We start from the raw sequence: 55,120 nt of genomic DNA, 5'->3' as shown, positions 1-55,120 counted from the left end.
GCAACCATTCGAGAACGATCAGCGCAACGGCCAGTACCGTCAGTACGGGCTCCTGCAAAAGCCAGCCGAGCCACCGGCGCGGCGCCGGCGCGCCCGTGCTTTCGATCAATTGAACCTCGTCACTCTTCAGTTGCGACGTTACCGCGCAGCCGCGCGAGAATGCCCTCGAGCGCATCGAGGTTGCCGAAATCGATCAACACCTGCCCTCGGCCGCGGCGGCCGAGCTTGATCTTCACCGTGGACGCGAGCAGGTCGGACAACTCCTCCTCCAGCCGGCGCGTGTCGCGGCCGCCGTCGTCCTTCGCGCGCGCCTTCACGGCCGGCGCTTCCTTCGTCGTGTGCGCGACCAGCTTCTCGGTCTCGCGCACCGACATGCGCTTGTTGACGACCTGATGCGCGAGCGCGATCTGCGTTGCCGCATCGACGGCGAGCAGCGCACGCGCGTGACCCATGTCGAGATCGCCGGCCAGCAGCATCGTCTGCACCGGCGACGCGAGGTTCAGCAGCCGCAACAGGTTCGACACCGCGCTGCGCGAGCGGCCGACGGATTCGGCGGCCTGCTCGTGCGTGAAACCGAACTCGTCGAGCAGGCGCTGGATGCCGTGTGCCTCTTCCAGCGGGTTCAGATCCTCGCGCTGGATGTTCTCGATCAGCGCCATCGCCGCGGCGGCCTGATCGGATACGTCCTTCACCAGCACCGGCACTTCTTCGAGGCCGGCGAGGCGCGCAGCCCGAAAACGCCGCTCGCCCGCAATGATCTCGTATTTATCAGACGAAACGGGCCGCACCAGGATCGGCTGCATCACGCCTTGCGCGCGAATGCTGGCGGCCAGCTCCTGGAGGTTGCCTTCGTCCATCCGCGTGCGCGGCTGATACTTGCCGGCCTGCAGCTTGCCGAGCGCAAGCGTGTTCGGAGCGCCTTCGATCTTCACCGCTTCGGTGATGTCCGCACTGCCGCCGAGCAACGCTTCGAGGCCACGTCCCAAGCCCTTCTTCTTTGGTACCGCGTTCATGTCTTTCTTCCTCGCTTCGCTCATGTCCGGCTCACGACACCTCGAACGCGCGCACGCGGTCGATCATCTCGGCACCGAATTGAAGATACGCCTGCGCACCGCGCGAGTTACGGTCGAATACGACGCCCGGCAACCCGTAGCTCGGCGCTTCCGCCAGACGCACGTTGCGCGGAATCACCGCGTCGAACACCTTGTCGCCGAAATGCGCTTTCAGTTGATCGGAAACCTGCTGCTGCAGCGTGATGCGCGGATCGAACATGACGCGCAGCAAGCCGATGATCTTCAGGTCGCGGTTCATGTTCGCGTGAACCTGCTTGATCGTGTTGACGAGATCGGACAAGCCCTCCAGCGCGAAGTACTCGCACTGCATCGGGATCACCACGCCGTGCGCCGCGCACAGTCCGTTCAGCGTCAGCAGCGACAGCGTCGGCGGGCAGTCGATCAGCACGAAATCGTAGTCGTCCGCGACGCGCTCGAGCGCGGCCTTCAGCCGGCGCTCGCGGTTGTCGATGCCGATCAGCTCGATCTCCGCGCCGGACAACTCACGGTTGGCCGGCAGCACGTCGTACGTGACGCCTTCCGGACGCACACGTGCGTCCGACACCGGTACGCCGTCGATCAGCACTTCGTACACGGTCGACTCGCATGCGGCCTTGTCGATCCCGCTGCCCATCGTCGCGTTGCCCTGCGGGTCGAGATCGATCAGCAGCACGCGCTGCTCCTGCGCTGCAAGGCTTGCGGCGAGATTGACCGATGTCGTCGTCTTGCCGACGCCCCCCTTCTGGTTTGCAACGCAGAAGATCTTTGCCATCGTTGGGTGTTCCTCTTACCTTCAAACAAACGGCGCGCATCCGCGCGCCTTCAATTCGCTTCGTCGACGGCGACTTCGATCAGATGCCGTTCGGCATCGAGCATCGGGACGGCCAATCGTATCGTCTGCTTCACGCGGCTGCCTTCCGGCAGTCGCGCAATTTCGTCGTCCGGGTGGACGCCCTTCATTGCCCAGATCGATCCGCCCGGTGCGACGAGATGACGAGCAAGTTTAACGAAGTCGGATAGATCCGCGAAGGCGCGGGATACGATCATGTCGAATTTTTCCGGCACTTCGACGCCCGGCTGCAGCGATTCGACGCGCCCGGTGACGACGGACAGGTTCGTCAGCTTCAGTTCTGCGCGCATTTGCGTCTGGAATGCCGATTTCTTCTGCACGATATCGTTCAGCGTAACCTGCCAGCCCGGCTGGACGATCGCCAGCACGATGCCCGGCAGCCCGCCGCCGGAGCCCACATCGAGCACGCGCGCATCCGTGCGGCCGCGCAGATGCGGAACGATGGAAAGCGAATCGAGGATGTGCTGAGTCAGCATCTGCCTCGGGTCACGGATCGCCGTCAGGTTGTAGACGGCGTTCCATTTACCGAGCAGCGCCACATAGTCGAGCAACTGGTTGCGCTGAGCATCCGTCAATACGATGTCCAGCGCGGCCGTGCCGTCGATCAACATCTGCTCAAGTACGTCCCGATTAACCGCCGGCGCGCGACGCGCCGTCATTGCTGCGTCGGGACGGTATCGCCCCCCTGCTCGGTCGTTTCTGCTGCGGCGCCGTTACGGCGGCCGAGGCCGCGGCGCTTCAGGTGCACCATCAGCAGCGAGATCGCGGCCGGCGTCACACCCGAGATACGCGAGGCCTGGCCGATCGTTTCGGGGCGGAACTCGTTGAGCTTCTGACTCACCTCGAACGACAGACCGCGAACCTCACGGTAGTCGATACCATCCGGCAGACGGGTATTCTCATTCGCATCATTGCGCTCGATCTCGTTGGCCTGGCGCTCGATATAACCCTGATACTTGATACCGATCTCGACCTGCTCCTTGATCTGACCCAGCAGCACCGGCTCATCGGCCAGCGGCTCCACGGGGCCACATTCACCGCCCTTCAGCCCACATACGCCGTCGTAGCTGATACCAGGCCGCCGCAGCAGTTCGGCCAGGCTGTATTCGTGGTCGATCGGCTTGCCGAGCAGCGCGGTCGCCTCTTCCGGCGGCAGCGTCTTCGGCGTCACCCAAGTCGACTTCAAGCGTTCGGTTTCACGTGAAACAGCGTCGCGCTTCCGGCTGAACGCGTCCCAGCGCACGTCGTCGACGAGGCCCAGCTCGCGACCAATCTCGGTCAACCGCATATCCGCATTATCTTCACGCAGGCTCAGCCGGTATTCGGCGCGGCTCGTGAACATCCGGTAAGGCTCAGCCACGCCGCGCGTGACGAGGTCGTCGACCAGCACGCCAAGGTACGCCTGATCCCGACGCGGGCACCATGCGTCCTTTTCCTGCACGTAACGGCCGGCATTCAGGCCAGCGAGCAGGCCCTGCGCCGCCGCCTCTTCATAGCCGGTCGTACCGTTGATCTGGCCCGCAAAGAACAGCCCGTTGATCGCCTTCGTTTCCAGCGACGCCTTCAGCGCACGTGGGTCGAAATAGTCGTACTCGATCGCGTAGCCGGGGCGCAGGATGTGCGCGTTCTCGAGGCCGCGCATCGAGTGCACGAGTTCGAGTTGCACGTCGAACGGCAGGCTCGTCGAAATGCCGTTGGGATAGAACTCGTTGGTCGTCAGCCCTTCCGGTTCCAGGAAGATCTGGTGCGACTCCTTCGACGCAAACCTGTGAATCTTGTCCTCGATCGACGGGCAGTAACGCGGGCCGACGCCTTCGATCACGCCCGTATACATCGGCGATCGGTCGAGCCCACCGCGAATGATGTCGTGCGTGCGCTCGTTCGTATGCGTGACCCAGCATGGCAGCTGCTGCGGATGCTGCTCTGCGCGGCCGAGGAACGAGAACACCGGGATCGGATCGAGGTCGCCCGGCTGCTCGTCGAGCTTCGAAAAGTCGATCGAGCGGCCATCGATACGCGGGGGGGTGCCGGTCTTCAGGCGGCCCTGGGGCAGCTTCAATTCCTTCAGGCGGGCCGACAGCGAGACGGCTGCCGGATCGCCCGCACGGCCGCCGGTGTAGTTGTTCAAGCCGACATGGATCTTGCCGTCGAGGAACGTGCCCGCCGTCAGCACGACAGCGCGCGCCCGGAAACGGATGCCGATTTGCGTGACCGCACCGACCACCCGGTCGCCCTCGACCATCAAATCGTCGACGGCCTGCTGGAACAGCCACAAGTTCGGCTGATTCTCGAGCCGATGGCGGATCGCAGCCTTGTAAAGGATGCGGTCGGCCTGTGCACGCGTGGCGCGTACGGCCGGACCCTTCGACGAATTGAGGATCCGGAACTGAATGCCGCTCTCGTCGGTCGCGGCGGCCATCGCACCGCCGAGCGCATCGACTTCCTTGACGAGATGGCCCTTGCCGATGCCGCCGATCGACGGATTGCAGCTCATCTGGCCGAGCGTTTCGATGTTATGGGTCAGCAGCAGCGTCTTCGCACCCATGCGGGCCGATGCCAACGCGGCCTCCGTGCCGGCGTGCCCGCCGCCGACGACGATGACGTCAAATTCTGTGGGAAAAAGCATGGTGGATTCCGTACGCAGGACAGCGCACGAACCTATCAGAGAAATGTATGGGCCGAATTATAGCGGGTTCGCTTTTACGCCGAAGACCGTCCGAATGGTAGGGTGCGTTCATTTGACGGTTTTTTCGACCGCTGTGGCGTGCTGTGACGCTCAAAGGAGCCATCGCGGCCGTTGGTCGGGCGGAAATACATGAATTTCTGTGAAGCCTCGTTAGCTTGCGGTGGCGCTCACAGCACTTGAACTCGGTCCGCAACAAGTTATCCCCTGTGCCGCCTGGCGCGTCGCCATAGCTCCGTCCTCCGTGGCGACGCAGAGCGACGCTTGCCGCTCACGCCACAGTATTTCTATAAGACGGGCAGACACTTATCCCCATCCGCTTCCGTTCCCCGGTCCGCCCAACAAAAACGGCGTGTTTCACGTGAAACACGTCGTCCGTTTCCCGGTTCCGCCTCCACTGCCCAAGCAGGCGTCACGCCGATTTCTTGGCTAACCCGAGGTAAGTCTCGATCACCTGCGGATTCTGTGCCAACTCGGCCGCCGGGCCTTCCAGCGCAAACTCGCCAGTCTCGAGCACATAGCCGTAGTCCGAAATCTGCAGCGCAGCGCGCGCATTTTGCTCGATGAGCAACGTCGCGACGCCCGTACCGCGCAGCGCGCTGATGATGTGGAAAATCTCCTTCACGATCAGCGGCGCCAGCCCGAGGCTGGGCTCATCTAGCATGAGCAAGTCGGGCTTGCCCATCAGCGCGCGTCCGACCGCCAGCATCTGCCGCTCACCGCCCGACAACGTACCGGCAGCCTGCCTGCGTCGCTCCCTGAGCCGCGGAAACAGCGCGAAGACATGATCGAGCTGATCGAGAAAGTTCGCCTCGCCTGCCTGCTTGCGGCGGTAGGCGCCCAGCACGAGGTTATCCTCGACCGTCATCGTGCTGAACAGCTCGCGCTTTTCCGGCACGAGGCACATGCCATGCGCGACGCGTTGCTCGATCGGCAACGCGCCGACGTCGCGGCCGCGATACAAGACCTGGCCAGACGCATGCCCCGTCACCGGCAACGCGCCCATGATCGCGTTCAGCAGCGTCGACTTGCCTGCGCCGTTCGGCCCGATCACGCTGACGATCTGGCCCGCGCCGACCTTGATCGCCGCGCCGTGCAACGCCTCGACCTTGCCGTACCGCACGGCCAGCCCGCCCACCTCGAGAATCGGCATCGTCGTGTCCGCCATCACTCCACCCCGCCCAGATACGCCTCGAGCACCGTCGGATCCTGCTGCACGTCTTGCGGCAGCCCTTCCGCGATCCTCGTGCCGAATTCCATCACGACCAGCCGGTCCGTCAGGTTCATCACGAAATCCATGTCATGTTCGACGAGCAACACGCTCATCCCCTCGCCCTTCAGGCGCCGCAACAGCTCGGCGAGCTGCTGCTTCTCCTGATAGCGCAACCCGGCGGCCGGCTCATCGAGCAGCAGCAGCGTCGGATCGCAGCACAGCGCGCGGGCGATTTCGAGTATCCGTTGCTGGCCCAGCGCGAGGCTGCCGGCTTCGTCGTACATGTGCTTTTCGAGCCCGACACGGCGAATCTGCTGCGCCGCCTCGGCCAGCAGCTGCGCTTCCTCGTGCGCATTGAGCCGCGCGATGCTGCGCCACACGCCGGTGTGACCGCGCAGGTGTGCGCCGATCGCGACGTTCTCGAGCACCGTCATCGTCGGAAGCAACTTCACGTGCTGGAAGGTCCGGCCGATCCCACGGCGCACGATCTGCCGCGACGTGAGCCCGTCGATCCGCTCGCCACGGAACGTGATCGCGCCGCCGGTCGGCTTGAGCACGCCCGTCACCAGATTGAACGTGGTCGACTTGCCGGCGCCGTTCGGCCCGATCAGCCCGATGATCTGCCCCGCTTTCACGTCGAAGCTCACGTCGTTCACGGCCACCAGCCCGCCGAATTGCTTGCGCGCGCGATCGACCACGAGCAGCGGCTCGCCCGCGACCGGCTTCGCCCGCTGCGGCAACGGATCGGCGTGCTCGGGCGCACGGGCGCGCGGCCCGCGCGGAAACAGCTTCGCGACGAACGGCCATACGCCCTGGCGCGCGTACTGCAGCAGAACGACCATCAGCACGCCGAACACGATGATCTCGAAGTTGCCCTCCGAGCCGAGCAGCTTGGGCAGCAGCGTCTGCAGGTAGTCCTGCAGCACGGTGAGGATCGCGGCGCCGAGCACCGCGCCCCACACGTGCGACACCCCGCCGACCACGGCCATGAACAGGAATTCGATCCCGTGGTTCAGGCCGAACGGCGTCGGGTTCACCGCACGCTGAAGATGCGCGTAAAGAAAGCCCGATACCGCAGCGAGCGCCGCCGCATAGACGAAGATCACCACGCGCATCCAGGCGGTGTTCACGCCCATCGCCTCGGCCATCACGCCGCCGCCGCGCAGCGCGCGAATCGCGCGGCCCGGCCGACTATTGAGCAGGTTCTGCACCGACACGATCGCGGCGAGCACGACGGCCCAGATCACGAAGTACAGGCTGCGGCCGCTTTCGAGTGCGACGCCGAACAGGTTCAGCGCCGGAATCCCGCTGATCCCGTCGTACTTGCCGAGCAGTTCGAGGTTGCCGAACAGGTAGAACAGCGCGAGGCCCCATGCGATCGTACCGAGCGGCAGGAAGTGCCCGGACAGCCGCATCGTGACCGCGCCGAGCAGCAGCGCGACCAGCGCCGTCAGCACGACGCCGACGACCAGCGCGAGCCACGGCGACACGCCGTAGCGCGTGGTCAGAAGCGCGGTTGCATACGCGCCGATGCCGACGAACGCGGCCTGGCCGAAGCTCGTCATCCCGCCGACGCCGGTCAGCAGCACGAGGCCGATCGCGACGATCGCGTAGAGGCCGATGTAGTTGAGCAGCGTGATCCAGTATTCGGGCACCTGCAGCGCGCCGGGCAGCACCGGCAGCGCGAACAGCACCACGAGAAACACCCAGAAGGCCTTGTTGCGTACCATCGTCGTCATCGCGTCACTCCTCTTCCTCTTCCGCATGCGGCGTCGCGAAACTGCGCCACAGCAGCACCGGGATGATCAGCGTGAACACGATCACTTCCTTGTACGCGCTCGCCCAGAACGACGAATACGACTCGAGCACGCCGACGAGCAGCGAGCCGGCCGCCGCGAGCGGATAACTGACGAGACCGCCGATGATCGCGCCGACGAAACCCTTCAGCCCGATCAGGAAGCCGGAGTCGTAGTAGACGGTCGTCAGCGGGCCGACCAGAATGCCGGACAGCACGCCGAGCCCGGCTGCCAGCGTGAACGCCAGCCGCCCGGCCTCGGTCGTGCCGATCCCGACGAGCCGCGCGCCGAGCCGGTTCACCGACGTCGCGCGCAGCGCCTTGCCGGCGATCGTGCGGCCGAAGTACACGTAGAGCGCGCCGATCAGCACCAGTGCGGTCGCGACCACGACGATGCTCTGCACCGACACCGTCATGCCGCCCAGGGCGAGTGACGCATCGGTGAATCCGTTGGTGCGCGAGCCTTCCGCGCCGAACATGACGAGCCCCAGCCCGACCATCGCGAAATGGACGGCGACCGACACGATCAGCAGCAGCAGCGTCGTGCCTTCGGCGATCGGCTGATACACGAGCCGATAGACGAACGGCCCCATCGGCACGACGATCGCCAGCGTCAGCGCGATCTGCGCGAGCATCGGCAGCGGCTGCGCGGCGAAGTTGCGCGTGAGCGCGAACATGGCGAGCGGCAGCAGCACGTAGCGGCTGCCGAGCGTCGCGAGCGTCCGGCCGAGCTGATGACGGCGTTCGCGATGGCGGATCAGGCCGCCCGCTTCGAGCAGAAAGCACGCGATGCCCATCACCAACAGGAGCCAGCAGGTGGCCGGAAATTTCTGCGCCTGCAGCGCCGCGAGCGTCAGCGCACCGTAGGCGACGAATTCGCCCTGGGGAATGAAGATCACTCGCGTGACGGAAAACACCAGCACGAGCGCCAGCGACAGCAATGCATAAATGGCGCCGGTCGTGATGCCGTCTTGCGCGAGGATCGCCGCAATCGAGAGATCCATACGTTTCGTGTATCGAGAATGCTGCGAAGAATCGGTGACGGGACAACGCCCCGCAAGCGGAAACGGCATGGCGGGAACGCGGCGCGCCGTTCCGCGGTGTTCCGGAAAACATGCGGCGGGCCCGGTGCCGTTCCCACCGGGCCCGCCGGTTTCACGTGATGCTTACTCGGCCTGCAGCTTCCACTTGCCGTCGACGATCTGCACCATCACGCGCGCACGCGTGTCGAAGCCGTTGTGATCGGTCGGCGTCATGTTGATCACGCCGTGCGACACCGGCAGATCCTTCACGCTTTCGAGCGACGCGCGCAACGCCTCGCGGAACGCTTCGGTGCCCGGCTGCCCCTTCTTCAGCGCCTCCGGAATCGCGCGCTGCAGCAGCAGCCCTGCGTCCCATGCGTGGCCGCCGAAGGTCGACAGCGAACCCGCGCCGTAGGCCTTCTCGTACGCCACCTTGTAGCCGAGCGCCGGCTTCTTCACCGGGTTCGAATCGGGCAGCTGGTCGGTCACGAGCACGGGGCCGGCCGGCAGGATCTCGCCTTCGCAATCCTTGCCACACACGCGCAGGAAGTCGTTGTTCGCGACGCCATGCGTCTGGTACACCTTGCCCTTGTAGCCGCGCTCCTTCAGCGTCTTGGCCGGCAGCGCCGCCGGCGTGCCGGAGCCGGCGATCAGCACCGCATCCGGCGTCGAGCCCATCAGCTTCAGCACCTGCCCCATCACCGACGCATCGGTGCGGTTGTAGCGCTCGTTCGACACGACCTTCAGCCCGTTCTTCGCCGCAGCGGCGTTGAAGGTGTTGTACCAGCTGTCGCCGTATGCATCGGCGAAGCCGATGAAGCCGACGGTCTTCACGCCGTGCTTCGCCATGTAGTCGGCGATTGCGTCGGCCATCAGCTGATCGTTCTGCGGCACCTTGAACATCCATGCGCGCTTCGCATCCATCGGCGCGATGATCTGTGCGCTCGCGGCCAGCGAGATCGTCGGCGTCTTGCCCTGCGACACCGGATCGAGCATCGCGAGCGAGTTCGGCGTGACGGACGAACCGATGATCGCGTCGACGTGATCCTCGTCGATCAGCTTGCGTACGTTCTGCACGGCGCGGCTCGTGTCGGACGCGTCGTCGAGCACGATGTACTGGACGCTCTTGCCCCCGATCTCCTTCGGCAGCAGCGCGATCGTGTTCTTCTCCGGGATTCCGAGCGATGCGGCCGGCCCGGTGGCCGACAGCGTCACGCCGATCTTGACCTGGGCGGACGCCGTCGCCGCCGCGCACACGAGGCCAGCCGCAAACAGAGCCTCCATCCATCGATTCATTTTCATTTACGTTGTCTCCAAACGCTGCTCGAAAAATCCGCGGGTCGCTCTGGCGGCTCCCGGTCCTCAAACAATTTAATAATTTAACTATCCCGCTGTGCCGCGCCTACGCTCGTTTTCCCGCGAGGCATCGTCGCGCACAGCAGAACGGCCATTCGACCGCAACGATGCGCGACGGCGATGTCGTCGAAATGAAGCAAGCGAAAAACAGAAGCGGCGAAGCGGCCGCGATGCACGCGCAACGACGGCGGCAACGCGCCCGGTGCGGCGCCGTCGCCAGGGGCGAACAAAGGCCGCAATCGGCCGCTCATGCGACGGTGAACGAGGCATCGGATCTGGCGAGCACCGCGCCAACCTGCGCGTTGCCGGCGCTTCCCGCGGCAACGGACGTCGCACCCGCCCGGCTGCGCCCGCAAGCCGCAAGAAGCCCGCGCCGCCCTGCTCCCGAACGGCTGCCCTCGACCGTACGCGATACCGCGATCCAACGTCCTGCGCGTCTCATCCAACCGTACTCCCTGTTCTGCGTTGCGCTCGTAGGAGAACTGCCGACCGATTTTCCCGACCGCTCGGTCGGCGAAAGCCGAGTGTAACGGACGCCTTTCATGCACGCTAACCGGGTAAGCCCGAACCGCGCGCAGGCGCGCGCGTGCCGTCGACGGCTCGACAGGACGATCGAAGAAAAATACGGGGCGGGATGAACGGTGCGATGCGAACGCGCGAAATGGCGCGCATTGAGGGCAATGCGCGCCATGCACCATCGATGCAAATTCGCGCACGCAAATGAAAAAGCGCTGTTGGATTCCGTCCAACAGCGCTTTGGGGTCCGGGCACTTTGTGCCTCGATTGTCTCCTCGTTCTCCACCTGCAAATTCGTTTCGCGGTGCATCAGAACTGAAACGAAGATTAAAGGACCTTTCACCCTGCGACAACTTAGCATTTACCCCTATGGTGCATCGCCGCACGAAAATGGGGCAGCAATCTGGCCGTGCGGCGCGGCCCGGGCGAGCGCAAAACGCCTCTGCGCAAGGCGCCGGATGGTGCTTCGCATCAACGCCGCCGCGCACCGAATGCAACGCGATCAGGACGGCCGCAGCGTCTTCACGCGCGCGACCATCTCGCCGACGATGCCGCGCCGGAACGCAAGCACGCATGCGATGAAGATCAGCCCGGTGACGATCGTCGCCGATTCGCCCAGCGAGTGGAACCAGCCGACGCCCGTGAGCGATGCGAGCCACTCGCCGATGTCGCCGAGCCGGTCTTCGAGCGCGACGATCAGCGCCGCGCCGAGCAGCGGCCCGAACAGCGTGCCCATCCCGCCGACGAGCGTCATCAGCACGACGAGGCCCGACATCGTCCAGTAAGCGTCGGACAGCGTCTCGAAGCCGAGCACCAGCACCTTCAACGCGCCGGCCAGCCCCGCGAGCCCGGCCGACAGGATGAACGCGAGCAGCTTGAAGCGGTCGGTGTCGTAGCCGAGCGAGATCGCGCGCGGCTCGTTCTCCTTGATCGCGACGAGCACCTGGCCGAACGGCGAATGCACGACCCGCACGATGAACGCACACGCGGCGACGATCACCGCGAGCACGACGTAGTACAGCGTGACGTCGTTCGACAGGTCGAGCACGCCGAACAGGTGGCCGCGCGGCACGCCCTGCAGCCCGTCCTCGCCGTGCGTGAACGGCGCCTGCAGGTAGATGAAGTAGACCATCTGCGCGAACGCGAGCGTGATCATCGCGAAATAGATGCCCTGCCGCCGGATTGCGAACAGGCCGACGACGAGCCCCAGCAGCGTGGCCGCCACCGTGCCGGCGAGCACGCCGAGCTCCGGCGTGAAGCCGAGCGTCTGGATCGTGTAGCCGGTCGCGTAGCCGGCGCTCGCGAGGAACATCGCATGGCCGAACGACAGCAGCCCCGTATAGCCGATCAGCAGGTTGAACGCGGCCGCGAACAGCGCGAACGTGAGCACCTTCATCACGAACACCGGATACGCGCCGATAAACGGCGCCGCCAGCAGCGCGGCGAGCAACGCGCCGTAGAGCACTTTTCTCTGCATCATTTTTCCTTGCCGAACAGGCCCGCCGGACGGAACAGCAGCACGATCGCCATGATCACGAACACGACGGTGGCCGACGCTTCCGGATAGAACACGCGCGTGAAGCCCTCGATCACGCCGAGCAGCAGCCCGGTGACGATCGAACCGAGTATCGAGCCCATCCCGCCGATCACGACCACCGCGAACACGGTGATGATCATCGGCTGGCCCATCAGCGGCGACACCTGGATCACCGGCGCCGCGAGCACGCCCGCGAACGCCGCGAGCGCGACGCCGAAGCCGTAGGTGAGCGTGATCATCATCGGCACGTTCACGCCGAACGCCTCGACGAGCTTCGGGTTCTCGGTGCCGGCGCGCAGATATGCGCCCAGACGCGTCTTCTCGATCACGAACCAGGTCGCGAGACACACCGCGAGCGATGCGACGACTACCCACGCGCGGTAGTTCGGCAGGAACATGAAGCCGAGATTGGTCGCGCCCGACAGTTGCGCGGGCACGTCGTACGGCTGGCCCGACGAACCGTAGATCGAGCGGAACACGCCTTCGACCACCAGCGTGAGGCCGAACGTGAGCAGCAGCCCGTACAGGTGATCGAGCTTGTACAGCCAGCGCAGCATCGAGCGCTCGATCGCAATCCCGAACGCGCCGACGATCAACGGCGCGAGCACGAGCATCGCCCAGTACGGCAGGCCGAAGTACGACAGCCCCATCCACGCGAGCATGGCGCCCAGCATGAACAGCGCGCCGTGCGCGAAGTTGATCACGTTGAGCAGCCCGAAGATCACCGCGAGCCCGAGGCTCAGGATCGCGTAGAACGAGCCGTTGACGAGGCCGAGCAGCAACTGGCTCAGCATCGCCGGCAACGGAATGCCAAAGATTTCCATCGACTTAGCCGTCAGTATGAGTTTGGTTGCGCGTGCAACCTTCAGGCCGGCGCGCATGCGCGGCCCGGCGGCCACGTCGCCCGGGCCGCCGGAACCGCCGCAGCGCCGCTACGCCGCGCCTACTTCCACAGCGCGCAGCGCGATTCCTGCTTGGTGCCGAACGCCTGGTCGCCCGGGATCGTCGCGAGCACCTTGTAGTAATCCCACGGCTCCTTCGAATCGGACGGCTTCTTCACTTCCATCAGGTACATGTCGTGGATCATGCTGCCGTCCTGACGGATGTAGCCCTTCGCGTAGAAGTCGCTGATCTTGAGCTTCTTCAGCTCGGCCATCACCTTGTCGGAGTCGGTCGTGCCGGCCGCCTGCACGGCCTTCAGGTAGGTCGTCACCGACGAGTAGTCGGCGGCCTGCAGGCTCGACGGCATCTTCTTCATCTTGCCGAAGTAGCGCTGCGCCCACTGGCGCGACGCGGCGTCGCGGTTCCAGTACCAGCTGTCGGTCAGCACGAGACCCTGCGTCGTCTCGAGGCCGAGGCTGTGCACGTCGTCGATGAACATCAGCAGCGCGGCGATCTTCATCGTCTTGGTGATGCCGAATTCCTTCGCGGCCTTGATCGAGTTGATCGTGTCGCCGCCCGCGTTCGCGAGGCCGAGGATCTGCGCCTTCGACGACTGCGCCTGCAGCAGGAACGACGAGAAGTCCGACGCCGACAGCGGGTGCCGCACCGCGCCGAGCACCTGGCCGCCGTTCGCCTTCACGACGTCCGACGTGTTCTTCTCGAGCGCCTTGCCGAACGCATAGTCGGCGGTCAGGAAGAACCAGCTCTTGCCGCCTTGCTTGACCACGGCCGAACCGGTGCCCTTCGCGAGCGCCATCGTGTCGTATGCGTAGTGGACCGTGTACGGCGTGCACTGCTCGTTGGTCAGCGTGTCGGCGCCCGCGCCGATGTTGATGTAGACCTTCTTCTTCTCGGCCGCGACCTGGTTCATCGACAACGCGGTCGCGGAGTTCGTGCCGCCGACCAGCAGGTCGAGCCCGCCGCGATCCATCCATTCGCGCGCCTTCGACGCGGCGATGTCGGCCTTGTTCTGGTGATCCGCGTAGACGACCTCGATCGGCTTGCCGAGCACCTTGCCGCCGAAGTCGGCGACTGCCATGCGGATCGCCTCGAGGCCGCCCTGCCCGTCGATGTCCGCGTAAAGCCCCGACATGTCCGTGATGAAGCCGATCTTCACGCTGTCGGCGGCGTGTGCCGCGCCGGCGCTGAATGCTGCGGTCGCGACCGCGAGACACGCGTGTGCGAGGGTCTTCATTTTCATTGACGTCTCCTGTTGTTCTGATGCGTTGTGGTTGTTCGTGCGCCGCCACGGCCAGCGGCAAGTGAGACGGGGCGGCGTCACACCCCCAGCAGGTCGTGAAGGATCGGCATCTTTCCTTCCAGTTCGGACGAGCGGAAATGCTCGACGATGCGGCCATGCTCCATCACGTAGAAGCGGTCGGCGAGCGGTGCGGCAAAGCGGAAGTTCTGTTCGACCATCACGACCGTATAGCCGCGCGCCTTCAGCGCGACGATCATGCGCGCGAGCGCCTGCACGATCACCGGCGCGAGGCCTTCCGAGATTTCGTCGAGCAGCAGCAGGTTCGCGCCGGTGCGCAGGATCCGCGCGACCGCGAGCATCTGCTGCTCGCCGCCCGACAGCCGCGTGCCCTGGCTCTGCCGGCGCGACGCGAGATTCGGGAACATCGCGTAGATCTCGTCGAGCGACATCGCGTGCTCGCGCGGGCCGATCGGCGGCGGCAGCATCAGGTTCTCCTCGCACGACAGGCTCGAGAAGATGCCGCGCTCCTCCGGACAATAGCCGACACCGAAATGCGCGATGCGGTGCGTCGCCAGGCCGATCGTCTCGTTGCCGGCCACCTTGATCGAGCCGCTGCGGCGCCCGGTGAGCCCCATGATCGCGCGCAGCGTCGTGGTGCGCCCCGCGCCGTTGCGGCCGAGCAGCGTGACGACCTCGCCGCGATGCACGGTCAGATCGACGCCGTGAAGAATGTGGGATTCCCCGTACCAGGCTTCGAGGCCCGAGATTTCCAGCGCGGGCGCGCCGCTTTCGACGCCGCTCAATTCGCGTTCCTCCCGTTCGCTGTGCTTCATGCGTGCGCCCCTGCGAGCGCCGCGTCGGCGCTGCCCATGTAGGCCTCGATCACCAGCGGATTCTTCGACACTTCGGCATACGAGCCTTCGGCAAGCACCTCGCCGCGCTGCAGCACGGTGATCGTGTCGGAGATGCCGGCGATCACGTTCATGTTGTGCTCGACCATCAGGATCGTGCGGCCCGCTGCGACTTTCTTGATGAGCGCGGTCACGCGATCGACGTCCTCGTGGCCCATCCCCTGCGTGGGCTCGTCGAGCAACATCAGTTCGGGCTCCATCGCGAGCGTCGTGGCGATTTCGAGCGCGCGCTTGCGGCCATATGCAAGCTCGACGGTCGGCACGTGCGCGAAATCGCTGAGGCCGACCTGCGTGAGCAGATCCATCGCGCGATCGTCGAGGCGTCGCAGCGTGCGCTCGCTGCGCCAGAAGTGGAATTCGGTGCCGAGCGCGCGCTGCAGCCCGATGCGCACGTTCTGCAGCGCGCTCAGGTGCGGGAATACCGCGGAGATCTGGAACGAACGGATGATGCCGCGGCGTGCGACCTGCGCGGGCCGCTCGCCGGTGATGTCGATACCGTTGAAGACGATCTGGCCAGCCGTGGGCGTCAGGAACTTGGTCAGCAGGTTGAAGCAGGTGGTCTTGCCCGCGCCGTTCGGTCCGATCAACGCGTGGATCGCGCCTCGGCGCACGCGCAGGTTGACGCCGTTGACGGCAGTGAAGCCCCTGAATTCCTTCGTCAGTCCGCGTGTTTCGAGAATCGTGTCGCCGAGAATCATGTTCCCTTCCGTACGAAGTCGGGCGAAGCACCGGGGAGCGTCGCACTGGCGATCGCGATCGGCGCCGCGGATCGGCGGGCCGCCCCCGGGCGCCGTATTACACGTCGAGGGTGGTCTCCCCGCGCCGACGCGTATGCACACTGCGGGACATTGTCGCCTCGTTGGTGCAGTGCAATCATCGGGATTTGCACTTATAGGGCTGGCCGCCATATCGCACGCGGTGGAGCGCGAAGGTTCGACACGTGCGCGCTGCGCACGGCGCGTGCCTGTGAAAACAGCGCGCGTCAGGTCATCGCGACCACGCGCCGATCGTGACCCATGCGCGGGTTCAACGTGATCGTTCGCACGCGCGCGCTTCCAACCGCCGCATATGCGAACCCGTTTCGCCGCATAGCCCGAAGGTCGCCGCAGACACGCGGCCGCCGCGCGTGTGGCGCCGATATCACGCCGATATCACGCCGGCGTCATCGCCGCTTCCGTGCGCACCTGCGTCGCGTCGCGCGCCGTGCGGCGATCCTCGCGGATCATGTCGCTCGCGCGCTCGGCGATCATCAACGTCGGCGAATTCGTGTTCCCCGACGTGATGAACGGCATCACCGACGCGTCGACGATCCGCAGCCCCGCGATCCCGCGCACGCGCAGCCGGCTGTCGACCACCGCACGTTCGTCGTCGGCGCGCCCCATCCGGCAGGTGCCGACCGGATGGAAGATCGTCGTGCCGATCGCGCCCGCCGCTTCGACGAGCTCGGCCTCGGTCTGATAGCGCGTGCCCGGCAGAATCTCCTGCGGGCGATAACGTGCGAGCGCCGGCGCGGACGCGATGCGGCGCGTCAGCCGCAGCGCATTGGCGGCGACGTGACGATCGTGATCGGTCGACAGATAGTTCGGCGCGATCGACGGCGCGACGCCCGGATCGGCGCTCGCGATATGCACGCTGCCGCGCGAGCTCGGCCGCAGCTGGCAGACCGACGCGGTGAATGCGTTGAAGCGGTGCAGCGGCTCGCCGAAGCGCTCGAGCGACAGCGGCTGCACGTGATATTCGAGATCGGGACGCGTGAGCGCCGGGTCGTCCGGATCGGATTTCGCGAACGCGCCGAGCTGCGACGGCGCCATCGACATCGGCCCGCGCTGCAGCAGCGCGTATTCGGCGCCGATCATCAGCTTGCCCCACCAGTTCGCCGAGCGCGTATTCAACGTGCGCACGCCGTCGACGCGAAACGCCATCCGCAGCTGCAGGTGGTCCTGCAGGTTTTCGCCGACCGCGGGCAGATCGTGCACGACGTCGATGCCGAGCGCCTGCAGCCGCGCGCCCGCGCCGATGCCCGACAGTTCGAGCAGCTGCGGCGAATTCACCGCGCCGGACGTCAGCAGCACTTCGATGCGCGCGTGCGCGACGTAGTCGACGCCGCCGCCGTGGTATTCGACGCCGACCGCGCGCCGGCCGTCGAACACCACGCGCTGCGCGTGCGCGCCGGTGATCACGGTCAGGTTCGGGCGCGCCATCGCGGGCCTCAGGAACGCCTTCGACGTATTCCAGCGCACGCCGCGCTTCTGGTTCACTTCGAAATAGCCGACGCCGGTGTTGTCGCCGCGGTTGAAATCGTCGGTGGCCGGGATGCCCGTCTGCTGCGCGGCCTGCGCGAACGATTCGAGAATCTCCCAGCGCAGCCGCTGCTTCTCGACGCGCCAGTAGCCGCCCGCGCCGTGCGCGTCGCTCGCGCCGGCGTGATGGTCCTCGCTGCGCTTGAAGATCGGCAGCACGCTGTCCCACGACCAGCCGGCGTCGCCGGTTTCCTGCGCCCAGCCGTCGTAATCCTCGCGCTGGCCGCGCATGTAGATCATTCCGTTGATCGACGAGCAGCCGCCGAGCACGCGGCCGCGCGGATACGACAGCGCGCGGCCGTTGAGCGCCGCCTCGGGCTGCGTCTTGTACAGCCAGTCGGTGCGCGGATTGCCGATGCAGTACAGATAGCCGACCGGGATATGAATCCAGTGGTAATCGTCCTTGCCGCCCGCTTCGAGCAGCAGCACGCGGATGTCGGGATCTTCGGTCAGGCGGTTCGCGAGCACGCAGCCGGCGGTGCCCGCGCCGACGATCACGTAATCGAATTCGCCCTCGAGCGTGCGTTGAGTGGTCACGACGTGTCTCCTGAGTTGTTGTGCGCCGCGCGGGGCGTGCCGCGCGCCTTTTTCAGCATAGTGCGCCGCGGAGCGACGCGATCGTTGCAGCGTACTCCGGCCGCGCGCTGCCGATCCAATGAGTTATGCTGAACTGCGTTATAAGCCGCACTCATATCACGACGATGGATCTCACTCTGCTGCGCGCGTTCGCGACGGTCGCCCGTGAAGGCAATCTCACGCGCGCCGCCGTGCAGCTGCACCTGACGCAGCCGGCCGTCAGCCTGCAGATCAAGCATCTGCAGGAAGCGCTCGGCGTCGTGCTGTTCACGCGCACGTCGCGCGGGCTCGCGCTCACCCGCGACGGACAGACGCTGCTGCCGCACGCGGAGCGCGCGCTCGCCGCGGCCGTCGACGTCGAGCGCGCCGCCGCCGCGCTGCGGCACGAGGTGCGCGGCCGGCTGCGGATCGGCACGATCCTCGATCCGGGTTTCCTGCGGCTCGGCGGCTTCCTGCGCGCACTGGTCGAAACGCATCCGCAGATCGAAACGGCGCTGCGGCACGGGATGTCGGGCTGGGTGCTCGAACAGGTGCGCGGCGCGGCGCTCGACGTCGGCTACTACATCGGCCGGCCGGGCGAAGACGATCCGCGCGACGACGCCCTGTTCCACACGGTCACGCTGACCCATTTCGAGTACCGCGTGCTGGCGCCGGCCGGCTGGAAGGAGCGCGTGCAGCGCGCGCACGACTGGCGCGCGCTGGCCGCGCTGCCGTGGATCTGGACGCCGCCGGCGTCCGCCCATCATCGGCTGCTGACGCGGCGGTTCGCGGCCGCGGGCGCGCAACCGGTGAAGGTCGCCGAGGTCGATCAGGAGCAATCGATGCTCGATCTCGTGAAATCGGGGATCGGGCTGACGCTCGCGCGCGATTCCACCGCGCTGGCCGAAGCGCACGCGCACGCATTGACGATCGTCGAACAGGTGACGGTGCCGACCGAGCTCACGTTCGTGACGCTCGCCGAGCGCCGCGACGAACCGGCCATCGCCGCCGCGCTGCGGTTGATCGACGCGCAGTGGGCGAGATGAGGCCACCGCGCGTCATGCCACCGTCGCAAGCTTTTTGCTAGATTGTGCGTTCGCACACCGCGAGCCCCCTGACCGAAGGAGATCCGCATGGCCCGCAACATCGAGATCAAAGCCCGCGCCCGCGCATTCGACCGGCTGCGCGAACAGGCGGCGACGCTCGCGACCGAAGCGCCGCTGTTCTACCGTCAGCAGGACTTCTTCTACGACGTGCCGCGCGGCCGGCTGAAGCTGCGCCGCTTCGAGGACGGCACGCCGGCCGAACTGATCTTCTACCAGCGCGACGACCGTGACGGCCCGAAGGCGTCGTACTACACGCGCAGCCCGGTGACGAACCCCGACGCGATGCATGCGCTGCTCGCGACCGCGCTGACCACGCGCGGCATCGTGACCAAGGAACGGCACGTCTATCTGGCGGGCCGCACGCGTATTCACCTCGATCGCGTCGACGGCCTCGGCGACTTCATCGAACTCGAAGTGGTGCTCGCCCCCGACGACGACGAAGCCGACGGTGAAGCCGAAGCGCATCGCGTGTTCGCGCAGCTCGGCGTCGCGCAGGAGGACCTCGTCGCGGTCGCATACGTCGATCTGCTGAACGCCGACGCCCAATCGGAAGCCGCATAAGCGGCGACAATAATGGCGGCATGACCGCCGCCGGCGCGTCATGTGGCGGCGGCACCGCCATCACCGCCCTGCCGCTCGATCACGCCGCGCCGGGCGCCAGATGCGCGAGCGGCAGCGCGCCGTTGCGCTTGAACGTGGTCAGCACGATGTTCGAGCGCACGCTGTCGACGCCCGGCACGCGCATCAGCTTCTTCATCACGAACTGCGACAGCGCGTTCAGATCGGGGGCGACGATCCGCAGCAGATAGTCGGCGTCGCCGACCACCGCATGACACTCGAGCACCTCGGGCAGCACGTCGATCTGCTGCTGAAACTGCTCGATGATCGAATCGCCGTGATGCTTGAGCTTCAGGCTCGTGAACGCGGTGACGCCCAGGCCGAGCTTTTCCGGCCGCAACATCACGCGATAGCCTTCGATCACGCCGGCCGCCTCGAGCCGCTGCAGCCGCCGGCCGATCTGTGACGGCGACAGCGGCACCTCCTCGCCGAGCTGCTGATGCGTGGCACGGCCGAAGCGCTGCAGCACATCGAGAAGCGCGAGATCGAAGTGGTCGAGTTCCAGCATGAATGCCCTCCGCACAAAACGATGAAATGATGCGGGATTATCGCATCAGATGGAGAATCGACGCCATCTTTGCGCCCATCATGCGCGCGCCCCGCTCTACACTCGCATGGTCATTCACCCAAGCATGCAGAGCGTCACCATGTCCAGCGTCGTCACCGCGAAACTGCAGGAGCAGTTCGACGCGGGCCTCGAAACCCGTGCCGATTTCACCATCGACCAGCCGCTCGAACGCTACGGCCAGGTCGATCACGCGGTATGGCAGCAGCTCTATGCGCGCCAGGCGGCGCTGCTGCGCGGGCGCGCATGCGACGCGTTCATCGGCGGGCTCGGGAAGATCCGCTTACCGGCCGACCGCGTGCCGTCGTTCGCGGACGTGAACCGCCAGCTGAAGCCGGCCACCGGCTGGGAGATCGTCGCGGTGCCGGGCTTGGTGCCCGATCGCGTGTTCTTCGAGCATCTCGCGCACCGGCGCTTTCCGGTCACCTGGTGGATGCGCCGCCCCGACCAGCTCGACTATCTGCAGGAGCCCGACTGCTTCCACGACCTGTTCGGCCACGTGCCGCTGCTGATCGAGCCGGTGTTCGCCGACTACATGCAGGCCTACGGGCGTACCGCGCTCGCGGTCGCGGACGACGACGCGGCGCTCGCACGGCTCGCGCGTCTCTATTGGTATACGGTGGAGTTCGGGCTGATCCGCGATCCGCGCGGCACCAACGGGCTGTCGATCTACGGCGCGGGAATCGTGTCGAGCAAGGGCGAGAGCCTCTACAGCGTCGAGAGCGCGGCGCCGAACCGGCTCGGCTTCGACCTCGAGCGCGTGATGCGCACGAAGTACCGGATCGACACGTTCCAGAAGACCTACTTCGTGATCGACGACTTCGCGCAGCTGTTCGCGCTGGCCGACGTCGACGCGCGTGCGCTGGCCGAGCGGCTCGCCGCGCTGCCCGAGCTGTCCGCCGGCACGGTGCTCGATACCGACGTCGTGCTTCAGCGCGGCACCGGCGAAGGCTGGCCCGACGACGACGACGCATGACGCATGAGGCATGAGGCATGATCCAGCCGCGGACGCCGGCAGCCTCCGGCGCCGGCCGCGATGCGCGCCGCCCAACTATGAAACAATGGCCGGAGCCGGCTTTGCCGCGCGGCGTCTGCCGCGCGCGAGCGCCGCTACCGAACGAGGTGCAACATGATCCACAAGCTCACATCCGAAGAACGCAAGACGCGGCTCGAAGGCCTGCCGCACTGGACGGCCGTGCCGGGCCGCGACGCGATCCAGCGCAGCCTGCGCTTCGCCGATTTCAACGAGGCGTTCGGCTTCATGACGCGCGTCGCGATCAAGGCGCAGGAGATGAACCACCATCCGGAATGGTTCAACGTGTACAACCGCGTCGACGTGACGCTGTCGACCCACGACGCCGACGGGCTGACCGAGCGCGACATCGAACTCGCGCAATTCATCGACCGCGTGTGTGCGCACACGCTGCCGGCGGCCTGACACGTTGCGCGAGCCGCCGCGCCGGTTTTGCCGCGCGGCGCGTCAACTTTTCATTTCGCTGAACGTTTTCTAGGATGTATTGAGCGAAAGCCTTCAGCTTTCCAAGCCATCCTTAAGGCGCACGTAAGTCTCGAACGCATTCCGCGCCTTGGGGTCCAAACCTTCCAGTTGCAGCGCGCTTCCGCGCTGTACAATCAGCAGCGCATACGGCTTGGAGAGCGCGCTGGCCTCTTCGCAGAGTTTGAGTTCGTCGCCGCTGGATGGCGAGCGGGCGCGCCAGAAATTGATCGCGGCTTCGAGGTCGTGAATCGAAATATCGGACATGATTGAATTTGTTCGTTCGCTGGCCGCCATGCTTGATGTCAGGCGATGCGGCGCCCCTGTGGAAACGGCGTCGTGCTGTCCGCGTGCCTGAACCGCCAACCCATTGTACTTGAGCGAACTTCATGCGACTCCTTCTGATCGAAGACGACCGCCCCATCGCACGCGGTATCCAGAGCAGCCTCGAGCAGGCTGGCTTTACCGTCGACATGGTGCACGACGGCATCTTTGCCGAACAGGCGCTGGCACAAAACCGCCACGAACTCGTGATCCTCGACCTCGGCCTGCCGGGTATCGACGGGATGACGCTGCTCACCCGCTTTCGCCAGACCAATCGCCACACGCCGGTCATCGTGCTGACCGCGCGCGACGAACTGAACGACCGCATCCAGGGCCTGAACTCCGGCGCCGACGACTACATGCTCAAGCCGTTCGAGCCGGCCGAGCTCGAAGCGCGCATCCGCGCGGTGATGCGCCGCAGCGGCCCGCACAGCGACATGCCGCGGCCGGAAGTGTCGCTCGGCGGCGTCCGGCTGTCGGGCGTCGATCGCCGCATCTTCAACGACGACAAGCCGCTCGAGCTGTCGCCGCGCGAATTCGCGGTGCTCGAAATGCTGCTGCTGCGCCACGGCCGCGTGGTCAGCAAGGCGCAGCTGCAGGATCACCTCACGCATTTCGGCGGCGATCTCGGCGACACCGCGATCGAAGTCTACGTGCACCGCGTGCGCAAGAAGCTCGAGCAGTGCCGCGTCGAAATCGTCACGGTGCGCGGCTTCGGCTACCTGCTGCAGGAAATCCGCCAGACCGCCAGCGTCTGAGCGGCCGGGCGCGCCGGCCGGCCGCCTGCGGCCGGTGCGTCGCACCGCGCCGTTGCCAGTCGCCCGTCGCCGTCCGGTGCCCGACCGCGCCGCTCCCCGTGAGCGGGGCTCATCCATTTGCCCGTCGAAATGTCTGCTGATCCGGCCGTGACCTCCAGCCTGCGCCGCTCGCTGCTGCGGCGTCTCGCCGCGCCGCTGTCGATGCTCGCGCTGATGAGCGGCCTGATCGCCTACTGGCTCGCGTGGCAATACACGCAGCACGTGATCGACCGCTCGCTCGCCGATCTCGCCACCGCCATCTCGAAACAGATCCAGATCGCCGGCCCCGACGCGCCGTTCACCGTGCCGCCGCTCGCGCAGGCGATGTTCTCCGATCCGGCCGAAGCGCTGATCTACCGGATCAGCGACGGCGAACAGGAGCTCGCCGGCGATCCGAAGCTGCCGCTGCGCGGCATCAACGTGCGCCGCATGCATCACGCGTACGTGTTCGAGGCCGAGTACGACAATCGCGCGGTGCGCGTCGCCCAGGTACGCGTCGAAGACGTCGAGGGCGGCAAGCCGATGGTCGTCGAAGTCGCGCAGCCGGTGCGGCACCGCTACAGGATCGCCGCCGAATTCCTGGTCGCCATCATGATGCCGCTGCTGCTGTTGCTGCTCGCCGGCTGGGGCATCGTGTGGCGCGTCGTGAACCAGCAGCTCGGCCCGCTCACGCATCTCGCCGATTCGCTGAACCGGCAGACCCACACGTCGCTGGAGCCGGTCGACGAGACCGACGTGCCGCTCGAAATCCGGCCGCTCACGAGCGCGATGAATGCGCTGCTCGGCCGCCTGAAGACCGCGCTCGACGCGCAGCGCAAGTTCATCGCCGACGCCGCGCACCAGCTGCGCACGCCGCTCACCGCGGTGAAGCTGCATGCCGAGCAGGCGGCCGTCGCGCGCGATCCGCAGCAGACCTATACGGCCGTGCGCGAACTGCGCGCGGCTGCCGATCGCGCGGTGCGGCTGTCCAACCAGCTGCTGTCGCTCGCTCGCGCGGAGCCGGGCGAACAGGTTGCGCGTTTCGTCGACGTCGACCTCGCCGCGATGGCGTTCGAGACCGGCGCCGAGTGGGTGCCGCGCGCGCTCGCGTCGCACGTCGATCTCGGCTTCCAGCGCAGCGACGAGCCCGGCGACGACGAAACATTGAACGTGCGCGGCAATCCGGTGCTGCTGCGCGAAGTCATCGCGAACCTGCTCGACAATGCATTGAAGTACGTGCCGCTCGCGCGGCCGGACGGCGCGCGCATCACCGTGAACGTCGCGCGCGGTACGCTCGACGACGGCCTGCCGGCCGCGGAGATCGTCGTCGAGGACAACGGCCCCGGCGTGCCGGCGAATCAGCAGGCGGACCTGTTCAAGCGCTTCTTCCGCGGCGACGCGCAAAGCGGCAACGGCGTCGAGACGGGTGCGGGGCTGGGCCTCGCGATCGTGCACGACATCATCGCGATGCACGGCGGCACGGTGTCGTACGAGGATGCACCCGAAGGCGGCTCGCGCTTCGTGGTGCGGGTGCCGCTCGCCGAGCGAACCAGCAAGCCGGCGAGCGAAACGCCGGCGGCCGTGCCGACGCACTGAGCGGCGCGTAACGCGCGGGTAGCGGATCTCGAGCGAACCCGGCGAAGCCGTCAAAGCCATCGAGCCGGCTCAGCCCCGCAGCGACGCAGCAACAAGGCCCGCCGGCGAAGCAGCCGCGCGAGCTCGCGCGGCGCGTCGCTCACTTCTTCTTTTTCTTGTCCTTCGCGCCGGACTCGGCCTTGCCGTCCTTCTTGTCCTTCTTCTTTTTCTTCTTGCCGTCGTCGTCCGGCGTCGCGAGCAGCGTGCCGCGGCACGTCTCGGCGCCGCAATGGCACGCGTATTCGCGCTTGAGCTTCTTCGTCAGCTTCTCGTCGATCACGAGGCCGTAGTCGTAGAACAGCTCCTCTTCCGGCTCGATGTCGCGCAGCGCGTGGACGAACACGCGGCCCTTGATCTCCTCGGCCTCGCAGTTCGGCGCGCACGAGTGGTTGATCCAGCGCGCGCTGTTGCCGTTGACCTTGCCATCGATCACGCCGCCGTCTTCGAGTGCGAAGTAGAACGTATGGTTCGGGTCGTTCGGATCGTGCGGATGACGGCGCAGCGCTTCCTTCCACGAGATCCGCTCGCCCTTGTATTCCACTACGCGCTCGCCGGCCTTGATCGGCTCCACCGCGAACACGCCCTTGCCGTGTATTCCCGAGCGGCGCACCGCGATCCTGCGTGAACTCATCGAACGAATCCTTGTGAAGTCGACTTGAATGAAAGACGGCCGTGCTCACGGCCCTGCGTCGCGCCAAACGAAAACGCGGCACCGACGGTGCCGCGTCCGGGCATGCAGCGAATCATCCGCATGCTACACGTTCGAGATTGCTTCGTTCAACATCGCGCGACGTCGCGCGCACGACGTTCAGCGTCAGCGCTGGCCGAACGCGACGTCGCCGAACAACGCCTTGTGCTCGCGCGGTTGCGAACGCCAGTACTGCGGCGGCGCCGACACCTGCGCGCCGAGCTCGGCCGCCGCATGCCACGGCCAGCGCGGGTCGTACAGCATCGCGCGCGCCATCGCGACGAAATCCGCGTCGCCGGCCTCGATCAGCCGGTTCGCATGCGCGGGCTCGCTGATCAGGCCGACCGCGATGGTCGGCATCCCGACCGCGCGCTTCACGGCCTGCGCGAACGGCACCTGATAGCCCGGCGACAGCGGAATCTTCTGCAACGGCGACACCCCGCCGGACGACACGTCGATCCAGTCGCAGCCGCGCTGCTTCAGCGCATGCGCGAACGCGATCGTGTCGTCGAGCTCCCAGCCGCCTTCGACCCAGTCGGTCGCCGACACACGCACGCCGACCGGCCGATCGTCGGGAAACGCCGCGCGCACGATGTCGAAGATCTCGAGCGGAAAGCGCATCCGGTTCTCGCGCGAGCCGCCGTACTCGTCGGTGCGCCGGTTCGCGAGCGGCGACAGGAACTGATGCAGCAGATAGCCGTGCGCCGCATGCACCTCGATCGCGTCGATGCCGAGCCGCGCCGCGCGTTTCGCCGCCGCCGCGAACGCGTCGCGAATCCGGTTCAGGCCGGCCGTATCGAGGGCCAGCGGCGGCGTCTCGCCGTCCTTGTGCGGCACGGCCGACGGCGCATGCGGCAGCCATCCGCCGTCGGCCACCGAGACGAGCTGGCCGCCCTGCCACGGCACCTCGCTCGAGGCCTTGCGGCCGGCATGCGACAGCTGCATCGCGACGCGCACCGGCGAATGCTTGCGAATCGCCGCGAGCACCGGCGCGAGCGCGGCTTCGGTCGCGTCGTCCCACAGACCGAGGTCGCCGGCGGTGATGCGGCCGTCGGGCTCGACCGCGGTCGCTTCGATGCAGAGCAGGCCCGCGCCGGACAGCGCGAGATGGCCGAGGTGAATCATGTGCCAGTCGGTCGCCTCGCCGCGTTCGGCCGAATACTGGCACATCGGGGAGATCACGATCCGGTTCGGAAGCGTCACGCCGCGTAGCGTGAACGGGGAAAACAACGCAGTCATGGAGGCCGCTCGCGTGCAGAGGAAAGAGCGGATCAGCGTAGCACGCACGTCGCGCGCATGCAGGCGGGCGGTTGGTCAGTAAGCGGATGGTCAGCTAGGGGGTTGCCGCAGATGTGGGAACAGCACTGCGCCGCGTGCCGGCTCGCCGATCGCGCGGTGCCAGCGGTGCCGCGCGCGCGATCACACCCCGACGCTGTCGAGCCACTCCGAGAACATGCGTCGCGCGGCCGTCTCGAGCGCGGGGCCGTGCTGCGCGGTGTCGGCCCGCAGACGACACGCGTCGATGCCGGCCGTCGCCGCGATCTCGCCGGCATTGCCGATCAGCCAGGGCTCGAAGCGGTCGGTGCGGATTTCCGGATGGCATTGCAGCGCCAGCACATGCCGGCCCCATGCGAACGCCTGGTGGCGGCACGCCGGTGTCGATGCGAGATGGATCGCGCCGCCCGGCAGGTCGAACGTGTCGCCGTGCCAGTGCAGCATCGAGGTGGCCGCAGCGTCCAAATGACGCAGCGGCGAGGCGCGGCCCGCGTCGGTGAGCGCGAGCGGCGCCCAACCGAGTTCCTTCTCGGCGGCCGGATAGACGCGCGCGCCGAGCGCGCGGGCGATGAACTGTGCGCCGAGACAGATGCCGAGGATCGGCAGGCCCGCATCAATGCGCTGGCGCACCAGCGCCGCAAGCGGCGCGATCGACGGATACTGCGCATCGTCGTACACGCTGAGCGGCCCGCCGAGCAGCACCAGCAGCGACGGCTGCAGCGCGTCGAGCACCTCGACGCGCGACGCGCCGACGTCCACGTAACGCACGCGGCGCCCGCGTTCGCCGAGCACCTGCTCGAAGCTGCCGAGATCCTCGAAATGCACGTGGCGGATCGCCACCACTTCGGCATGCATCATCGGCCTCCCGGTCGATCGGCGGACTTCAGCCGGCGAATACCTTCCAGGTCTTCTTCTGGGTCGCGACGTCGGCTTCTTCGTGCCCCGAGCAGTCGAGGCGCAGGTCGCTGTCGGTCATCGCCTGGTCGAACACGGCGCAGTGGTGCACGGTCTTCTTCGACTGCTTGCCCGGCTGGAAGTGCGCGCACGTCAGGCACATGCGCTGCGGCGGCGTCGCACCGGCCACCTGCAGCTCGCGCAGCGTCTTCAGCAGCGCGCGGTAGAGCGCGCCCTGCTCGTCCGCGCCGAGCTTGCCGACCGCTTTCGACAGGAACTCCGGCCATTGCAGCGCCTTCTTCGCCGCGGTGCGGCCGCGGGCCGACAAACGCACCGCGAGCGCGCGGCCGTCGTCCAGGGCGCGACGCTTCTCGACGAGCCCCTTCGTCTCGAGCGTGCTCACCGCATCGCTGGTGGTCGCGGCCGTGAGCTGCGTCTCGCGTGCGATTTCGCCGAGGCGCATCGGCCCCTTGCGTTGCAGCAGCAGCACGAGGATCTCGCCCTGCGTCGGCGTGAGGCCTGCGCCCTCCGCCCAATCCCACGCCTGGCTCCGCATGGCCGTGCTCAATCGCAGCAAGCTGTGGGTCACACGTCCCGAAGCCTGATTCCCGTAAACGCCTTCGCTCATAGTCTTTTCGCTTTGCCGCCGCCCGGATGCCGAGCAGCCGTAGTGTGGAGATCCAATGTCTATCTCAAAATAAACGCCCACCGAGGAGCGTCAACACGGCCGTCGCGAGGCACACGCGGCGGTCGCATTCGCGGCGACCGGTGAGAGACCCGTCGTTCCGGTGTCCGCAGAGTCGCCATTCTAAGCGAGAGCGGAAAATCGTACAGCTAAGTTATCCACAGCATTCTGTGGGGAATACCTCGATAACCGTAACTTTTCGTTGTGCCGCCAATTGCCGCGGGTGGTGCGACAAAACGCGCAAACATTTTCGTGTCCGGATCGGACATTTGTCTGGCGATACCGGACGAAGGGGTTATCCAGTGCGCAGAGCGTTGACTTTGAAGCGGAATATCGGGTTATCCACAGATTTTGAGGAACACTGGGGACGCGATTGGCCCGAAATGGCGGCGAATACCGTTCAGTGAATCGCCGCGCGGTCGAGCCTGCAATCTGCAAAACATTTTTTCATTCGCGCCAGCGCAAACACTGCTGTCGGACCGTTTCGTTCAGCGACTTCTCCTGTTTGAAAACGGTTCTCAACCACGACGCGTCATTTACGCGCGCTTTCGCGAGCGCACCGATCTCGTCGAGGGCCGCGCGCGAGCCGAGCGCCGCCGCGTGCGGGGCGATCCGGTCGAGCGTGTCGAGGATGTCCTCCGCGATCGTGCGGCGCTCACCCGTCTGAGGATTCACGCAGGTCCCCTCGAGCCCGAAGCGGCACGCTTCGAAACGGTTGAACGTGTAGACGAGATAGTCGTCCTCCGACAGCGTCAGCGGCCGGTCGGTCAGCAGATAGCGCGCGAGCGTCTGGATGTAGCACGCGATCGCGGCCGCGCGGTCGACCGACAGCGGCGTGTCCATCACGCGCACCTCGATCGTTCCGTAGCCGGGCTTCGGCCGGATGTCCCAGTAGAAGTCCTTCATCGAGTTGACCACGCCCGTGTTGACCATCTTCGTGAAGTACTCCTCGAAGCTGTCCCAGGTCAGCACGAACGGCGCGCGGCCCGACAGCGGGAACGCGAACACCGAGTTCAGGCGCGCCGAATGGAAGCCGGTGTCGACGTTCTGCACGAACGGCGACGACGCCGACAGCGCAATGAAATGAGGAATGAAGCGCGACATCGAATGCAGCAGGAACAGCGCGCTGTCCGGGTCGGGGCAGCCGATGTGCACGTGCTGGCCGAACACGGTGAACTGCTTCGCGAGATAGCCGTACAGCTCCGAGATGTACTGGAAGCGCGGCGCGTCGTAGATCTGCCGGTCGCTCCACTGCTGGAACGCGTGCGTGCCGCCGCCGCAGAGCCCGACGTTCAGCTGGTCGGCCGCCTTCACGAGCACGTCGCGGATCGCGTGCAGCTCGGAGAGCGCCTGTTCGTGCGAATGACAGATGCCGGTCGACAGCTCGATCATGCTTTCGGTGATTTCCGGCGTGATGTTGCCCGGAAAGGTCTCGCCCTGGATCAGCCGCATCAGGTCGGACGCGGCCTTGGTCAGGTCGTAGTTGTGCGTGTTGACGACCTGGATCTCCAGCTCGACGCCGAAGGTGAACGGTTCGGAATTGACGAAGGTTTCGAGTGCCATGGCGGGTTCCGGAATCAGTTTCTGTCGCTGCGTTCGCTGACCGCCGACAGGCAGCGGTACACGACGAACGGGCTCACGAGCTGCAGGATCACGATCGTGCACATCACGATCGCGCGCAGGTGCGGGTCGAAATTCGGATACATCTGATAGGTGTCGTCGACGAGCAGGTACGACAGCGCGGACATCGGCGTGAGCGCGATGCCGAGCGCGACGCCCTGCTTCATCCCGAGCCCGCTCGGCTTCGCGAACGCGACCACACCCGCCAGCTTGGCGACGAGCCGCGTGACGATCAGCACGATCGCGAGCAGCCCGCCGAGCGCGATGTCGCCCCACGTGAACGACGTGAGCGTCAGCACGAACAGCACCACCGTGAGCAGCCAGCCGGCCGTGCCGAAGTGCTCGGGCCACAGCTGCGGACGCGCTTCGAGGTTCTTCACGATGATGCCGGCGAGCAGCAGCGTGAGCAGCGTCGACAGCTTCAATGCCTGGGCGACCGCGATCGCCAGCATCACGAGCCCGAACAGCGCGACGAACGAGTGCTCGTCGCGCATCGTCGAGGTCATGTGGCGGAACAGGTAATTGCATGCGCGCGCAACGAGATAGGCGACGATGAACGAACCGGCGATCAGATACACCGGTTGCAGGATCGTCGCGAACACGTTGCCGTACGCTTCCTGATGGAGCCAGCTCGTCACGAGCTTGGTCAGCACGATCGCATACACGCTGTTCAGCGCGGTCAACGTGATGAGCCGCTGCGACACCTGCCCTTCCGCGCGCAGTTCGGTCTTCAGCTGGATCACCATCGACGGCGAGGTCGCGATCGCGATCGCCGACAGCACCAGCGCGACCATGCCCGACACGCCGAGCGCGAGCATCACGAACAGCACGAGCACGAAGGTCAGCGTCGCTTCGGCGAGGCTCGACGCAATCAGCCACGGATTGCGGCGAATCCACTTCAGGTCGAGCCGGCTGCCGAGCTCGAACAGCAGCAGGCCGAGCGCGACGTCGATCAGCAGACGCGAGGTTTCGTCGGTACTCGCGTCGATCACGCCGAATCCGAGCGACCCGGCGATCAGACCGATCACCGCATAGCCGGTGATGCGCGGCAGCCGCCAGGCGCGATAGCACAGCTCGCCACACAGACCGGCCGCAAACAACGCGAGACCGGCCCAGAACACGGCATCCGGCGCGAGCGGCCAGTTGGGCAGAAATGAGAACGCCGACTTCATCGTGGTGACTTCTCCTTTGGAAGCAATCGCCAGCGGCGCGGGGTCAAGCGTCAGAAATGAGATGCACGCCGGCTGGGTATCGCCCCGAATGTGATTGTTGTGGTCGACGACGGCGGGACATGGGATCCGCCTCTTCCGCCATCCGGCGGAGTGTCGTACAGGCTGCCGATCTGGATTGTCGGCCTGGTGTGTGAACGGACTGCGCAGTCTCGAAGATTCAGATTCGAAATCGTGCCGACCGTTCCATTGATGCATGTCCGGCGCAGGGCCGGACGAACGCGAAGGAAACCGATTGTGCCACAGCTTTTTCGTTCCGGAACCCGCCCGATCGACTCGCGGCGCTGTGAGGCGCCACAGGTCTTTGGTTTCAACTGTTTACTCGTATACATACGTAGTAGAAGTTAACAAGGCACGCACAGTTCTGTGGATAACGCCGGTTTGTGTAGAAAGATCAAGGCATTGGCGTGCGCGTAACCCGTTGCACACGCTGTTTGCTCACAGCGGTTCGAGTTGAGCAACTTTCGGGCCGCATCGCGGCTGTGCGAGTTACCCAGTTTACGTCCACTGTGATTGCACACGGACTGCGTACGGATTCCGCGCAGTTATCCACAGCGGTCCGTGGATAAGTTTGCGCGGGCGAATCGCGGGACTGTGAGGCGTGGGCCGGCCAGGTCAGCCGAGTTTGCGCCCGCGCAGGGCGCGGATCAGGAACCGGGCGGGGTCGACGGCATCGACGAGCTCGCGCTCGAGCGGCAACGGCTCGCCTTCGAGTTGCGACGCGATCAGCTCGGCGCCGAGCGACGCCCACACGAGGCCGCGCGAACCGAAGCCGAACGCGCCGTACAGGCCGGCGGTGCGCGGCAGGTCGCGCGCTTTCGCACCGCTCAGCGCCCGCGCGTTGGCGACGGCCTGCGCTTCGTCCGCGAGCAGGCCGATCAGCGGCACGCGATCGGCGACGACCCAGCGAAACGCGACGCGCCCGCGCAACGTATCGACGTCCGGCACGTCGCCGACGAGGCCCGGCAGCAGATGCCGGATGCGCGCGAGGTTTTCGAGGTGGCCGGCGTCGCGAATCTCAGGATCGACGTCGTCCGGTTCGAAGGTCGCGCCGATCAGCAGCGTGCCGTCGTCGAGCGGCACCGCGTAGCCGTCGCCGATCGCGGGGCACGGCAGCGGCGCCGTCGTGCCGGGCGGCAGCAGCGTCAACTGGCCGCGCACCGGCTGTAGCGCGACATGCCGCAGGCCCGCGAGCCGCACCGCGTCGCCGGCATTCGCGAGCACGACGACCGGCGCTTCGGCGATCGTCGCGCCGTCGGCGCCGATCGCGCGCCACGTGTCGCCATCGCGTTCGAGCCCCGCGACTTCGGTGCCGGTGCGCAGCGTCACGCGTTCGCCGGCCGCGGCGACCTGGGCGGCGCAGAGCCCGGCCGGCCATACGGCGCCGCCGTGCGGAAACAGCAGGCCGCCGTGCGCGACCGGCAGATTCAGATGCGCGCGCGCGGCGTCGGCATCGAGCAGCGTGACATGGTCGGCCGGTGCGCCGAGCGCGTCGAACGCATCGCGCATTCGCACGAAGTCGTCGGCCGATTCCGCGAGATGGATCATCCCGCGCGTGCTGCGCGCGAACGTGTGGCCCGCATGCTCGAGCGCGCGCCAGCGCGCGAGCGCATGCAGGAAACCGCTGCGCGTGAGGCGGCTCGCGACGTTGTCGTCGCGCGTCATCAGCGGATGGAACACGCCGGCCGGATTGCCCGATGCCTCGCTCGCGATCTGCGCGTGTCGCTCGATCAGCGTGACGTGCCAGCCGCGCGCGGCGAGCCGCTCGACGAGCGCACATCCGGCGAGGCCCGCGCCGATCACGATCGCCTCGCGCGCGGCCACCGGCAACGCGCGCGGCGGCTCGTGCCGGCGCATCCGCCACCGCGGCGCGTATTCGCCGACCAGCATCGCAAACTTGCCGGCCAAACCCGGCATCTTGCGATAGGCGAAGCCCGCTTCGACGAGCGCCTGCTTCACGACGCCTGCGCTCGAATACGTCGCGAACGTCGCGTCGTCGGCCGCGACGCGCGCGAGCGCGCGGAACACGTCGGCCGACCAGAGGTCCGCGTTCTTCGCCGGTGCGAAGCCGTCCAGATAGAACGCGTCCGCGCGTGCGACGAGCTTCGGCAGCAGCTCGCGCGCATCGCCGAGCGCGAGCGTGAGCACGACGCGTCCACCTTCGAATTCGATCCGATGAAAACCGGGCACGGCCGGCGGCCACGCATCGGCAAGCAGCGCCGCCTGCTCCGACAAAGTTGTGCCCGCAACGATGTGGGAAAGTGCTCGACGCAGGTCGTCGCGCGTGAACGGATGCTTCTCGAACGACACGAAATGCAGCCGCTCGCAGCGCGCGGGGTCGTCGCGCCATGCGGCCCAGGTCGCGAGGAAGTTGGTGCCGGTGCCGAACCCGGTCTCGACGATCGTGAACGTGCGGCGGCCCTGCCAGCGTGCGGGCAGCCGGTTGCCGGCGATGAACACGTAGTTCGCCTGCGCGAACGCACCGGCGACGTTGTAATAGATGTCGCCGTACTCGGGCGAGATGAGGGTGCCGTCGTCGCGAAACGCGAGCGTGGCCGGGACGAGTCGGTCGGGCATGCGAAACAAAAAGCGTGGCGGCCAAGCCTGGCAAGGGATTGCGCGGACGCCCGGCGCGCCGCGTTGGCAAAAACCAACGAGCTGGCGCGCGCGTGGAGCGGGCTGCGTATCCTCTGCGCTTGGCGCAGGTCAAAAAATGGGCAATCGACGATTCATTCGGCGAAATACCGATGAAAATCTTTGAAACCCTTGTCGTTATTGGGTTTGCGCTGCGCTATCATAGCAACGCCGTACCGCGGGGTGGCCGCCGGCAAGCCGGACGGCGCGTCGCGCGGGCCAGGATTCGGCGCTGTGTCGTCGGAGTCTGTCTCTCGACGGCACGGTTCGCGCACGTATAATCGGCGCGTTCGCGCTGTTCGTGTCAAACCTAACCTGAAAAAGGAACCTTAATGAACAAACAGGAACTGATCGACGCCGTCGCCGCCCAAACGGGCGCCAGCAAGGCTCAAACCGGCGAAACGCTGGACACGCTGCTCGAAGTCATCAAGAAAGCCGTGTCGAAGGGCGATGCGGTTCAGCTGATCGGCTTCGGCAGCTTCGGTTCGGGCAAGCGCGCAGCACGTACGGGCCGCAACCCGAAGACGGGCGAAACCATCAAGATCCCGGCAGCCAAGACGGTCAAGTTCACGGCTGGCAAGGCGTTCAAGGACGCCGTCAACAAGCGTTAATACCGCGCTCGTTCCAGAAAAAAACCCGCCGGAAGGCGGGTTTTTTGTTTGGCGCGCGCGGCATTTTCACCACAGTGTGCGCCGCGCTTGCAAGATTTAACGTTGTGTCGGCCGCTTGCCAGCAGCGTGTTTACCGCGTGTTACGCATGCACGATCTGCCCGTCGGGATCGTCGTCATCATGCTCGTCGACGTCCCACGCCGGGAACGGATCGTCGAATGCGGCCCATTGTTCGGCGCCCAGCGCGAATTCCGCATCGGTGAGCAGGCACGCGTCGAGTTTCGCGCGCCAGGCATCGGCGTCGAGCCCGATGCCGATCAGCACGAGCTCCTGACGGCGATCGCCGATCGAGCGATCGTCGAGATCGCCCTGCCACTCCGTGCGAATTTCGGCGAGCAATTCGTCGTCTTCCGGCCATTCCGCGCGATCCTGCGCGGCCCACCAGAGGCCGGCCGGCCCGTGTCGGCACACGCCGCCCGCCTGCGACAGCGAGCCCGCGATGTCGTTGCGCGTCGCGAGCCAGAAGAAGCCCTTGCTGCGCAGCACGCCCGGCCATTCCTGATGCAGCAGCGCCCAGAGTCGCGCCGGATGAAACGGCCGGCGTGCGCGGTAAACGAAATTGCCGATGCCGAATTCGTCCGCTTCGCCGTGCACGTGCGCATGATGCGGATCGTGGCAGTCCGGATCGTCGCACTGCGTATGATCGTGATCGAGCGACGCGAGCCATCCCGGCGCATTCGCGGCCTCGTCGAAATCGAAGCGGCCGGTGTTCAGCACTTCGTCGAGCGGCACGTTGCCGAACGTCGAGACGACCTGATGCGCGCGCGGGTTCAGCCGCGCGAGGATGTGCTGCAGGCGCGCGAGTTCGTCCGCGCCGACGAGATCGGCCTTGTTGATCACCAGCACGTCGCAGAATTCGATCTGCTCGATCAGCAATTCGACGAGCGTGCGATCGTCTTCGTCGGAAGCGGCGATTCCGCGCGTCGCGAGCGCATCGTCGGAACCGTAGTCGCGCAGGAAGTTGTACGCATCGACGACCGTCACGAGCGTGTCGAGCCGCGCGACGCTCGACAGCGAGGCGCCGTCGTCGTCGACGAACGTGAAGGTTTCGGCGATCGGCATCGGCTCGGCGATGCCGGTCGATTCGATCACGATCGCATCGAAGCGGCCGTCGGCCGCGAGATTGCGGATCTCGACGAGCAGGTCGTCGCGCAGCGTGCAGCAGATGCAGCCGTTCGACATCTCGACGAGCCGTTCCTCGACGTGCGACAGCGCCTGCGCATCGCGCACGAGCGACGCGTCGATGTTGACCGCCGCGAGGTCGTTGACGATCACCGCGACCTTCAGGCCCGCGCGGTTCGCGAGGATGTGATTGAGCAGCGTGGTCTTGCCGGCGCCGAGGAAACCGGACAGCACGGTGACGGGCAACGGCTGGTTCATTGCCGGATTCATAACGATTTGCACCAACGGAAAGGATGAAAAAGCGGCCGCGGCGCCCTTGCGGGGCGCGATCGGCCCGCGGGGCCGGTCGACATGGCGGCGTGAGTCCGCATTGTGCATCAAACGCGCGCCGGCCGAGCGGCTGCGCGCCGCGGCGTCACTGCTGCGGCAGCAGCTTCCACTGCGACAGGATGCCGGCGATCTGCCGCGCATACTTGTCGCGCAGCGACGGCGTTTCCGAATGATAGGCGCCCACCGCCTGCCAGCTGTTGCCGTAGCGATTCATCTTCTGGCGCAGATGCCACGCGGCGATGTAGACGTTCTTGCACGGCTCCATCAGCGTGTCGCGGCCGATGCCGTAACGCGACAGCGTCTGCAGATGGATCGAGTTGATCTGCATGAGCCCGTAGTCGACGGAGCCGTTCGTATTCTTGTTCAGCGCGTCGGGCCGGTTGTGCGACTCCTGCCACGCGATCGCGCGCAGGATCAGCGGATTGACCTTCTGATACCGGGCGGCTTCGTCGAAACAATCGGCGCGAGCGTTGCCGCAGGCGAACCCTGCGCCGGCGGCGATCAGCGCGATCGAAGCGAACCGTCTGTTCATAGTGCGCAAGCGGTGACGAATAGGTGAAATGCTCGGGAAAACCCGTGTCTGTTCGGCGTACGACTGGAAACGCGTCGCCCGTATCATACCGACAGACCGTCACGTGGCGACATCCGACGGACGGCAGACCGTTTATACCGCATTTCCGTGTCGATCTCGATAGCGCGACAAGGCGATGGCGGCCGGAATCTCGCAGTGATGCCGAAAATATTACATTCTGCATACATTGCGCCAGCAAGATGTCGTATGTGAGACAGTCTTCGGATCAATGTGATATTTCGGACATGAAAAACTGCTAATGTCGCGCCTTTAGGACTTGGATCCCAGCACTACCGCCGGAAGTGGCCTGAGCCGGCATCGACCCATTCATCCATGACAAGAACTCGCTTCGCTATGCGGCGCATCGCCACGACCCTGGTGGTCGCCGGCATCATCGTCTCCCAGGCCGCCTACGCTCAGGTCACGCTCAACTTCGTGAATGCGGACATCGACCAGGTCGCGAAGGCGATCGGCGCCGCGACCGGCAAGACCATCATCGTCGATCCCCGCGTGAAGGGGCAGCTCAATCTCGTGGCCGAGCGGCCGGTGCCGGAGGAGCAGGCGCTGAAGACGCTGCAGTCGGCGCTGCGCATGCAGGGCTTCGCGCTGGTGCAGGACCACGGCGTGCTGAAGGTCGTGCCGGAGGCCGATGCGAAGCTGCAAGGCGTGCCGACCTATGTCGGCAACACGCCGCAAGCGCGCGGCGATCAGGTGATCACGCAGGTGTTCGAGCTGCACAACGAATCGGCCAACAACCTGCTGCCGGTGCTGCGCCCGCTGATTTCGCCGAACAACACGGTCACCGCGTACCCGGCGAACAACACGATCGTCGTGACCGACTATGCGGACAACGTGCGCCGCATCGCGCAGATCATCGCCGGCGTCGACAGCGCCGCGGGCGCGCAGGTGCAGGTCGTGCCGCTGCGCAACGCGAACGCGATCGACCTGGCCGCGCAACTGCAGAAGATGCTCGACCCCGGTGCGATCGGCAACAGCGACGCGACGCTGAAGGTGTCGGTCACCGCCGATCCGCGCACCAACTCGCTGCTGCTGCGCGCGTCGAGCGCGTCGCGCCTCGCGGCGGCGAAGCGCCTCGTGCAGCAGCTCGATGCGCCGAGCGCGGTGCCGGGCAACATGCACGTGGTTCCGCTGCGCAACGCGGACGCGGTGAAGCTCGCGAAGACGCTGCGCGGGATGCTCGGCAAGGGTGGCAACGACAGCGGCTCGTCGGCGTCGTCGAACGATGCGAACAGCTTCAACCAGAACGGCGGCTCGTCGTCGAGCGGCAACTTCTCGACCGGCACGTCGGGCACCCCGCCGCTGCCGTCGGGCGGCCTCGGCGGTTCGTCGTCGTCCGCGTATGGCGGCGGCGCATCGGGCAGCGGTGGCATGGGCAGCGCCGGCCTGCTCGGCGGCGACAAGGACAAGGGCGACGACAACCAGCCCGGCGGGATGATCCAGGCCGACGCGGCGACCAACTCGCTGATCATCACCGCATCCGATCCGGTCTACCGGAACCTGCGCTCGGTGATCGACCAGCTCGACGCGCGGCGCGCGCAGGTCTATATCGAGGCGCTGATCGTCGAGCTGAATTCGACGACGCAGGGCAACCTCGGCATTCAGTGGCAGGTCGCGAGCGGCCAGTTCCTCGGCGGCACGAACCTGAACCCGACGTCCGGGCTCGGCAACAGCATCGTCAATCTGACGGCCGGCACCGCCGGCGCCACCACGCCCGGCCTCGCGGCCAATCTCGGCACGCTGACGCAGGGCCTCAACATCGGCTGGCTGCACAACCTGTTCGGCGTGCAGAGCCTCGGCGCGCTGCTGCAATATTTCGCCGGCGTGAGCGACGCGAACGTGCTGTCGACGCCGAACCTGATCACGCTCGACAACGAGGAAGCGAAGATCGTCGTCGGCCAGAACGTGCCGATCGCGACCGGCTCGTACTCGAACCTGACGAGCGGCACGACGAGCAACGCGTTCAACACGTACGACCGTCGCGACGTCGGCCTCACGCTGCACGTGAAGCCGCAGATCACCGACGGCGGCATCCTGAAGCTGCAGCTGTATACGGAAGACTCGGCGGTCGTCGCCGGCACGACCAGCGCGCAGACGGGGCCGACCTTCACGAAGCGCTCGATCCAGTCGACGATCCTCGCCGACAACGGCGAGATCATCGTGCTCGGCGGCCTGATGCAGGACAACTACCAGGTGTCGAACAGCAAGGTGCCGCTGCTCGGCGACATCCCGTGGATCGGCCAGCTGTTCCGCTCCGAATCGAAGCAGCGCGCGAAGACCAACCTGATGGTGTTCCTGCGGCCGGTGATCATCAGCGATCGCAACGTCGCGCAGGAAGTCACCGCGAACCGCTACGACTACATCCAGGGCGTGACGGGCGCATACAAGTCGGACAACAACGTGATGCGCGACAAGGACGATCCGATCGTCCCGCCGATGCCGCTCGGTCCGAGCCAGGGCGGCACGCCGGCCGGCAACCTGTTCGATCTCGACAAGATGCGGCGCCAGCAGATGCAGCGTCAGGTCGCGCCGGTCCCGGCCCAGCCGCTGCCGGAGCAGACGCCCGTGCAGCCGCAAAGCGTGCCGCAGCAGACGGTGCCGCAGCAACCGTTGAGCGCCACGCCGGGAGCCTCGCAGTGAGCGACGTGCTCGCGTCCGCGCCCCAGGACGGCGCGCCGGGCGAACGGCAGCCGCCGTCGCCGCTCGCCGCCCGCCTGCTGCCGTACGGCTTCGCGAAGAGCGGCCAGGTGCTGATCGCGCACCAGCTCGACGATACGCTCGAGGTGTGGATCAGCGAACGCACGAGCGACGCGGCGCTCGCCGAGATCGCCCGCAACTTCGGTTCGATCGTCGTGCAGCGCGTGCCGGCCGACGAGCTCGCGCAGGCGATCAACCACGCGTACGCGCGCCAGGACGGCAGCGCCGCGCAGATCGTCGGCGAGGTCGAAGGCGAAGTCGACCTGTCGCGGCTGATGCAGGACATCCCCGAAGTCGAGGATCTGCTCGAATCGGAAGACGACGCGCCGATCATCCGCATGATCAACGCGCTGCTCACGCAGGCCGCGCGCGAGCAGGCGTCGGACATCCACATCGAGCCGTTCGAGAATGCGTCGGTCGTGCGGTTTCGCGTCGACGGCACGCTGCGCGACGTCGTGCGCCCGAAGAAGGCGCTGCACGGCGCGCTGATCTCGCGGATCAAGATCATGGCGCAGCTCGACATCGCCGAAAAGCGCCTGCCGCAGGACGGCCGCATCACGCTGCGCGTCGGCGGCCGCCCGGTGGACGTGCGCGTGTCGACGCTGCCGACCGGGCACGGCGAGCGCGCGGTGCTGCGTCTGCTGGAAAAGGACGCGCAGCGCCTGAACCTCGAAGCGCTCGGGATGGGCCGCGACACGCTCGTCCAGTTCGACAAGCTGATCGCCCGCCCGCACGGGATCGTGCTGGTGACGGGGCCGACCGGCTCCGGCAAGACGACGACGCTGTACGCGTCGATGTCGCGGCTCGAAACGGCGACGACCAACATCATGACGGTCGAGGATCCGATCGAATACGACCTGTCCGGCATCGGCCAGACGCAGGTCAACGAGCGGATCGGGATGACGTTCGCCCGCGCGCTGCGCTCGATCCTGCGCCAGGATCCGGACGTCATCATGATCGGCGAAATCCGCGACCTCGAAACCGCGCAGATCGCGGTGCAGGCATCGCTCACGGGCCACCTGGTGCTGGCGACGCTGCATACGAACGACGCCGCGTCGGCCGTCACGCGGCTGACCGACATGGGCGTCGAGCCGTACCTGCTCGCGTCGTCGCTGCTCGGCGTGCTCGCGCAGCGGCTGGTGCGCCAGCTGTGTCCGGTCTGCAAGGAAGAGCGGCACGAGGACGGCCGCAGCGTGTGGCATCCGGTCGGCTGCGACAAGTGCGGCCATTCGGGCTACACGGGCCGGCGCGGCGTGTACGAACTGCTGGTGGTCGACGATGCGATCCGCTCGCTGATCCATCGCAACGCGGCCGACGCGGAGATCCTCGCCACCGGCCGCGCGCAAGGCATGCGCACGCTGCGCGACGATGCCGAGCGCTGGCTCGCGGCCGGCGCGACGTCGCTCGAGGAAGTGCTGCGCGTGACGGGAGGCGCATAGCGCGATGCCGGCATTCCGTTTCGAAGCGATCGACTCGGCGGGGCGTGCGCAGAAAGGCGTGATCGACGCCGACAGCGCGCGCGCGGCGCGCGGCCAGCTGCGCACGCAGGGGCTCACGCCGCTCGTGGTCGAGCCGGCCGCCAGCGCGACGCGCGGCGCGCGTTCGCAGCGCCTCGCGTTCGGCCGCAAGCTGTCGCAGCGCGAGCAGGCGATCCTCACGCGCCAGCTCGCGAGCCTGTTGATCGCGGGGCTGCCGCTCGACGAGGCGCTCGGCGTGCTCACCGAGCAGGCCGAGCGCGACTACATCCGCGAGCTGATGGCCGCGATCCGCGCCGAAGTGCTCGGCGGCCATTCGCTCGCGAATGCGCTCGGACAGCATCCGCGCGATTTTCCGGAGATCTACCGCGCGCTCGTCGCCGCCGGCGAACATACGGGCAAGCTCGGCATCGTGCTGTCGCGCCTGGCCGACTACATCGAGCAGAGCAACGCGCTCAAGCAGAAGATCCTGCTCGCGTTCACGTATCCGGGGATCGTCACGCTGATCGCGTTCGGCATCGTCACGTTCCTGCTGAGCTACGTCGTGCCGCAGGTCGTCAACGTGTTCGCGAGCACCAAGCAGCAGTTGCCGCTGCTGACGATCGTGATGATGGCGCTGTCCGAGTTCGTGCGGCACTGGTGGTGGGCGATCCTGATCGCGGTCGCGCTCGTCGTGTGGATCGTGAAGTCGACGCTGTCGCGCGCCGGGCCGCGGCTGGCGTTCGACCGCTGGGTGCTGACCGCGCCGCTCGCGGGCAAGCTCGTGCGCGGCTACAACACGGTGCGCTTCGCGAGCACGCTCGGCATCCTGACCGCGGCCGGCGTGCCGATCCTGCGCGCGCTGCAGGCGGCCGGCGAGACGCTGTCGAACCGCGCGATGCGCGCGAACATCGACGATGCGATCGTGCGCGTGCGCGAAGGCTCCGCGCTGTCGCGCGCGCTGAACAACGTGAAGACGTTTCCGCCGGTGCTGGTGCACCTGATCCGTTCCGGCGAAGCGACCGGCGACGTGACGACGATGCTCGACCGCGCGGCCGAAGGCGAGGCGCGCGAGCTCGAACGGCGCACGATGTTCCTGACGAGCCTGCTCGAGCCGCTGCTGATCCTCGCGATGGGCGGGATCGTGCTGGTGATCGTGCTGGCCGTGATGCTGCCGATCATCGAGCTGAACAACATGGTGCAGTGACGGCGTGGCCGGCGCGTGCGCCGGCGCCGCTCAGCGCATGTAGATCGCGGGGGACGGCGTGTTGGCCGGGAGCTGGACTTCGGCGCGCGCGCCGTTGCGGTCGACGATGATCGAGCGGCTGCGCACTTCGGCGAGCTTCGCGCCGGGCGCGAGCTCCGCGCCGAGCGACACCGCGCGCGGCGGTTCGCCGCCGATGCCGACGATCGCGGCGCCGCCGTGATCGAGCGCGAGAATGCCGAACAGGTGGATGTCCTGCACGGGATTCTTGTCGAGCTGTCCGCCGAAGAGCGCGGCGGCGTCCTCGGTGCGGATCGGCAGCCGCGCGGCGGCGGCAGGCAGCGGCGCTTCGCGGGCCGACAGCGTGACGACCCAGTAGGTGGCCGTCGCGCACAAACCCGCGAAGAGGGCGAGGGAGAGGATCCGGATCGAGAGCGCGTTCATGCGCGCTATTGTACGGATCTATATGAAATTTGCGTTGAGTGAAAGCCCTCGGCGATGCGCGCCTTACAATGCGTGCTCCGCGCCCCGGGTATCGGAAGCCTGCCGTCAGGTATGCGGCCGCGATGCGCAGGGTGCGTCACTCAATCGACGACATTTTTTGGAAAGAGGTAGTCATGCAAACGTGGATCACTCGCCGTAATGCGGCCGTGCGCCGTCAGCGCGGTTTCACGCTGATCGAGATCATGGTGGTGGTCGCGATCCTCGGGATCCTGGCGGCACTGATCGTGCCGAAAATCATGAGCCGTCCCGACGAGGCGCGCCGTATCGCCGCGAAGCAGGACATCGGCACGATCATGCAGGCGCTCAAGCTGTACCGTCTCGACAACGGCCGCTATCCGAGCCAGGAACAGGGGCTGGCCGCGCTGACCCAGAAGCCGACCACCGATCCGATCCCGAACAACTGGAAGGACGGCGGCTATCTCGAACGCCTGCCGAACGATCCGTGGGGCAACGCGTACAAGTACCTGAACCCGGGCGTGCACGGCGAGATCGACGTGTTCAGCTACGGCGCCGACGGCAAGGAAGGCGGCGACGGCAACGACACCGACATCGGGTCGTGGCAGTAAGCCCGCGCTGACCGGTCCCGCCTTCGCCGCATTCTTCCCCTCATGCCCGCCCCTCGCACGCCGTCGCGCCCCGCTGCCGCACGCCGCGCCGCCGGCCGCGTGCGCGGCCGCACCGCACGCGCGCAGGCGCGCGGCTTCACGCTGCTCGAGATGCTGGTCGTGCTGGTGATCGCGGGCCTGCTGGTGTCGCTCGCGTCGCTGTCGCTCACGCGCAATCCGCGCACCGACCTGCGCGAGGAAGCGCAGCGCATCGCGCTGCTGTTCGAGTCGGCCGGCGACGAAGCGCAGGTGCGCGCGCGGCCGATCGCGTGGCAGCCGACCGCGCATGGCTTCCGGTTCGACGTGAGCTCGCCCGACGGCTGGCGCACGCTGCGCGACGATCTGCTGCGTCCGCGCGACTGGGACGGCGGCGTGACGGGCGCCGATATCGACTATCCGGGTTCCGACACGCGCGCGAGCCGCGTCGTGTTCGGTACCGAAAGCATCGACACGCCGGTGCGCGTGACGCTGCATTCCGCCGCCGGCAGCGCGACGATCGTCGGCACCGGCAACGGCCGCTACGAGGTGCAATGACGATGCGTCGTCGCCTGCGCTTCCCGGCCGCTTCCTCGCAGGGCTTCACGATGATCGAGGTGCTCGTCGCGCTCGCGATCATCGCGGTCGCGCTCGCCGCGTCGATCCGCGCGGTCGGCACGATGGCGACCAACGCCTCCGATCTGCATCGCCGGCTGCTCGCCGGCTGGAGCGCCGACAACGCGCTGGCGCAATTGCGCCTCGCGCATGCGTGGCCGGAGGTCGGCGAGCAGAGCTTCGACTGCTCGCAGGGCAACGTGCAGCTGGTGTGCACGCAGCGCGTGAGCACCACGCCGAACCCGGTGTTCCGGCGCGTGCAGGTGTCGGTGAGCATGCCGGGGCGCGCCGGCGTGCTCGCACAAATGGTGACGGTGGTCGCGAATGAAACCAGCCGTCCGCTCTGACGCGCCGCCGCGCCGCCAGCCGGCGCGCGCCGCCGCCTCGCGGCGCGTGCGCGGCTTCACGCTGATCGAGCTGATGATCGCGATCGCGATCCTCGCGGTCGTCGCGATCCTCGCGTGGCGCGGGCTCGACCAGATCATGCGCGGCCGCGACAAGGTCGCCTCCGCGATGGAGGACGAGCGCGTCTTCGCGCAGATGTTCGACCAGATGCGCATCGACGCGCGGCTCGCCGCGACCGACGACGAAGCCGGCCAGCCGGCGATCGGCGTCGCCGGCAATACGCTGCAGATCGTGCGCGAACTCGACGTGCCGGGCGCCGCGCCGCGGCTGCAGGTGGTCCGCTACCGGATCGCCGGCGGGCGCGTCGTGCGCTACGCATCGCCGCCGCTCGACGACGCGAACCGCCTGCGCGACGTGCTGAAGGACAGCAGCGTCGACGGCTGGAGCTGGGTCGCGCTGATGGGCGGCGTCGGCGCGATCGACGCGAAGCTGTACGTGCCGCGCGTGGGCTGGACCACCAACCTGCAGACGGCCAACGACGCGCTGGCGCAGAACAACGATGCGCTGAAGGTGCCGCAGATCGGCAACGCGCCGCCCGCGCGCGCGGTGACGGGCCTGCAGGTCAGCATCGGCGCGACGTCGCTGCGCGTGCCGGTCACACGCATTTTCCTGGTCGGGGAATGACGATGCGCGCCCGCCCTTCCCGCTTCCGGTTCGCCGCGCGCGCGCAGCGCGAGCGCGGCGCGGCGATCATCACCGCGCTGCTGGTGGTCGCGCTGTCGGCGATCCTTGTCTCCGGGATGCTGTGGCGCCAGCAGGTGCAGATCCGCCGCATCGAAAACCAGCGCGTGCTCGCGCAGGCGCAGTGGGTCGCGCGCGGCGCGCTCGACTGGACGCGCATGATCCTGCGCTCCGAAGCCGACACGGCGCCCGGCATCACCTATCTCGGCGGGATCTGGGCCGTGCCGATCGCGAAGACCAAGCTGTCGGACTTCCTCGGCCGGATCGGCGCGCCGAACGACAACGGCGGCGAGGATACCTACATCTCCGGCTCGATCGAGGATGCGCAGGCGAAGTACAACCTGCGCAATCTCGTGTCGTCGCCGGCGCCGGGCGTGCTGCAGCTCAACGTCACGCAGCTGCAGGCGTTCCAGCGGCTGCTGGCGACGCTCGGTTACGACGGCGCGCTGGCGAAGCGGATCGCGCTGCAGATGCGCGCCGGGCTGATGCATTCGGCGACGCGCTTCCAGACGCCGGCGCTGCCCGGCGCGGGAACGGCCGCGACCGCGCCGGTGCCCGGCGGCGACATGGCCGGCAACTTCACCGACGAACCGGGCATGTCCGACACCGAGCGCGGGCCGGCGCCGCTCGTGATGACGAGCGTCGACAGCCTGCTCGACGTCGACGGCGTGACGTCCGAGATGATCGCGCGGCTGCGCCCGTTCGTCACCGTGCTGCCGACCACGACGCCGGTGAACATGAACACCGCGCCGGCCGAGGTGATCGCCGCGCTGGTGCCGGGGATGAGCGTGTCGTCGGCGCAGGCGCTGGTGTCGCGCCGCGAGACGGTGTTTTTCCGCAACGCCGGCGACGTGCAGCTCGCGCTGCGCGGCGCCGGTGCGCCGAACGCGACGATCGACTCGAGCCTCGTCGACGTCAATTCCAGCTATTTCATCGTGCACGGCCGGATCCAGCACGATCGCGCGGAGGTCGATCGCACCTCGCTCGTGTATCGTGATCCGACCACGCATTCGACGCGGGTCGTGCGCATCCGCGACCAGCTATAACGACGCCATTCGGGAGAGGAGCTCTTGAGCACGCTGATTGTTTCTTTGCCGCCGCGCGAGCCGGCCGTGCCGTTGCAGGAATGGCAGTGGCCCGAGCTGCCGTTCACGCTCGTGGACAAGGCCGGCCAGGTGCAGCGCGCGGGCCGCGCCGCGCTCGCGCTGCTGCCGCGCGCGAACGCGACGGTGCTGATCGTCGCCGCGCGCGACGTGCTGCTGCTGGCCGCGACCGTGCCGCCGCTCAAGGGGCCGAAGCTGCGCCAGGCGCTGCCCAACATCGTCGAGGATCAGCTGATTCAGGATCCGCTCGGCTGCTATATCGCGCTCGATCCGGTCGCGCTGCCCGACGGCCGCCGCGTGCTGGCCGTCGTCGATCGCGCGTGGTTCCGCACGATCTGCGACGCGTTCATCGCGGCCGGCCACCGGCACCTGAGCGCGGTGCCGGCCACGCGCTGCCTGCCCGCGCCGCGCGCGAGCACGGCCGACGCCGCCCTGCCCGCCGACGGCGACGCCGCGCCTGCCGCCGCACTCGCAGCCGACGCCGCGCCGCTCGCACGGCCCGCGCCGGTGGCCGCGGTGCTCGGCCTCGCGACGACGGTCGAACCGGCGCTCGTCGAAGCCGGCGCGCAGCCGGGGGCGGCCGTGGCGCCGCGCTACGAATTCGCGATCGCGCGCGGTGCGCTCGGCGAAGGTTTCGCCGCGCCCGCGGCCCGCGCCGGCGGCACGCTGGCCGCGCTCGCGGGCGGCGCCGACGTCGAACTGTACGAACTCGGCGAGCCGGGCGCGGAGCCGCGCCTCGCGTCGGTCGGCCGCAGCGACGCCGCGCTGTTGCCCGGGGCGCAGCCGCTGGCGTTCGACGTGTTCGCGCGGCGTGCGCTCGACGAGAAGTTCGATCTCTGCCAGTTCGAATTCGAATCGCAGCCGTGGCGCTTCGATCGCGCGACGGTGAAGCGCCTGCGCGTGCCGATCGCACTCGTGGCGGCGACGCTCGGCGTCGCGGTGATCGGGATGAACCTGCACTGGTGGAAGCTGTCGCGCGAGCGCGATGCGCTGTCGGCGCAGATCACCGAGACGCTGCTGTCCGCGTTCCCGAAGACGACCACCGTGCTCGATCCGCCCGCGCAGATGCAGCGCCAGCTCGATCAGCTGCGGCTCGCGGCCGGCGAGCTGTCGCCGAACGATTTCCTCGCGCTGGCGAGCGGGCTGTCGCGCTCGATGGGCGCGCTGCCGCAGAACGGCATCGCGTCGCTCGATTATCACGACCGGCGGCTCGACGTCGGCTTCAAGCCGGAGGTCAAGGTCGACCCCGATTTCCCGCAGCGTCTCGCGCGCAACGGGCTGGCCGGCGAAGTCGACAGCAGCACCGGCAAATGGACGATCCGGAGCCGCTCATGAACACCGCACAACTGAACGAGACGCTGGCCCAGTTCTGGGGCGAGCGCACGCCGCGGGAACGCACGCTGCTCGGCTGGGGCGGCACGGTGCTGGCCGTCGCGATCGCGTATTCGGTGCTGTGGTCGCCCGCGCAGGAAGGCCGCGCGCGCATCCAGCACGAGTTGCCGACGCTGCGCCGCGAGCTCGCGCAGATGACCGCGCAGGCCAACGAGGCGAAGTCGCTGACCGCCGCCGCGCAGGGCGTCGCGCCGACCGGCCTCGCGCTGAAGGACGCGCTCACGGCGTCGCTGTCCGATCACGGGCTGCAGGGCGCGCAGGTGCAGGTGGTCGGCAACGGCGTGCAGGTCCAGATGAAGAACGTGTCGTTCCCGGCATGGACGCAGTGGCTCGACGATGCGCGCCGGCAGTTCAAGGTGCAGGTCGGCGAAGCGCATGCCACCGCACTGAAGGATGACGGTCAGGTCGACCTGACGGCCGTGATGCAACCCTCGATGCAGAAATGACGCAGTGAACGAAACAAGCGATGCCCGGCCGATGCGGCCGGCACTCAGGCGGCTCGTCGCCGTCTTGCCGTGGCTGGCGGCCGGCGCGCTGGCCACGGCCGCCACGCTCGTCGCGCTCGCGCCGGCCGCGTGGATCGCGCCGCAGTTCGCGCGCGCGACCGGCGGTCACCTGAATCTCGTCGATCCGGACGGCTCGCTGTGGCACGGCTCCGGCACGCTGATGCTGGCGCCGGGCGCGGACCAGAGCGCCGCCACGCTGCTGCCGGGCCGCGTCGAATGGACCACGCGCTTCTGGCCGCTCTTGACCGGCCGCGTGCAGATGCGCATGCGGCAGACCGAGGCGATGCCCGATGCCGTCACGCTCGACGCGACGTGGCGCGGCGCGGTGCTGTCGGCCGGTGCGATGGCCGTGCCCGCTTCGCTGCTCGCCGGGCTCGGCACGCCGTTCAACACGCTCGACCTGCAGGGCGACGTGCGGCTCGGCTGGACCGACTGGCGGCTGATCGGCAACAACGCGTTCGGCCAGCTGACGGTGACGATCGATTCGATGAGTTCGCGCGTGTCGCGCGTGAAGCCGCTCGGCTCGTACCGCGCGGTGCTGCAGGCGAAGGGCGCGGACGCCGATCTCGACCTGTCGACCACGCAGGGCCCGCTGTTCCTCGACGGACACGGCGGCTTCGGCCCCGGCCACGGGTCGTTCCGCGGCACCGCGCACGCGGCGCCGGAGCAGCAGGCGAACCTCGCGGGGCTGCTGAACCTGCTCGGACATCCGATCGGCAACAACCAGGTGTCGCTGATCTTCGGCGACGCGATGCGCTGAGCCGCCGCGGCCCGCGCCGCGGCTCCCGTTACTGCTGCGCGAGCGGCGCGGCGGCCGTCGCGCCGGACGCCGGCATCGCGGCGGGCGCCGCCATGCCGCCCGTCTCGCGCGCCATGTCCGACGTATCCCAGCCGCCGCCGAGCGCCTTCACGAGCCCGACCGACGACACCATCCGCTGGCCGCCGAGCGTCGCGAGCTTCTGCTGCGCAGTGAACGCGGTGGTCTGCGCGGTCAGCACGTTCAGATAGGCGACCGTGCCGGCCTTGTACTGGTTCGTGACGATCGCCAGCGCCTGCTCGGCGCTCGCGACCGCCTGCCGCTGCACGTCGACTTCCTGCGCGAGGATGCGCTGCGACGCGAGGTTGTCCTCGACGTCCTGGAACGCGGTGAGCACCGCGAGCCGGTACGCGGCGACGTCCTGATCGTAGGTCGCGCGGGCCGCGTCGGTCTGCGCGGCCCGCAGGCCGGCGTCGAACAGCGTCGCCGCGAGCTGCGGGCCGACCGTCCAGAACCGTGCGGGCAGCGTGAACAGCTGCGACCATACCGAGCTCTGGAAGCCGCCGCTGGCCGACAGCGTGAGCGTCGGAAAGAACGCGGCGATCGCGACGCCGATCTGCTCGTTCGCGGCGGCCGCGCGGCGCTCGGCGGCCGCGATGTCGGGCCGGCGCTCGAGCAGCGCGGACGGCACGTCGACCGGCGTGACCGGCGGCTCCTCGGCGAGCGGGTTCGGCGGCAGCGAGAAGGTCGATGCCGGTTCGCCGATCAGCGTCGCGATCGCATGCTCGTATTGCGCGCGCGCGACGCCGTTGTCGATCGACGCGGCCTGCGCGCTCTGCAGCTGGGTCTGCGCCTGGATCACGTCGGCGCGCGCGGCCACGCCCTGCGCGTACTGGTTCTGCGTGAGCTTCAGCGAGTCGCCGTACGACTTCACCGTGTCGTCGAGCAGCTTCTGCAGCGCATCGGACGTGCGCAGCTGGAAGTACGTCTGCGCGAGCAGCGCCTGCTGCGACAGCCGCGCGTTCGCGAGATCGGCCGCGGCCGCCGCTTCGCCGGCGCGCTGCGCGCTGACGTTGCGGCTCACCTTGCCCCACAGGTCCGGCTCCCAGCTCGCATCGAGGCCGACGCTGTAGCTGTTGCCGATCGCCGAGCCGCCGCCGAACGTGGACGAACCCGACGACGACGCGCGTCCCGTACGCGAGCGCGTGCCCGACGCCGTCAGCCCGACCGTCGGGAAGTACGCGGCGCGCGCCTCGGTCACGAGCGCGCGTGCCTGCCGGTACGCGGCGGCCGATTGCGCGATGGTCTGGTTCGACGCGTTGAGCTTGCCGATCAGCGCGTCGAGCTGTGAATCGCCGTAGACGGACCACCACGGCCCGCGATCGGCCCGGTCGGCCGGCTGCGCGACCTTCCAGCCGGCCGGCGCTTCCTTGAACGCGGCGGGAATCGTCGTGTCGGGCCGGTGATAGTCGGGCCCGACCGCGCAGCCGGCGAGCAGCACGGCCGTTGCAACGGCAACGGCGGCGCTCAGCGGGCGAAAGGCGCGCGGGAAGGAGGCGTACGGCATCGTGAGGTTCCTGTCTGGGTGCGGCGGCCGGCGAGCGGCGTCGCGCAAGGCGCGCGGTGCGGACGTTCAGCCGCTGGCGGACAAATGGTAACTGACGGCGGGAAAGCTGCGCAGCCGTAAGGGTAAGGTGCGCGGCCGCGCGCATGTGTTACCGGTGCGGAAGGCCGGTTTACCGGCCGTTACGGCGGGCTTGCGTGCAAAACGGGCCGGCTGCGCCGACCGCACCGCGCGTTGCGGCGGGCCGATTCAACGGCGAAGGCAACGGCGACGGCGTGCGCCGCGCCGCGTCAGTGGCAGCGCGCGGGCACCGGCAGGGGATCGACGGCGGGCCGCCATGGCGATGGGTCGGGTGCCGCCGTCTGAGTCGTGCGGTGCCCGGCGCGGCCGGCCCGTTTCGCGCTGCGCTGGCGCCGATGATCGAACCACGCGAACCCGAGCGCCGCGAGCGAGCCGCCCGGCACCACCAGCATCGTCACGTACAGCGCGATCTTCCAGCCGCGGTGCGGGCCGGCGAACGCATGATGAGCGGTATCGGTCAGGTTGCGGCGCAGTGCGCCGGCGGCGTTTTTCAGGAACAGCATGGGGAACATCCTCGGGTGCCCGGCAGGGCGGGCGCGGCGGTCAGAACATAGTCTCCGGCGGTGCGACATGCACGTCGTAACTGGTTGCCTGAAATAATATTGACCAAGCAATCATTTTTCAAGATACTGGGCGCGTTTTGTCCTGAAACGCACTGTTGCTGCGCGCAATCGCAATGAACGGCGGCCTTTACGATCCCGACACCATCGAGCTGGAAACGAGCCTCGGTTATTTCCTGACCAAGGCTCGGCAGGCGCTCGTCGAGCGGATGGATCGCGCCCTCGAGCCGTACGACCTCACCGCGCAGCAGATCGGCGTGATCCTGCTGCTGTCGCGCGGCTATGCGCGCACGCCGTTCGAGCTGTCGCGCAAGATGTCGTACGACAGCGGCTCGATGACGCGGATGCTCGACCGTCTCGAGCGCAAGGGCCTGGTGGCCCGCGCGCGCAGCGAGCAGGACCGCCGCGTAATCGAGCTGACGCTGACCGAGCGCGGCGCCGAGGCGGCGCGGGCGTTGCCGTCGCTGATCGCGACCGCGCTGAACGCGCAGCTGGCCGGCTTCTCGGCCGACGAGCTCGCGACGCTCACCGGCCTGCTGCAGCGCTTCATCGCGAACGGCCCCGGCGACGCCGGCTGCCCGAAGCCCGACGAATCCGACGAACCCCACTGTTGAGCGCGGAGGTCCGATGTTCCGGTTTAAGCATTCGCTTATTTGTCTGTCTGGGCAGAAGATGACCGTGCAGGTGCCCCGCGCGCCCCTTCATTCGTTCCACCCGGTCGCGCCGCACGGTTCCGTGTGCCCGCGCCTTGTGCCGACGCGTTGCGCGCGTCGCGTCTAGGAGATTCCGATGTCCACCACCACGGCATCTGCCGCGTCCCCTGCCGCCGAACCGGCGCCGCTCACCGGCGGCGCGCTCGCGCTGCTCACCGTCGGGCTCGCGCTCGGCACCTTCATGGAAGTGCTCGACACGTCGATCGCGAACGTCGCGGTGCCGACCATCTCGGGCAGCCTCGGCGTCGCGACCAGCGAAGGCACGTGGGTGATCTCGTCGTACTCGGTCGCATCGGCGATCGCGGTGCCGCTGACCGGCTGGCTGGCGCGGCGGGTCGGCGAAGTGCGGCTGTTCACGCTGTCGGTGCTCGCGTTCACGATCGCGTCGGCGCTGTGCGGCCTCGCGTCGAACTTCGAGACGCTGATCGCGTTCCGGCTGCTGCAGGGCCTCGTGTCGGGGCCGATGGTGCCGCTGTCGCAGACCATCCTGATGCGCAGCTACCCGCCCGCGAAGCGCGGGCTCGCGCTCGGGCTATGGGCGATGACGGTGATCGTCGCGCCGATCTTCGGCCCGTTGCTGGGCGGCTGGATCAGCGACAACTACACGTGGCCGTGGATCTTCTACATCAACCTGCCGATCGGGATCTTCTCGGCGACCTGCGCGTACTTCCTGCTGCGCGGCCGCGAGACCCGCACGAGCAAACAGCGGATCGACGCGATCGGCCTCGCGCTGCTCGTGATCGGCGTGTCGTGCCTGCAGATGATGCTCGACCTCGGCAAGGATCGCGACTGGTTCAACTCGAGCTTCATCGTCGCGCTCGCGCTGATCGCGGTGGTGTCGCTCGCGTTCATGCTCGTGTGGGAGGCCACCGAGAAGGAGCCGGTGGTCGACCTGTCGCTGTTCCGCGACCGCAACTTCGCGCTCGGCGCGCTGATCATCTCGTTCGGCTTCATGGCGTTCTTCGGCTCGGTCGTGATCTTCCCGCTGTGGCTGCAGACGGTGATGGGCTACACGGCCGGCAAGGCCGGGCTCGCGACCGCGCCGGTCGGGCTGCTCGCGCTGGTGCTGTCGCCGCTGATCGGGCGCAACATGCACCGGCTCGACCTGCGGATGGTCGCGAGCTTCGCGTTCATCGTGTTCGCGGGCGTGTCGGTGTGGAATTCGACGTTCACGCTCGACGTGCCGTTCAACCACGTGATCCTGCCGCGGCTCGTGCAGGGCATCGGCGTCGCGTGCTTCTTCGTGCCGATGACGACGATCACGCTGTCGAGCATTTCGGACGACCGGCTCGCGAGCGCGTCGGGGCTGTCGAACTTCCTGCGCACGCTGTCCGGCGCGATCGGCACCGCGGCCAGCTCGACGTTCTGGGAGAACGACGCGATCTACCACCATGCGCGGCTCGCGGAATCGGTGAGCGTCTATGCGCAGAACACGACGGACTACCAGGCCGCGCTCGCGCAGCTCGGGGTCGTCGGGCAGACGGCCAACGCGCAGCTCAACCAGCTCGTCACGCAGCAGGGCTTCATGATGGCGACCAACGACTTCTTCCACCTGTCGGCCGGCGTGTTCATCGCGCTCGCGGCGCTCGTGTGGATCACGAAGCCGAAGAAGGGCGCGGGGCCGTCGATGGGGCATTGAGCCCCGCCGCGGCCGGCGTCGCGTGCCCGGCCACCGGCCGCGGGCCGCACACGTCGCCCACGCCCACCGCCCACGGCACGCATGAGCCGCACGGCCGCCGCGTGCCGATGTCCCGGCCCGCATCACTCGCGCGCGAGCAGACCCCCGAAGGCGAGATCATCGCCGGACGCGATGGGCAGCGTCGCGCGCGCAACCTCGAGCCACGCGCGCGCCGCGTGCGACAGATAACCCTTCTTCAGCCAGCCGAGCGCGATCGCCCACGTGATTTCCGGCTCGACGATCGGCCGGCACGTGAACTGCCGCGCGTCGAGCCGCCGGCAGTACGGCTCGGGCAGCAGTGCGATGCCGACGCCCGCGTGCACCAGCGCGGCCATGAAGTCCCAATGGCCGCTGCGGCTCACGATCGACGGCGTGAAGCCGGCCTGCCGGCACGCGTCGAGCACCGCGTCGTGCAGCGCGAGGCTTTCCGCGTAGAACACGAACGACTCGCGCGCGAGGTCGGCGAGCGGCACGGCCGTGTGGTCCTCCCAGCGCGACTCGCGCGGCGCGACCAGCCACAGCGGCGCGCGCACCATCGGCAGCCGCTCGAACGTGCCGGGGTCGACCGGCTCCAGCAGCCCGCCCAGCTCCAGCTCGCCCGACATCAGCGCCGCCTCGATCATCCGCGCGCCCTGCTCGAACAGCTTCAGCTCGATGTTCGGATAGCGCTGCTTGTACGCGGCGATGATCGGCGTGAACAACGAGCCGCCGAGCGGCGGAATGCCGATCGTCAGCTCGCCGCGCCCGAGCGTGCCCAGATCGTTCAGCTCCGACTGCAGCTGCGCCTGCGCGGCGAGCACGTCCTGGCCGCGCTGGAACACGATCCGGCCCGCGTCGGTCAGCACCATTTGCCGGCCGTCGCGCAGCAGCAGCGGCGAGCCGATCTCGTCCTCCAGCGCCTTCACCATCTTGCTGATGGTCGGCTGCGTGACGAACAGCCGGTCGGCCGCCGCCGTGAAACTCTGCTGGCGGACCACTTCGACGAAGTACCGCAGCGCGCGCAATTCCATCGCTTCTCCCCAGATTGGTGCAGCATCTACAGACAGGATTCCGAACTGGAATGATAAGGATAGAGACAAGTCATTTTATTTATGGTTAGGGGAAACCCTATACTCCTACCATCAACCGAATCTCTGCAGGAGCCAGCCATGAGCCACTCGACCGCGTCTGTCGCCGTCCTTCCCGCCACGCCGGGCAAGCTCACGCGCACGGGCCGCATCGCGCTGCAGTCCGCCGCGCTCGGCGTGCTGTGGCTCGCGGTCGACTGGGCCGTGCGCGCGGTCGGCCTGCCGGTGCCGTCCGGCGTGGTCGGGCTCGCCGTGCTGCTGGTGCTGCTGTTCTCGGGGCGCGTCGCGCCTGCATGGGTGAAGGACGGCGCGAACTGGCTGCTGTCCGACATGCTGCTGTTCTTCGTGCCGGCGGCCGTCGCGGCCGTCCAGTACGGCGGGCTGTTCCGCGAGGACGGCTGGCGCATCGCGCTCGTCATGCTCGCCGGCACCGCGTTCGTGATGGTCGCGGTGGCCGTCGCGGTCGACCTCGCCGCGAAGCTCGAGCGCCGGCTCGCCGCGCAACGCATGTTCGCCGAACGCCGCCGCGCGCGTCTGGCGACCGTGTCGGTCCACTGAGCCGGAGCCCGTCATGCATGCGCTGCTGTCGCGCCTGAGCGTCGACCAGGTGAATACCGCGATCTCGATCGGCTGCTTCGTGCTGACGGTCGCGCTGTATTTCGCGTCGAAGCGGCTCTACGCGTACCGCAAGACGCTGCTGTTCTCGCCGCTGGTGTTCGTGCCGGGCGTGCTCGCGCTGCTGGTCGTGCTGACCGGCATCCCGTATTCGGTGTACTTCCGCGACACGCGCTGGCTGATGTGGCTGCTCGGCCCGGCGACCATCGCGTTCGCGGTGCCGATCTACGAATACCGCGAGCTGATCCGCCGCCACTGGCTGTCGCTGTCGGTCGGCGTCGCGGTCGGGATCGCGGCGGGCGTGTGCGGTTCGCTGCTGCTCGCGAAGCTGCTGCACCTGTCGCCCGAGCTGCAGCGCTCGCTGATGACGCGTTCGGTCTCGACCCCGTTCGCGCTCGCGGTGTCCGACAAGATCCACGCGCCGAAGGACCTCACCGCGCTGTTCGTGATCGCGACCGGCATCTGCGGGATGCTGCTCGGCGAACTCGTGCTCGCGCTGGTGCCGATGCGCACGCGGCTCGCGCGCGGCGCGCTGTTCGGCGCGGCCGCACACGGCGTCGGCACTGCGAAGGCGCGCGAGATCGGCAGCGAGGAAGGCGTCGTGTCCAGCCTCACGATGATGATCGCGGGCGTCGCGATGGTGCTGATCGCGCCGTTGCTGTCGCTGCTGCCGATCTGAGCACGCGCGGGCGGCCGGCCGCCCGCATCGCCGCCCGGTCCTGCCTGCCGCCGGCCGCCGCGCGGCGGCCCTTCAC

General features: G+C 67.6%; 53 protein-coding genes (1 of these 53 cut by a window edge). 23 read left to right on the top strand and 30 right to left on the bottom strand.

The features are described from left to right. The 9 genes from C3Y15_RS15060 to C3Y15_RS15020 all read right to left on the bottom strand — a co-directional run. Positions 1-106: the beginning of an SLC13 family permease gene (locus C3Y15_RS15060; RefSeq protein ID WP_175898749.1), read on the bottom strand. It extends 1,025 nt beyond the left edge of the window; the window shows 106 of its 1,131 coding nt (coding positions 1-106); it begins with the start codon at positions 104-106; its stop codon lies off the left edge, out of view. Between the two features lie 13 nt (positions 107-119). Next, positions 120-1,013: a ParB/RepB/Spo0J family partition protein gene (locus C3Y15_RS15055; protein ID WP_011882807.1), complete on the bottom strand. Its 894-nt coding sequence runs from the start codon at positions 1,011-1,013 to the stop codon at positions 120-122. A gap of 31 nt (positions 1,014-1,044) precedes the next feature. Further along, positions 1,045-1,824, bottom strand: coding sequence for an AAA family ATPase (locus C3Y15_RS15050; RefSeq protein WP_011882806.1), 780 nt, complete (start codon positions 1,822-1,824; stop codon positions 1,045-1,047). Between the two features lie 50 nt (positions 1,825-1,874). Beyond that, positions 1,875-2,561: a 16S rRNA (guanine(527)-N(7))-methyltransferase RsmG gene (rsmG, locus tag C3Y15_RS15045; protein ID WP_046425470.1), complete on the bottom strand. Its 687-nt coding sequence runs from the start codon at positions 2,559-2,561 to the stop codon at positions 1,875-1,877. Further along, a complete protein-coding gene (mnmG, locus tag C3Y15_RS15040; protein WP_011882804.1) occupies positions 2,558-4,528 on the bottom strand; it encodes a tRNA uridine-5-carboxymethylaminomethyl(34) synthesis enzyme MnmG in 1,971 nt (656 codons plus the stop codon). The genes rsmG and mnmG overlap by 4 nt, the downstream gene beginning before the upstream one ends. Positions 4,529-4,997: 469 nt before the next feature. Continuing rightward, positions 4,998-5,753 carry an ABC transporter ATP-binding protein gene (locus tag C3Y15_RS15035; RefSeq protein WP_059474937.1) on the bottom strand — a complete coding sequence of 252 codons (756 nt, stop codon included), beginning with the start codon at positions 5,751-5,753 and terminating at the stop codon, positions 4,998-5,000. Further along, positions 5,753-7,537 (bottom strand): branched-chain amino acid ABC transporter ATP-binding protein/permease, encoded by a 1,785-nt coding sequence (locus C3Y15_RS15030; protein ID WP_059474938.1) that lies wholly within the window; start codon positions 7,535-7,537, stop codon positions 5,753-5,755. Before C3Y15_RS15030 ends, C3Y15_RS15035 begins: the two co-directional genes overlap by 1 nt. Positions 7,538-7,541: 4 nt before the next feature. Then, positions 7,542-8,597, bottom strand: coding sequence for a branched-chain amino acid ABC transporter permease (locus C3Y15_RS15025; RefSeq protein ID WP_059474939.1), 1,056 nt, complete (start codon positions 8,595-8,597; stop codon positions 7,542-7,544). 162 nt (positions 8,598-8,759) lie between these two features. Continuing rightward, complete coding sequence (locus C3Y15_RS15020; protein WP_059474940.1) at positions 8,760-9,917, bottom strand: ABC transporter substrate-binding protein; 1,158 nt, start codon at positions 9,915-9,917, stop codon at positions 8,760-8,762. A gap of 161 nt (positions 9,918-10,078) precedes the next feature. On the opposite strand from C3Y15_RS15020, the gene C3Y15_RS15015 reads away from it, so the two are divergent. Next, the gene (locus tag C3Y15_RS15015) at positions 10,079-10,501 is read left to right on the top strand and encodes a hypothetical protein (protein ID WP_043290601.1); all 423 of its coding nucleotides are present in this window, start codon (positions 10,079-10,081) and stop codon (positions 10,499-10,501) included. Positions 10,502-10,989: 488 nt separating this feature from the next. On the opposite strand, the gene C3Y15_RS15010 is transcribed toward C3Y15_RS15015, so the two are convergent. The 6 genes from C3Y15_RS15010 to C3Y15_RS14985 form a co-directional block, all read right to left on the bottom strand. After that, positions 10,990-11,964: a branched-chain amino acid ABC transporter permease gene (locus C3Y15_RS15010; RefSeq protein ID WP_011882799.1), complete on the bottom strand. Its 975-nt coding sequence runs from the start codon at positions 11,962-11,964 to the stop codon at positions 10,990-10,992. Continuing rightward, entirely contained in the window at positions 11,964-12,848 is an 885-nt protein-coding gene (locus C3Y15_RS15005) for a branched-chain amino acid ABC transporter permease (protein WP_014722163.1), read from the bottom strand. The genes C3Y15_RS15010 and C3Y15_RS15005 overlap by 1 nt, the downstream gene beginning before the upstream one ends. 119 nt (positions 12,849-12,967) lie before the next feature. Further along, positions 12,968-14,167: an ABC transporter substrate-binding protein gene (locus C3Y15_RS15000; protein WP_059474941.1), complete on the bottom strand. Its 1,200-nt coding sequence runs from the start codon at positions 14,165-14,167 to the stop codon at positions 12,968-12,970. A gap of 77 nt (positions 14,168-14,244) precedes the next feature. Further along, the gene (locus C3Y15_RS14995) at positions 14,245-15,000 is read right to left on the bottom strand and encodes an ABC transporter ATP-binding protein (protein WP_014722161.1); all 756 of its coding nucleotides are present in this window, start codon (positions 14,998-15,000) and stop codon (positions 14,245-14,247) included. Further along, the gene (locus C3Y15_RS14990) at positions 14,997-15,776 is read right to left on the bottom strand and encodes an ABC transporter ATP-binding protein (protein WP_011882795.1); all 780 of its coding nucleotides are present in this window, start codon (positions 15,774-15,776) and stop codon (positions 14,997-14,999) included. The genes C3Y15_RS14995 and C3Y15_RS14990 overlap by 4 nt, the downstream gene beginning before the upstream one ends. Positions 15,777-16,229: 453 nt before the next feature. Further along, positions 16,230-17,915, bottom strand: coding sequence for a GMC family oxidoreductase N-terminal domain-containing protein (locus C3Y15_RS14985; RefSeq protein ID WP_011882794.1), 1,686 nt, complete (start codon positions 17,913-17,915; stop codon positions 16,230-16,232). A 164-nt stretch (positions 17,916-18,079) separates the two neighbouring features. Here C3Y15_RS14985 and C3Y15_RS14980 point away from each other — a divergent pair, with 164 nt between their 5' ends. Together C3Y15_RS14980 and C3Y15_RS14975 are read left to right on the top strand one after the other, a co-directional pair. Continuing rightward, positions 18,080-18,979, top strand: coding sequence for a LysR family transcriptional regulator (locus C3Y15_RS14980; RefSeq protein WP_034192994.1), 900 nt, complete (start codon positions 18,080-18,082; stop codon positions 18,977-18,979). A gap of 87 nt (positions 18,980-19,066) precedes the next feature. Then, positions 19,067-19,600 carry a class IV adenylate cyclase gene (locus tag C3Y15_RS14975; RefSeq protein WP_046425480.1) on the top strand — a complete coding sequence of 178 codons (534 nt, stop codon included), beginning with the start codon at positions 19,067-19,069 and terminating at the stop codon, positions 19,598-19,600. A 79-nt stretch (positions 19,601-19,679) separates the two neighbouring features. Here the strand turns inward: C3Y15_RS14975 and C3Y15_RS14970 are convergent, their stop codons facing one another. Next, complete coding sequence (locus C3Y15_RS14970) at positions 19,680-20,165, bottom strand: Lrp/AsnC family transcriptional regulator (protein ID WP_006408082.1); 486 nt, start codon at positions 20,163-20,165, stop codon at positions 19,680-19,682. A gap of 106 nt (positions 20,166-20,271) precedes the next feature. On the opposite strand from C3Y15_RS14970, the gene phhA reads away from it, so the two are divergent. Then, positions 20,272-21,198, top strand: coding sequence for a phenylalanine 4-monooxygenase (gene phhA, locus C3Y15_RS14965; protein ID WP_185499744.1), 927 nt, complete (start codon positions 20,272-20,274; stop codon positions 21,196-21,198). A gap of 153 nt (positions 21,199-21,351) precedes the next feature. Beyond that, entirely contained in the window at positions 21,352-21,660 is a 309-nt protein-coding gene (locus C3Y15_RS14960) for a 4a-hydroxytetrahydrobiopterin dehydratase (protein WP_011882790.1), read from the top strand. A 93-nt stretch (positions 21,661-21,753) separates the two neighbouring features. Here the strand turns inward: C3Y15_RS14960 and C3Y15_RS14955 are convergent, their stop codons facing one another. Next, positions 21,754-21,984, bottom strand: coding sequence for a DUF3717 domain-containing protein (locus C3Y15_RS14955; RefSeq protein ID WP_014722154.1), 231 nt, complete (start codon positions 21,982-21,984; stop codon positions 21,754-21,756). 122 nt (positions 21,985-22,106) lie between these two features. On the opposite strand from C3Y15_RS14955, the gene C3Y15_RS14950 reads away from it, so the two are divergent. Further along, positions 22,107-22,799, top strand: a complete 693-nt coding sequence (locus tag C3Y15_RS14950) for a response regulator transcription factor (protein ID WP_006401494.1) — start codon at positions 22,107-22,109, stop codon at positions 22,797-22,799. Between the two features lie 129 nt (positions 22,800-22,928). Then, positions 22,929-24,413 carry a sensor histidine kinase gene (locus C3Y15_RS14945; protein WP_011882788.1) on the top strand — a complete coding sequence of 495 codons (1,485 nt, stop codon included), beginning with the start codon at positions 22,929-22,931 and terminating at the stop codon, positions 24,411-24,413. A gap of 139 nt (positions 24,414-24,552) precedes the next feature. Here C3Y15_RS14945 and C3Y15_RS14940 read toward each other — a convergent pair whose 3' ends face one another. The 7 genes from C3Y15_RS14940 to mnmC all read right to left on the bottom strand — a co-directional run bounded on the left by C3Y15_RS14940 (position 24,553) and on the right by mnmC (position 33,420). Beyond that, positions 24,553-25,083, bottom strand: coding sequence for an SET domain-containing protein-lysine N-methyltransferase (locus C3Y15_RS14940; RefSeq protein ID WP_034192996.1), 531 nt, complete (start codon positions 25,081-25,083; stop codon positions 24,553-24,555). A 183-nt stretch (positions 25,084-25,266) separates the two neighbouring features. Continuing rightward, a complete protein-coding gene (locus C3Y15_RS14935; protein WP_059460843.1) occupies positions 25,267-26,379 on the bottom strand; it encodes an NADH:flavin oxidoreductase/NADH oxidase in 1,113 nt (370 codons plus the stop codon). A gap of 180 nt (positions 26,380-26,559) precedes the next feature. After that, entirely contained in the window at positions 26,560-27,270 is a 711-nt protein-coding gene (locus C3Y15_RS14930; protein WP_034193033.1) for a glutamine amidotransferase, read from the bottom strand. Between the two features lie 28 nt (positions 27,271-27,298). Then, positions 27,299-27,937 (bottom strand): MarR family winged helix-turn-helix transcriptional regulator, encoded by a 639-nt coding sequence (locus C3Y15_RS14925; protein ID WP_011882784.1) that lies wholly within the window; start codon positions 27,935-27,937, stop codon positions 27,299-27,301. 504 nt (positions 27,938-28,441) lie between these two features. Further along, positions 28,442-29,557 carry a YbdK family carboxylate-amine ligase gene (locus tag C3Y15_RS14920; RefSeq protein WP_046425491.1) on the bottom strand — a complete coding sequence of 372 codons (1,116 nt, stop codon included), beginning with the start codon at positions 29,555-29,557 and terminating at the stop codon, positions 28,442-28,444. A gap of 14 nt (positions 29,558-29,571) precedes the next feature. Next, on the bottom strand, positions 29,572-30,786 hold the full coding sequence (locus C3Y15_RS14915; protein ID WP_059454910.1) for a cation:proton antiporter: 1,215 nt from the start codon (positions 30,784-30,786) through the stop codon (positions 29,572-29,574). 672 nt (positions 30,787-31,458) lie between these two features. Continuing rightward, positions 31,459-33,420, bottom strand: coding sequence for a bifunctional tRNA (5-methylaminomethyl-2-thiouridine)(34)-methyltransferase MnmD/FAD-dependent 5-carboxymethylaminomethyl-2-thiouridine(34) oxidoreductase MnmC (mnmC, locus tag C3Y15_RS14900; protein ID WP_069246097.1), 1,962 nt, complete (start codon positions 33,418-33,420; stop codon positions 31,459-31,461). Between the two features lie 389 nt (positions 33,421-33,809). Here mnmC and C3Y15_RS14895 point away from each other — a divergent pair, with 389 nt between their 5' ends. Continuing rightward, entirely contained in the window at positions 33,810-34,088 is a 279-nt protein-coding gene (locus tag C3Y15_RS14895) for an HU family DNA-binding protein (RefSeq protein WP_006401505.1), read from the top strand. A 140-nt stretch (positions 34,089-34,228) separates the two neighbouring features. Here C3Y15_RS14895 and C3Y15_RS14890 read toward each other — a convergent pair whose 3' ends face one another. Together C3Y15_RS14890 and C3Y15_RS14885 are read right to left on the bottom strand one after the other, a co-directional pair. Beyond that, the gene (locus C3Y15_RS14890) at positions 34,229-35,539 is read right to left on the bottom strand and encodes a GTP-binding protein (protein WP_011882778.1); all 1,311 of its coding nucleotides are present in this window, start codon (positions 35,537-35,539) and stop codon (positions 34,229-34,231) included. 145 nt (positions 35,540-35,684) lie between these two features. After that, on the bottom strand, positions 35,685-36,131 hold the full coding sequence (locus C3Y15_RS14885) for a lytic transglycosylase domain-containing protein (RefSeq protein WP_014722145.1): 447 nt from the start codon (positions 36,129-36,131) through the stop codon (positions 35,685-35,687). A 372-nt stretch (positions 36,132-36,503) separates the two neighbouring features. Here C3Y15_RS14885 and gspD point away from each other — a divergent pair, with 372 nt between their 5' ends. Genes gspD through gspF form a run of 3 tightly spaced genes read left to right on the top strand, consistent with a single transcriptional unit; the run spans position 36,504 to position 41,546 of the window. Further along, entirely contained in the window at positions 36,504-38,828 is a 2,325-nt protein-coding gene (gene gspD / locus C3Y15_RS14880; protein WP_041493718.1) for a type II secretion system secretin GspD, read from the top strand. Then, entirely contained in the window at positions 38,825-40,324 is a 1,500-nt protein-coding gene (gene gspE / locus C3Y15_RS14875) for a type II secretion system ATPase GspE (RefSeq protein ID WP_011882775.1), read from the top strand. The genes gspD and gspE overlap by 4 nt, the downstream gene beginning before the upstream one ends. A 4-nt stretch (positions 40,325-40,328) precedes the next feature. Beyond that, on the top strand, positions 40,329-41,546 hold the full coding sequence (gene gspF, locus C3Y15_RS14870) for a type II secretion system inner membrane protein GspF (RefSeq protein ID WP_011882774.1): 1,218 nt from the start codon (positions 40,329-40,331) through the stop codon (positions 41,544-41,546). 30 nt (positions 41,547-41,576) lie between these two features. Here the strand turns inward: gspF and C3Y15_RS14865 are convergent, their stop codons facing one another. Next, positions 41,577-41,987 carry a hypothetical protein gene (locus tag C3Y15_RS14865; RefSeq protein ID WP_011882773.1) on the bottom strand — a complete coding sequence of 137 codons (411 nt, stop codon included), beginning with the start codon at positions 41,985-41,987 and terminating at the stop codon, positions 41,577-41,579. A 173-nt stretch (positions 41,988-42,160) separates the two neighbouring features. Between C3Y15_RS14865 and gspG the strand changes: the two genes are divergently transcribed. From gspG to gspN, 8 genes are read left to right on the top strand one after another with little or no spacing between them, the layout of a single operon-like run. Beyond that, complete coding sequence (gspG, locus tag C3Y15_RS14860) at positions 42,161-42,613, top strand: type II secretion system major pseudopilin GspG (RefSeq protein WP_045578645.1); 453 nt, start codon at positions 42,161-42,163, stop codon at positions 42,611-42,613. A gap of 42 nt (positions 42,614-42,655) precedes the next feature. Further along, on the top strand, positions 42,656-43,186 hold the full coding sequence (locus tag C3Y15_RS14855; protein WP_069246096.1) for a GspH/FimT family pseudopilin: 531 nt from the start codon (positions 42,656-42,658) through the stop codon (positions 43,184-43,186). Further along, positions 43,183-43,590, top strand: a complete 408-nt coding sequence (gspI, locus tag C3Y15_RS14850) for a type II secretion system minor pseudopilin GspI (RefSeq protein ID WP_043290598.1) — start codon at positions 43,183-43,185, stop codon at positions 43,588-43,590. Before C3Y15_RS14855 ends, gspI begins: the two co-directional genes overlap by 4 nt. Further along, positions 43,568-44,272 carry a prepilin-type N-terminal cleavage/methylation domain-containing protein gene (locus C3Y15_RS14845; RefSeq protein WP_011882769.1) on the top strand — a complete coding sequence of 235 codons (705 nt, stop codon included), beginning with the start codon at positions 43,568-43,570 and terminating at the stop codon, positions 44,270-44,272. Before gspI ends, C3Y15_RS14845 begins: the two co-directional genes overlap by 23 nt. Before the next feature lie 2 nt (positions 44,273-44,274). Beyond that, on the top strand, positions 44,275-45,375 hold the full coding sequence (gene gspK / locus C3Y15_RS14840) for a type II secretion system minor pseudopilin GspK (RefSeq protein ID WP_034193034.1): 1,101 nt from the start codon (positions 44,275-44,277) through the stop codon (positions 45,373-45,375). A gap of 24 nt (positions 45,376-45,399) precedes the next feature. After that, positions 45,400-46,767, top strand: coding sequence for a type II secretion system protein GspL (gene gspL, locus C3Y15_RS14835; protein WP_124260014.1), 1,368 nt, complete (start codon positions 45,400-45,402; stop codon positions 46,765-46,767). Continuing rightward, the gene (locus tag C3Y15_RS14830; RefSeq protein ID WP_011882766.1) at positions 46,764-47,270 is read left to right on the top strand and encodes a type II secretion system protein M; all 507 of its coding nucleotides are present in this window, start codon (positions 46,764-46,766) and stop codon (positions 47,268-47,270) included. Before gspL ends, C3Y15_RS14830 begins: the two co-directional genes overlap by 4 nt. A gap of 31 nt (positions 47,271-47,301) precedes the next feature. After that, a complete protein-coding gene (gspN, locus tag C3Y15_RS14825) occupies positions 47,302-48,090 on the top strand; it encodes a type II secretion system protein N (RefSeq protein ID WP_059621838.1) in 789 nt (262 codons plus the stop codon). 28 nt (positions 48,091-48,118) lie between these two features. Here the strand turns inward: gspN and C3Y15_RS14820 are convergent, their stop codons facing one another. Together C3Y15_RS14820 and C3Y15_RS14815 are read right to left on the bottom strand one after the other, a co-directional pair. Continuing rightward, positions 48,119-49,654, bottom strand: a complete 1,536-nt coding sequence (locus C3Y15_RS14820) for an efflux transporter outer membrane subunit (RefSeq protein WP_011882764.1) — start codon at positions 49,652-49,654, stop codon at positions 48,119-48,121. A 287-nt stretch (positions 49,655-49,941) separates the two neighbouring features. Continuing rightward, complete coding sequence (locus C3Y15_RS14815) at positions 49,942-50,235, bottom strand: hypothetical protein (protein ID WP_011882763.1); 294 nt, start codon at positions 50,233-50,235, stop codon at positions 49,942-49,944. A 173-nt stretch (positions 50,236-50,408) separates the two neighbouring features. On the opposite strand from C3Y15_RS14815, the gene C3Y15_RS14810 reads away from it, so the two are divergent. Beyond that, positions 50,409-50,906, top strand: coding sequence for a MarR family transcriptional regulator (locus tag C3Y15_RS14810; protein ID WP_011882762.1), 498 nt, complete (start codon positions 50,409-50,411; stop codon positions 50,904-50,906). Between the two features lie 175 nt (positions 50,907-51,081). After that, positions 51,082-52,644: a DHA2 family efflux MFS transporter permease subunit gene (locus C3Y15_RS14805; protein WP_045578649.1), complete on the top strand. Its 1,563-nt coding sequence runs from the start codon at positions 51,082-51,084 to the stop codon at positions 52,642-52,644. 122 nt (positions 52,645-52,766) lie between these two features. On the opposite strand, the gene C3Y15_RS14800 is transcribed toward C3Y15_RS14805, so the two are convergent. Further along, positions 52,767-53,693 carry a LysR family transcriptional regulator gene (locus tag C3Y15_RS14800; RefSeq protein ID WP_011882760.1) on the bottom strand — a complete coding sequence of 309 codons (927 nt, stop codon included), beginning with the start codon at positions 53,691-53,693 and terminating at the stop codon, positions 52,767-52,769. Positions 53,694-53,831: 138 nt separating this feature from the next. Between C3Y15_RS14800 and C3Y15_RS14795 the strand changes: the two genes are divergently transcribed. Both C3Y15_RS14795 and C3Y15_RS14790 read left to right on the top strand, forming a co-directional pair. Continuing rightward, a complete protein-coding gene (locus tag C3Y15_RS14795) occupies positions 53,832-54,308 on the top strand; it encodes a CidA/LrgA family protein (protein WP_011882759.1) in 477 nt (158 codons plus the stop codon). Positions 54,309-54,321: 13 nt separating this feature from the next. After that, on the top strand, positions 54,322-55,044 hold the full coding sequence (locus C3Y15_RS14790; protein WP_011882758.1) for an LrgB family protein: 723 nt from the start codon (positions 54,322-54,324) through the stop codon (positions 55,042-55,044). Positions 55,045-55,120 lie beyond the last annotated feature (76 nt).

The sequence above is a fragment of the Burkholderia sp. B10 genome, from assembly GCF_004368385.1.
GTDB lineage: Bacteria > Pseudomonadota > Gammaproteobacteria > Burkholderiales > Burkholderiaceae > Burkholderia > Burkholderia vietnamiensis.
The sequence above is the reverse complement of the archived record's forward strand: the minus strand, read 5'-3'. Positions and strand labels throughout refer to the sequence as shown.

What these genes read in the sequence shown, in the direction of transcription:
- C3Y15_RS15055 (WP_011882807.1), bottom strand. Translation starts at nt 1,013, where the DNA reads ATGAACGCGGTACCAAAGAAGAAGGGCTTGGGACGTGGCCTCGAAGCG.
- C3Y15_RS15050 (WP_011882806.1), bottom strand. Translation starts at nt 1,824, where the DNA reads ATGGCAAAGATCTTCTGCGTTGCAAACCAGAAGGGGGGCGTCGGCAAG.
- rsmG (WP_046425470.1), bottom strand. Translation starts at nt 2,561, where the DNA reads ATGACGGCGCGTCGCGCGCCGGCGGTTAATCGGGACGTACTTGAGCAG.
- mnmG (WP_011882804.1), bottom strand. Translation starts at nt 4,528, where the DNA reads ATGCTTTTTCCCACAGAATTTGACGTCATCGTCGTCGGCGGCGGGCAC.
- C3Y15_RS15035 (WP_059474937.1), bottom strand. Translation starts at nt 5,753, where the DNA reads ATGGCGGACACGACGATGCCGATTCTCGAGGTGGGCGGGCTGGCCGTG.
- C3Y15_RS15030 (WP_059474938.1), bottom strand. Translation starts at nt 7,537, where the DNA reads ATGACGACGATGGTACGCAACAAGGCCTTCTGGGTGTTTCTCGTGGTG.
- C3Y15_RS15025 (WP_059474939.1), bottom strand. Translation starts at nt 8,597, where the DNA reads ATGGATCTCTCGATTGCGGCGATCCTCGCGCAAGACGGCATCACGACC.
- C3Y15_RS15020 (WP_059474940.1), bottom strand. Translation starts at nt 9,917, where the DNA reads ATGAAAATGAATCGATGGATGGAGGCTCTGTTTGCGGCTGGCCTCGTG.
- C3Y15_RS15015 (WP_043290601.1), top strand. Translation starts at nt 10,079, where the DNA reads ATGCGCGACGGCGATGTCGTCGAAATGAAGCAAGCGAAAAACAGAAGC.
- C3Y15_RS15010 (WP_011882799.1), bottom strand. Translation starts at nt 11,964, where the DNA reads ATGCAGAGAAAAGTGCTCTACGGCGCGTTGCTCGCCGCGCTGCTGGCG.
- C3Y15_RS15005 (WP_014722163.1), bottom strand. Translation starts at nt 12,848, where the DNA reads ATGGAAATCTTTGGCATTCCGTTGCCGGCGATGCTGAGCCAGTTGCTG.
- C3Y15_RS15000 (WP_059474941.1), bottom strand. Translation starts at nt 14,167, where the DNA reads ATGAAAATGAAGACCCTCGCACACGCGTGTCTCGCGGTCGCGACCGCA.
- C3Y15_RS14995 (WP_014722161.1), bottom strand. Translation starts at nt 15,000, where the DNA reads ATGAAGCACAGCGAACGGGAGGAACGCGAATTGAGCGGCGTCGAAAGC.
- C3Y15_RS14990 (WP_011882795.1), bottom strand. Translation starts at nt 15,776, where the DNA reads ATGATTCTCGGCGACACGATTCTCGAAACACGCGGACTGACGAAGGAA.
- C3Y15_RS14980 (WP_034192994.1), top strand. Translation starts at nt 18,080, where the DNA reads ATGGATCTCACTCTGCTGCGCGCGTTCGCGACGGTCGCCCGTGAAGGC.
- C3Y15_RS14975 (WP_046425480.1), top strand. Translation starts at nt 19,067, where the DNA reads ATGGCCCGCAACATCGAGATCAAAGCCCGCGCCCGCGCATTCGACCGG.
- C3Y15_RS14970 (WP_006408082.1), bottom strand. Translation starts at nt 20,165, where the DNA reads ATGCTGGAACTCGACCACTTCGATCTCGCGCTTCTCGATGTGCTGCAG.
- phhA (WP_185499744.1), top strand. Translation starts at nt 20,272, where the DNA reads ATGGTCATTCACCCAAGCATGCAGAGCGTCACCATGTCCAGCGTCGTC.
- C3Y15_RS14960 (WP_011882790.1), top strand. Translation starts at nt 21,352, where the DNA reads ATGATCCACAAGCTCACATCCGAAGAACGCAAGACGCGGCTCGAAGGC.
- C3Y15_RS14955 (WP_014722154.1), bottom strand. Translation starts at nt 21,984, where the DNA reads ATGTCCGATATTTCGATTCACGACCTCGAAGCCGCGATCAATTTCTGG.
- C3Y15_RS14950 (WP_006401494.1), top strand. Translation starts at nt 22,107, where the DNA reads ATGCGACTCCTTCTGATCGAAGACGACCGCCCCATCGCACGCGGTATC.
- C3Y15_RS14945 (WP_011882788.1), top strand. Translation starts at nt 22,929, where the DNA reads ATGTCTGCTGATCCGGCCGTGACCTCCAGCCTGCGCCGCTCGCTGCTG.
- C3Y15_RS14940 (WP_034192996.1), bottom strand. Translation starts at nt 25,083, where the DNA reads ATGAGTTCACGCAGGATCGCGGTGCGCCGCTCGGGAATACACGGCAAG.
- C3Y15_RS14935 (WP_059460843.1), bottom strand. Translation starts at nt 26,379, where the DNA reads ATGACTGCGTTGTTTTCCCCGTTCACGCTACGCGGCGTGACGCTTCCG.
- C3Y15_RS14930 (WP_034193033.1), bottom strand. Translation starts at nt 27,270, where the DNA reads ATGCATGCCGAAGTGGTGGCGATCCGCCACGTGCATTTCGAGGATCTC.
- C3Y15_RS14925 (WP_011882784.1), bottom strand. Translation starts at nt 27,937, where the DNA reads ATGAGCGAAGGCGTTTACGGGAATCAGGCTTCGGGACGTGTGACCCAC.
- C3Y15_RS14920 (WP_046425491.1), bottom strand. Translation starts at nt 29,557, where the DNA reads ATGGCACTCGAAACCTTCGTCAATTCCGAACCGTTCACCTTCGGCGTC.
- C3Y15_RS14915 (WP_059454910.1), bottom strand. Translation starts at nt 30,786, where the DNA reads ATGAAGTCGGCGTTCTCATTTCTGCCCAACTGGCCGCTCGCGCCGGAT.
- mnmC (WP_069246097.1), bottom strand. Translation starts at nt 33,420, where the DNA reads ATGCCCGACCGACTCGTCCCGGCCACGCTCGCGTTTCGCGACGACGGC.
- C3Y15_RS14895 (WP_006401505.1), top strand. Translation starts at nt 33,810, where the DNA reads ATGAACAAACAGGAACTGATCGACGCCGTCGCCGCCCAAACGGGCGCC.
- C3Y15_RS14890 (WP_011882778.1), bottom strand. Translation starts at nt 35,539, where the DNA reads ATGAATCCGGCAATGAACCAGCCGTTGCCCGTCACCGTGCTGTCCGGT.
- C3Y15_RS14885 (WP_014722145.1), bottom strand. Translation starts at nt 36,131, where the DNA reads ATGAACAGACGGTTCGCTTCGATCGCGCTGATCGCCGCCGGCGCAGGG.
- gspD (WP_041493718.1), top strand. Translation starts at nt 36,504, where the DNA reads ATGACAAGAACTCGCTTCGCTATGCGGCGCATCGCCACGACCCTGGTG.
- gspF (WP_011882774.1), top strand. Translation starts at nt 40,329, where the DNA reads ATGCCGGCATTCCGTTTCGAAGCGATCGACTCGGCGGGGCGTGCGCAG.
- C3Y15_RS14865 (WP_011882773.1), bottom strand. Translation starts at nt 41,987, where the DNA reads ATGAACGCGCTCTCGATCCGGATCCTCTCCCTCGCCCTCTTCGCGGGT.
- gspG (WP_045578645.1), top strand. Translation starts at nt 42,161, where the DNA reads ATGCAAACGTGGATCACTCGCCGTAATGCGGCCGTGCGCCGTCAGCGC.
- C3Y15_RS14855 (WP_069246096.1), top strand. Translation starts at nt 42,656, where the DNA reads ATGCCCGCCCCTCGCACGCCGTCGCGCCCCGCTGCCGCACGCCGCGCC.
- gspI (WP_043290598.1), top strand. Translation starts at nt 43,183, where the DNA reads ATGACGATGCGTCGTCGCCTGCGCTTCCCGGCCGCTTCCTCGCAGGGC.
- C3Y15_RS14845 (WP_011882769.1), top strand. Translation starts at nt 43,568, where the DNA reads ATGAAACCAGCCGTCCGCTCTGACGCGCCGCCGCGCCGCCAGCCGGCG.
- gspK (WP_034193034.1), top strand. Translation starts at nt 44,275, where the DNA reads ATGCGCGCCCGCCCTTCCCGCTTCCGGTTCGCCGCGCGCGCGCAGCGC.
- C3Y15_RS14830 (WP_011882766.1), top strand. Translation starts at nt 46,764, where the DNA reads ATGAACACCGCACAACTGAACGAGACGCTGGCCCAGTTCTGGGGCGAG.
- gspN (WP_059621838.1), top strand. Translation starts at nt 47,302, where the DNA reads ATGCGGCCGGCACTCAGGCGGCTCGTCGCCGTCTTGCCGTGGCTGGCG.
- C3Y15_RS14820 (WP_011882764.1), bottom strand. Translation starts at nt 49,654, where the DNA reads ATGCCGTACGCCTCCTTCCCGCGCGCCTTTCGCCCGCTGAGCGCCGCC.
- C3Y15_RS14815 (WP_011882763.1), bottom strand. Translation starts at nt 50,235, where the DNA reads ATGCTGTTCCTGAAAAACGCCGCCGGCGCACTGCGCCGCAACCTGACC.
- C3Y15_RS14810 (WP_011882762.1), top strand. Translation starts at nt 50,409, where the DNA reads ATGAACGGCGGCCTTTACGATCCCGACACCATCGAGCTGGAAACGAGC.
- C3Y15_RS14805 (WP_045578649.1), top strand. Translation starts at nt 51,082, where the DNA reads ATGTCCACCACCACGGCATCTGCCGCGTCCCCTGCCGCCGAACCGGCG.
- C3Y15_RS14800 (WP_011882760.1), bottom strand. Translation starts at nt 53,693, where the DNA reads ATGGAATTGCGCGCGCTGCGGTACTTCGTCGAAGTGGTCCGCCAGCAG.
- C3Y15_RS14795 (WP_011882759.1), top strand. Translation starts at nt 53,832, where the DNA reads ATGAGCCACTCGACCGCGTCTGTCGCCGTCCTTCCCGCCACGCCGGGC.
- C3Y15_RS14790 (WP_011882758.1), top strand. Translation starts at nt 54,322, where the DNA reads ATGCATGCGCTGCTGTCGCGCCTGAGCGTCGACCAGGTGAATACCGCG.